General features: G+C 37.0%; 52 protein-coding genes, 4 tRNA genes and 2 pseudogenes (1 of these 58 only partly in view). 28 read left to right on the top strand and 30 right to left on the bottom strand.

Translation table 11 applies throughout. From position 1 onward, the window contains the following. Together glnD and dapD are read left to right on the top strand one after the other, a co-directional pair. Positions 1–868 carry the end of a [protein-PII] uridylyltransferase gene (gene glnD, locus QUD79_RS05185; protein WP_184424675.1) on the top strand. It extends 1,748 nt beyond the left edge of the window, so 868 of the gene's 2,616 nt are visible here — the last part of the coding sequence; its start codon lies off the left edge, out of view; its stop codon occupies positions 866–868. A 27-nt stretch (positions 869–895) separates the two neighbouring features. After that, positions 896–1,726, top strand: coding sequence for a 2,3,4,5-tetrahydropyridine-2,6-dicarboxylate N-succinyltransferase (dapD, locus tag QUD79_RS05180; RefSeq protein WP_184424674.1), 831 nt, complete (start codon positions 896–898; stop codon positions 1,724–1,726). A 72-nt stretch (positions 1,727–1,798) separates the two neighbouring features. Here dapD and truC read toward each other — a convergent pair whose 3' ends face one another. After that, on the bottom strand, positions 1,799–2,548 hold the full coding sequence (truC, locus tag QUD79_RS05175; RefSeq protein ID WP_184424673.1) for a tRNA pseudouridine(65) synthase TruC: 750 nt from the start codon (positions 2,546–2,548) through the stop codon (positions 1,799–1,801). A 547-nt stretch (positions 2,549–3,095) separates the two neighbouring features. Here truC and QUD79_RS05170 point away from each other — a divergent pair. Both QUD79_RS05170 and QUD79_RS05165 read left to right on the top strand, forming a co-directional pair. Then, on the top strand, positions 3,096–4,121 hold the full coding sequence (locus QUD79_RS05170; RefSeq protein WP_184424672.1) for a DUF3549 family protein: 1,026 nt from the start codon (positions 3,096–3,098) through the stop codon (positions 4,119–4,121). Between the two features lies 1 nt (position 4,122). Then, entirely contained in the window at positions 4,123–4,422 is a 300-nt protein-coding gene (locus QUD79_RS05165; RefSeq protein WP_184424671.1) for a DUF3301 domain-containing protein, read from the top strand. 861 nt (positions 4,423–5,283) lie between these two features. Here QUD79_RS05165 and QUD79_RS05160 read toward each other — a convergent pair. The 3 genes and pseudogenes from QUD79_RS05160 to QUD79_RS05150 all read right to left on the bottom strand — a co-directional run. After that, positions 5,284–5,697, bottom strand: coding sequence for an ACT domain-containing protein (locus QUD79_RS05160; RefSeq protein ID WP_184424670.1), 414 nt, complete (start codon positions 5,695–5,697; stop codon positions 5,284–5,286). A 25-nt stretch (positions 5,698–5,722) separates the two neighbouring features. Continuing rightward, on the bottom strand, positions 5,723–6,037 hold the full coding sequence (locus QUD79_RS05155; RefSeq protein WP_184424669.1) for a DMT family transporter: 315 nt from the start codon (positions 6,035–6,037) through the stop codon (positions 5,723–5,725). A gap of 308 nt (positions 6,038–6,345) precedes the next feature. Beyond that, a pseudogene (locus tag QUD79_RS05150) lies at positions 6,346–6,642 on the bottom strand (transposase); the annotation flags it as partial. A gap of 605 nt (positions 6,643–7,247) precedes the next feature. Between QUD79_RS05150 and QUD79_RS05145 the strand changes: the two are divergent. Then, positions 7,248–7,412 (top strand): hypothetical protein, encoded by a 165-nt coding sequence (locus tag QUD79_RS05145; RefSeq protein WP_184424668.1) that lies wholly within the window; start codon positions 7,248–7,250, stop codon positions 7,410–7,412. Positions 7,413–7,626: 214 nt separating this feature from the next. On the opposite strand, the gene QUD79_RS05140 is transcribed toward QUD79_RS05145, so the two are convergent. The 10 genes and pseudogenes from QUD79_RS05140 to QUD79_RS05090 form a co-directional block, all read right to left on the bottom strand. Then, positions 7,627–7,938 (bottom strand): hypothetical protein, encoded by a 312-nt coding sequence (locus QUD79_RS05140; RefSeq protein WP_184424667.1) that lies wholly within the window; start codon positions 7,936–7,938, stop codon positions 7,627–7,629. 219 nt (positions 7,939–8,157) lie between these two features. Further along, positions 8,158–9,697 (bottom strand): annotated as a pseudogene (locus tag QUD79_RS05130) (transposase). Positions 9,698–9,948: 251 nt separating this feature from the next. Further along, positions 9,949–10,656 (bottom strand): polysaccharide deacetylase family protein, encoded by a 708-nt coding sequence (locus tag QUD79_RS05125; RefSeq protein WP_221435215.1) that lies wholly within the window; start codon positions 10,654–10,656, stop codon positions 9,949–9,951. A 1,019-nt stretch (positions 10,657–11,675) separates the two neighbouring features. Continuing rightward, positions 11,676–12,932 (bottom strand): hypothetical protein, encoded by a 1,257-nt coding sequence (locus QUD79_RS05120; RefSeq protein WP_184424910.1) that lies wholly within the window; start codon positions 12,930–12,932, stop codon positions 11,676–11,678. Positions 12,933–12,946: 14 nt separating this feature from the next. After that, entirely contained in the window at positions 12,947–13,477 is a 531-nt protein-coding gene (locus QUD79_RS05115; protein WP_184424912.1) for a hypothetical protein, read from the bottom strand. Positions 13,478–13,493: 16 nt separating this feature from the next. Next, positions 13,494–19,244, bottom strand: a complete 5,751-nt coding sequence (proA, locus tag QUD79_RS05110; protein WP_184424914.1) for an anti-phage protein ProA — start codon at positions 19,242–19,244, stop codon at positions 13,494–13,496. Between the two features lie 69 nt (positions 19,245–19,313). Then, entirely contained in the window at positions 19,314–20,048 is a 735-nt protein-coding gene (locus tag QUD79_RS05105) for an NYN domain-containing protein (RefSeq protein WP_184424916.1), read from the bottom strand. Between the two features lie 178 nt (positions 20,049–20,226). After that, a complete protein-coding gene (locus QUD79_RS05100; RefSeq protein WP_184424918.1) occupies positions 20,227–20,541 on the bottom strand; it encodes a hypothetical protein in 315 nt (104 codons plus the stop codon). Positions 20,542–20,675: 134 nt separating this feature from the next. Continuing rightward, positions 20,676–22,157 carry an N-6 DNA methylase gene (locus QUD79_RS05095; RefSeq protein ID WP_184424920.1) on the bottom strand — a complete coding sequence of 494 codons (1,482 nt, stop codon included), beginning with the start codon at positions 22,155–22,157 and terminating at the stop codon, positions 20,676–20,678. A gap of 1 nt (position 22,158) precedes the next feature. After that, positions 22,159–22,752: a restriction endonuclease subunit S gene (locus QUD79_RS05090; protein WP_184424922.1), complete on the bottom strand. Its 594-nt coding sequence runs from the start codon at positions 22,750–22,752 to the stop codon at positions 22,159–22,161. Positions 22,753–23,220: 468 nt separating this feature from the next. Here QUD79_RS05090 and QUD79_RS05085 point away from each other — a divergent pair, with 468 nt between their 5' ends. The 4 genes from QUD79_RS05085 to QUD79_RS05070 are packed head-to-tail and all read left to right on the top strand — an operon-like array spanning position 23,221 to position 28,388. Then, entirely contained in the window at positions 23,221–23,850 is a 630-nt protein-coding gene (locus QUD79_RS05085; RefSeq protein ID WP_184424924.1) for a hypothetical protein, read from the top strand. Further along, positions 23,850–25,736 carry a TnsB C-terminal domain-containing protein gene (locus QUD79_RS05080; protein WP_184424926.1) on the top strand — a complete coding sequence of 629 codons (1,887 nt, stop codon included), beginning with the start codon at positions 23,850–23,852 and terminating at the stop codon, positions 25,734–25,736. Before QUD79_RS05085 ends, QUD79_RS05080 begins: the two co-directional genes overlap by 1 nt. Positions 25,737–25,746: 10 nt before the next feature. Next, the gene (locus QUD79_RS05075) at positions 25,747–26,700 is read left to right on the top strand and encodes a TniB family NTP-binding protein (RefSeq protein WP_184424928.1); all 954 of its coding nucleotides are present in this window, start codon (positions 25,747–25,749) and stop codon (positions 26,698–26,700) included. A gap of 17 nt (positions 26,701–26,717) precedes the next feature. Beyond that, positions 26,718–28,388 carry a TniQ family protein gene (locus tag QUD79_RS05070; RefSeq protein ID WP_184424930.1) on the top strand — a complete coding sequence of 557 codons (1,671 nt, stop codon included), beginning with the start codon at positions 26,718–26,720 and terminating at the stop codon, positions 28,386–28,388. Positions 28,389–28,401: 13 nt separating this feature from the next. Here the strand turns inward: QUD79_RS05070 and QUD79_RS05065 are convergent, their stop codons facing one another. The 3 genes from QUD79_RS05065 to QUD79_RS05055 form a co-directional block, all read right to left on the bottom strand. Next, on the bottom strand, positions 28,402–28,887 hold the full coding sequence (locus tag QUD79_RS05065) for a hypothetical protein (RefSeq protein WP_184424932.1): 486 nt from the start codon (positions 28,885–28,887) through the stop codon (positions 28,402–28,404). A gap of 333 nt (positions 28,888–29,220) precedes the next feature. Continuing rightward, positions 29,221–29,859: a GNAT family N-acetyltransferase gene (locus QUD79_RS05060; RefSeq protein ID WP_184424934.1), complete on the bottom strand. Its 639-nt coding sequence runs from the start codon at positions 29,857–29,859 to the stop codon at positions 29,221–29,223. Between the two features lie 91 nt (positions 29,860–29,950). Further along, positions 29,951–30,328 carry a DUF3192 domain-containing protein gene (locus tag QUD79_RS05055; protein ID WP_184424936.1) on the bottom strand — a complete coding sequence of 126 codons (378 nt, stop codon included), beginning with the start codon at positions 30,326–30,328 and terminating at the stop codon, positions 29,951–29,953. 185 nt (positions 30,329–30,513) lie between these two features. Here QUD79_RS05055 and QUD79_RS05050 point away from each other — a divergent pair, with 185 nt between their 5' ends. Further along, positions 30,514–30,834, top strand: coding sequence for a hypothetical protein (locus QUD79_RS05050; protein ID WP_184425028.1), 321 nt, complete (start codon positions 30,514–30,516; stop codon positions 30,832–30,834). Between the two features lie 8 nt (positions 30,835–30,842). On the opposite strand, the gene syd is transcribed toward QUD79_RS05050, so the two are convergent. Next, the gene (gene syd / locus QUD79_RS05045) at positions 30,843–31,415 is read right to left on the bottom strand and encodes a SecY-interacting protein (protein WP_221435216.1); all 573 of its coding nucleotides are present in this window, start codon (positions 31,413–31,415) and stop codon (positions 30,843–30,845) included. Positions 31,416–31,473: 58 nt separating this feature from the next. On the opposite strand from syd, the gene queF reads away from it, so the two are divergent. The 6 genes from queF to QUD79_RS05015 all read left to right on the top strand — a co-directional run bounded on the left by queF (position 31,474) and on the right by QUD79_RS05015 (position 38,380). Continuing rightward, on the top strand, positions 31,474–32,319 hold the full coding sequence (gene queF / locus QUD79_RS05040; RefSeq protein ID WP_184424938.1) for an NADPH-dependent 7-cyano-7-deazaguanine reductase QueF: 846 nt from the start codon (positions 31,474–31,476) through the stop codon (positions 32,317–32,319). 359 nt (positions 32,320–32,678) lie between these two features. After that, entirely contained in the window at positions 32,679–34,262 is a 1,584-nt protein-coding gene (locus QUD79_RS05035) for a GGDEF domain-containing protein (protein ID WP_184424940.1), read from the top strand. 28 nt (positions 34,263–34,290) lie between these two features. Beyond that, positions 34,291–35,637 carry a nucleotide 5'-monophosphate nucleosidase PpnN gene (ppnN, locus tag QUD79_RS05030; protein WP_184424942.1) on the top strand — a complete coding sequence of 449 codons (1,347 nt, stop codon included), beginning with the start codon at positions 34,291–34,293 and terminating at the stop codon, positions 35,635–35,637. Continuing rightward, a complete protein-coding gene (gene xni, locus QUD79_RS05025) occupies positions 35,638–36,456 on the top strand; it encodes a flap endonuclease Xni (protein WP_184424944.1) in 819 nt (272 codons plus the stop codon). Positions 36,457–36,609: 153 nt separating this feature from the next. Further along, entirely contained in the window at positions 36,610–37,038 is a 429-nt protein-coding gene (locus QUD79_RS05020) for a DUF3192 domain-containing protein (protein ID WP_184424946.1), read from the top strand. Positions 37,039–37,372: 334 nt separating this feature from the next. Then, entirely contained in the window at positions 37,373–38,380 is a 1,008-nt protein-coding gene (locus QUD79_RS05015) for an isocitrate dehydrogenase (protein ID WP_184424948.1), read from the top strand. Between the two features lie 98 nt (positions 38,381–38,478). On the opposite strand, the gene rlmM is transcribed toward QUD79_RS05015, so the two are convergent. The 4 genes from rlmM to QUD79_RS04995 are packed head-to-tail and all read right to left on the bottom strand — an operon-like array spanning position 38,479 to position 41,454. Further along, positions 38,479–39,561 carry a 23S rRNA (cytidine(2498)-2'-O)-methyltransferase RlmM gene (gene rlmM / locus QUD79_RS05010; protein ID WP_184424951.1) on the bottom strand — a complete coding sequence of 361 codons (1,083 nt, stop codon included), beginning with the start codon at positions 39,559–39,561 and terminating at the stop codon, positions 38,479–38,481. Next, positions 39,558–39,941 carry a DUF423 domain-containing protein gene (locus QUD79_RS05005; RefSeq protein WP_221435218.1) on the bottom strand — a complete coding sequence of 128 codons (384 nt, stop codon included), beginning with the start codon at positions 39,939–39,941 and terminating at the stop codon, positions 39,558–39,560. The genes rlmM and QUD79_RS05005 overlap by 4 nt, the downstream gene beginning before the upstream one ends. Further along, a complete protein-coding gene (locus QUD79_RS05000; RefSeq protein WP_184424954.1) occupies positions 39,928–40,560 on the bottom strand; it encodes an alpha/beta fold hydrolase in 633 nt (210 codons plus the stop codon). The genes QUD79_RS05005 and QUD79_RS05000 overlap by 14 nt, the downstream gene beginning before the upstream one ends. Further along, a complete protein-coding gene (locus QUD79_RS04995) occupies positions 40,561–41,454 on the bottom strand; it encodes a transcriptional regulator GcvA (RefSeq protein WP_184424956.1) in 894 nt (297 codons plus the stop codon). 284 nt (positions 41,455–41,738) lie between these two features. Between QUD79_RS04995 and QUD79_RS04990 the strand changes: the two genes are divergently transcribed. After that, the gene (locus tag QUD79_RS04990; protein ID WP_184424958.1) at positions 41,739–42,014 is read left to right on the top strand and encodes a hypothetical protein; all 276 of its coding nucleotides are present in this window, start codon (positions 41,739–41,741) and stop codon (positions 42,012–42,014) included. 138 nt (positions 42,015–42,152) lie between these two features. Here QUD79_RS04990 and kdsA read toward each other — a convergent pair whose 3' ends face one another. The 7 genes from kdsA to hemA all read right to left on the bottom strand — a co-directional run bounded on the left by kdsA (position 42,153) and on the right by hemA (position 48,990). After that, entirely contained in the window at positions 42,153–42,995 is an 843-nt protein-coding gene (gene kdsA, locus QUD79_RS04985; protein ID WP_184424960.1) for a 3-deoxy-8-phosphooctulonate synthase, read from the bottom strand. Between the two features lie 22 nt (positions 42,996–43,017). Further along, a complete protein-coding gene (locus QUD79_RS04980; RefSeq protein WP_184424962.1) occupies positions 43,018–44,286 on the bottom strand; it encodes a DUF819 family protein in 1,269 nt (422 codons plus the stop codon). A 20-nt stretch (positions 44,287–44,306) separates the two neighbouring features. Continuing rightward, positions 44,307–45,107, bottom strand: coding sequence for a tetratricopeptide repeat protein (locus QUD79_RS04975; protein ID WP_184424964.1), 801 nt, complete (start codon positions 45,105–45,107; stop codon positions 44,307–44,309). Between the two features lie 88 nt (positions 45,108–45,195). Further along, positions 45,196–45,561, bottom strand: coding sequence for a SirB2 family protein (locus QUD79_RS04970; protein WP_184424966.1), 366 nt, complete (start codon positions 45,559–45,561; stop codon positions 45,196–45,198). A gap of 68 nt (positions 45,562–45,629) precedes the next feature. Further along, positions 45,630–46,472, bottom strand: coding sequence for a peptide chain release factor N(5)-glutamine methyltransferase (gene prmC / locus QUD79_RS04965; protein WP_184424968.1), 843 nt, complete (start codon positions 46,470–46,472; stop codon positions 45,630–45,632). Between the two features lie 23 nt (positions 46,473–46,495). Further along, positions 46,496–47,584: a peptide chain release factor 1 gene (prfA, locus tag QUD79_RS04960; protein WP_184424969.1), complete on the bottom strand. Its 1,089-nt coding sequence runs from the start codon at positions 47,582–47,584 to the stop codon at positions 46,496–46,498. A gap of 137 nt (positions 47,585–47,721) precedes the next feature. Continuing rightward, complete coding sequence (gene hemA / locus QUD79_RS04955; RefSeq protein WP_184424971.1) at positions 47,722–48,990, bottom strand: glutamyl-tRNA reductase; 1,269 nt, start codon at positions 48,988–48,990, stop codon at positions 47,722–47,724. A gap of 165 nt (positions 48,991–49,155) precedes the next feature. Between hemA and lolB the strand changes: the two genes are divergently transcribed. The 11 genes from lolB (at position 49,156) to QUD79_RS04900 (ending at position 56,137) form a co-directional block, all read left to right on the top strand. Continuing rightward, positions 49,156–49,842: a lipoprotein insertase outer membrane protein LolB gene (lolB, locus tag QUD79_RS04950; protein ID WP_184424973.1), complete on the top strand. Its 687-nt coding sequence runs from the start codon at positions 49,156–49,158 to the stop codon at positions 49,840–49,842. A 10-nt stretch (positions 49,843–49,852) separates the two neighbouring features. Then, the gene (ispE, locus tag QUD79_RS04945) at positions 49,853–50,728 is read left to right on the top strand and encodes a 4-(cytidine 5'-diphospho)-2-C-methyl-D-erythritol kinase (RefSeq protein WP_184425022.1); all 876 of its coding nucleotides are present in this window, start codon (positions 49,853–49,855) and stop codon (positions 50,726–50,728) included. A gap of 108 nt (positions 50,729–50,836) precedes the next feature. After that, a complete protein-coding gene (locus QUD79_RS04940) occupies positions 50,837–51,784 on the top strand; it encodes a ribose-phosphate pyrophosphokinase (RefSeq protein WP_184424975.1) in 948 nt (315 codons plus the stop codon). A gap of 220 nt (positions 51,785–52,004) precedes the next feature. Continuing rightward, a complete protein-coding gene (locus QUD79_RS04935; RefSeq protein WP_184424977.1) occupies positions 52,005–52,625 on the top strand; it encodes a 50S ribosomal protein L25/general stress protein Ctc in 621 nt (206 codons plus the stop codon). A gap of 19 nt (positions 52,626–52,644) precedes the next feature. Next, entirely contained in the window at positions 52,645–53,232 is a 588-nt protein-coding gene (pth, locus tag QUD79_RS04930) for an aminoacyl-tRNA hydrolase (protein ID WP_184424979.1), read from the top strand. 31 nt (positions 53,233–53,263) lie between these two features. After that, positions 53,264–54,355, top strand: a complete 1,092-nt coding sequence (ychF, locus tag QUD79_RS04925; RefSeq protein ID WP_184424981.1) for a redox-regulated ATPase YchF — start codon at positions 53,264–53,266, stop codon at positions 54,353–54,355. A gap of 799 nt (positions 54,356–55,154) precedes the next feature. Then, complete coding sequence (locus QUD79_RS04920; RefSeq protein ID WP_184424983.1) at positions 55,155–55,505, top strand: DUF3718 domain-containing protein; 351 nt, start codon at positions 55,155–55,157, stop codon at positions 55,503–55,505. 185 nt (positions 55,506–55,690) lie between these two features. Next, positions 55,691–55,767, top strand: a tRNA-Met gene (locus QUD79_RS04915). A 28-nt stretch (positions 55,768–55,795) separates the two neighbouring features. Then, positions 55,796–55,880, top strand: a tRNA-Leu gene (locus QUD79_RS04910). Positions 55,881–55,919: 39 nt separating this feature from the next. Beyond that, positions 55,920–55,994 (top strand) — tRNA-Gln (locus QUD79_RS04905). Positions 55,995–56,062: 68 nt separating this feature from the next. Next, positions 56,063–56,137: transfer RNA gene (locus QUD79_RS04900), tRNA-Gln, on the top strand. 285 nt (positions 56,138–56,422) lie between these two features. On the opposite strand, the gene QUD79_RS04895 is transcribed toward QUD79_RS04900, so the two are convergent. Then, positions 56,423–57,592, bottom strand: a complete 1,170-nt coding sequence (locus QUD79_RS04895) for an FAD-dependent oxidoreductase (RefSeq protein WP_184424985.1) — start codon at positions 57,590–57,592, stop codon at positions 56,423–56,425. Between the last annotated feature and the right edge of the window lie 79 nt (positions 57,593–57,671).

The raw sequence follows: 57,671 nt of genomic DNA, 5'->3' as shown, positions 1-57,671 counted from the left end.
TGCTGATATGAGAGCAACCAATGAAAGTTTATGGAATAGCTGGAAAGCTAACTTATTAGAAGAGTTGTACTTCACAACCAAGCGCGCATTTAGACGAGGATTAGAAAAACCAGTCGACTTACGTGCTCAGATCCGTGAAAACCAAGATCAAGCTAAAGAGCTGCTCGATAATAAACTAGACCTAGACAGTTTATTATCTGTATGGAGTGAATTTAAAGCCGATTACTTTTTACGGTATTCACCACAACAAATTGCATGGCACAGTGAACATATTGTGCACCACAATAAACTAAAGCCTTTAGTCTTAATTAGCCCTAAAGCTTATCGTGGTGGTACTGAAGTATTTGTCTATACAAAAGATAACGCTAAAATTTTTGCAACTATCGTAACCTTATTAGGTTCTAAAGGGCTATCAATTCATGATGCCAAAATAATTACCAGTAAAGGTCGGTATACCGCCAATACCTTTGTTATTTTAGATCAGCAAGGACAAGCGATTAGTGACAGCTATCGCGCATTAGACATTGCGCAATCATTAACCTCTGCGCTATCGGATCCTAATTATAAATTAACCATACCGGCTAACACCCAACGATTAAAACAATTTAAAGTAAAAACACAAGTAAGCTTTATTGAGTCAGCAGCTAAAAATAGAACATTACTAGAAATAGTTGCTTTAGACAGCCCCGGATTACTAGCTAAGTTTGCACAAGTATTTATTGCTTGCGATATAACAATACATTCTGCAAAAATTACTACCTTTGGCGAAAAAGCAGAAGATGTTTTTACTGTTTCAAATAAAGACAACCAAGCATTAACATTAGAACAGCAAGAAACCCTATCGCAAAAGCTTTGCGAAGATGTTTAACTACCTATAAAGATCAGGAATAGAATCATGTCTCAGCTACAAAATATCATTGAACACGCTTTTGAAGAGCGAATGAATATTACACCTTCAACAGTAAGTGATGAAGTTAAGCAAGCTATATTAGACGCACTTTCAGCCCTCAATGATGGCAGTGCTCGCGTTGCTGAAAAAATTGCAGGGGAATGGGTGGTTCACCAATGGTTGAAAAAAGCAGTATTGTTATCTTTTCGTATTTGGGACAACCAAGTTATTGATGGCGCTGAGAGCACCTACTTTGATAAAGTGCCGATGAAATATAGTAATTATAATCAAGCAGATTTTGAGGCTGATGGTGTGCGTGTTGTGCCTGGAGCTTCTGTTAGAACAGGTAGTTACATTGGTAAAAATGTTGTGGTAATGCCTAGTTTCGTTAATATAGGTGCCTATGTTGATGAAGGTTGCATGGTAGACGGTTGGGCAACTGTTGGTTCATGTGCTCAAATAGGTAAAAACGTTCATTTATCTGGTGGTGTGGGTATTGGTGGTGTATTAGAACCCTTGCAAGCCGGCCCTACTATTATTGAAGATAACTGTTTTATTGGTGCGCGATCTGAAATAGTAGAAGGTGTAATTGTTGAAGAAGGTGCGGTAATCTCAATGGGCGTATACATTGGTCAAAGTACCCGTATATTTGACCGTGAAACAGGTGAAGTACATTATGGTCGCGTACCGGCAGGTTCAGTTGTTGTGCCAGGAAATTTACCCTCAAAATTCGGCACTTATAGCTTATACGCTGCAATTATTGTAAAAAAAGTAGACGCTAAAACACGTGCAAAAGTCGGTATTAATGCCTTGTTACGCTCTATTGATGATGAGTAATTACTAGGCTTTTTGTCTAAAAAAACGCGATAACATTCATAAGGAAGTGGGTTAAGTAGTCACCACTTCCACCTACTCTGCTATTGTCCAACCCAGTATGTTAAAAACATCTTGCCATTGTTGGTCAAACTTAGCTTCAATGCTAATAGGTAAATTTGTAACTGGATGAATAAACCCTACTTTTTTTGCGATTAGCATTAGCCTTTTAAAGCCAAAACGCTTAGTGAAGAATGGGTTTTGTTTATTATCACCATAATTTATATCACCAATAATAGGATGCCTAAGGTGTGCTAAATGCCGCCTTAATTGATGGCGACGACCTGTTTCAGGCAATAACTTTATTAACGAATAACGTACACTATCATATTTACCTAAAGGCTCTGCTAGCGTAGCACAAGCAATTGATTGATAGTGCGTTACCGCGCTTTGTGCCGCTTTGTCGGCACTAGAGAATTTATCGCCAATTTTATCCAGTTTCTCTTTCAAAGGGTAATCAACCGTATTACTTCCTAATAAGTGCCCTCTTGTCAGTGCGTAATACGTTTTGTTGATTTTTTTATCAGTGAAAGCCTGGCCCATTGCTCTTGCAACATCTTCATTTAGTGCAAAAAGTAAAACCCCCGAAGTTGGGCGGTCTAAGCGATGTAATGGATAAACATATTGTCCTACTAAATCCCTTACTAATTGAAGTGCGAAGTAAATTTCATCTTTATCTAAAAAGCTCCGATGTACAAATAGCCCTGCAGGTTTATCAACCGCAACTAGATACTCATCTTGATACAGTATCGTTAGTGCTGGTTTCTCACTTATAATTACACTCATTTATTACTACTTCTTGCCTTTAACCTAAATTGAAGTAACGGCTGTAAGAGGAGTTATCATCTTAGGGCGTGTTGATCTTTGCTATACATTTTTGCAGCGATTTATTTGGTGTTTATACAAGGCTGAACTTATGTAATGGGGTTGTTCCCCATAAATAAGTAAAAACGCCGTAGAAAAACCAAAGAGGCGCTGTCCTACGGATACGTTTAAACATGATTTACTTTTCGTTGCTTACACGCAAGTAGGTACTTAGCGTGAGCAGGACGCGGAAGCTGTCTAGCTCATTTATGTACAATACTACACTTTATTCGCTACGCCTCAATTAAATCATGTTTAATTCGTACAAAATTTGTACTCGTAAGATCAACACGCCCTAGTATCTTTCACTGCATTATTTATATAGTAATAAAAATTACTACTGTATAAATTTTATTTATAGAAATTAATAGACTTAAAAGCCACTATTATAAAGTAAAATGGGCCTTTGTGTGGAGTTAATAAATCAATCTCTCTATAATGCTTGCTAAACGGAGTAACTATTCTAGCTATGAACACCATTAACACTATTTCTGACTTACTTGCGCTTTCTAACTCACAATATCGTGTTTATGATCTGGGGCGAAAAATAGATAAAATATCCAAAGAGCAATTTATTAAAATTGAAGCAAATCAAGTACCTTACCCTTTTCCGTCGCAGGGGCATGCCCATTTAGCGCTAGCATTTTGGCAAAAAACCACTAAGCAGCCTTTTTTATGGTTTGTAAAACTACCTCTTGATGAGCGAGGCCTTATCAATCAGGGAGCTAGAGATCATTTTATCGCAATAATTATTGAAGCACTTGGCACCGACTTAACTGTTGACCCAACTGAAAAGCAAGAAGAGTTATTAAAAGCTAACCCTTATAACTTTACGCCAGCTCAATATAAGTTAGCTAGCTTAAATAGCCTATTAAAAGTAGCGCTTAACCAAGCAGCTAGCCAATACTATGAACAATGTTATCAGTACCTCAAAGGTGAGTTAGGCTGGGATAACTGGCACCAAATAGGTGTACAAGGCTTAAGTGATTTTGCCAGTCGTCTAAACGACACTGAGCATCAAACAATACTAATTAACGCTTTAGCTAACCTACCAATAGAAGTTTTAAACCCTTTATGTTGCGCGATTGAAAATATTGAATTACCTATTTCTTTGGTTAAATGTATTACCGACTTATATCGACATACTAATAACCTTGAACACCAGCAAGCCTTATTAAGGTCTTTAGCTTCTTCAAGTGAGCACCCAATGGTGATAGCATTGGTTCAGGAAATCGTTAACCAACCAACGCTATCCGATGAACTTTTTATTGTTATCTCAGGTAGAAATTGGCTAGCATTACAAAAACAAGATCACATGATGAACTTTCTAGAAAATTTAGTAAATTACAATAAACCACCATTATTTGATGCTATCTTTAAAGACCTTGTTACTCTGCCTTCTTTGCGCATGATAATTTTCGCTTGTATGCGAGACGAAAAAAGAAGTAACGCCTTAGCCAAAGCAATAGGAAGCTTATTTAATAGCCCACAATAATATGGAAAACATTTACCTTTTACTGATCGTTTGTTTAATTTTTTGGTACTTTATCTATCTACGTAAAGTAGCTGAAACAGCGCGTTTTCATGCACAAAAGTATTGTGAAAAAGAAGATTTACAATTTATTGCTATTGCGCGAATATCTAACCGGCTTAACTTTACTAAACGCTCAGGGTTATATTGGGTAACTAAATTTGAGTTTGAATTTAGCGGGGATGGTGTATCCCAATACCAAGGGGTTATCACTTTAGATGGTTATAAATTACGCGATATATTTTTACCACCTTATCGTTTTTAAACTGCACTAGGTACTATCTTTAGTTTTAGTTATAAATGATAAATGACATTCAAAAAAGCAAAAAAGCGACTATCCAGTCGCTTTTTCTTAACTTAGGTCATCCATTAACCCGCCTCAATTTCCTTCACGCTTATCCTTAAGCAAAATCCATCAACATTTAAAATAATACTGTTCCTTATAACAGCTCAAAAGAGCTTAGTGTCCATACCGTATTATTAATTACGTGCTTCCTGCACTATCCTTATTTCCTTGTTCATTGAGCATAACAAATACTTTCAACCCCTGAAGGTAATTTGCTTAGTTGTCCTTAACTAATGTCTTCCTGACAACAACAATTCTAGCTTTTCTTGATTCAAATACTACAGATTAAAAGAATTTAAATAACCCACTAACAATACCTATACTAACCAATAAAGCGTAACAAATTGATAAATAAACATTAAAATTAAATAAATTGATTTTTCTGACAATTAAATGAGCAGTCACTTACAGCAATGTAGGTGATCTCTTACAAGTGTAGTGTCTACTTTGGCTCCTTTATAAAAAAGTGAATGTGGTGTGTCACAAATAATGAGACATAAGTCACCCGCTGATAGAATTTAACATTTAAGTTACACCTGAAAGAATTTGTATAACCCGCCAACGATCCAAAAGAGACAGCAAAGATACGAAAGCGGACATTAACATCAATAGCTTTTGGTGCGGCTTGCAGTGTTAAAAAAACGTAGAGCTACCTTTATCCTGCTAGACAACTAAGCCACCATGGCAGTCATAAGGGTTTTAAGTTTGAAAGGCAGTTTTCTGATAAAGTAGATATTTCAGTGGTATTTAATGCCTTTCAACAACCAGTTCGCCTTATGCTTAATCTGCAATGCCTTGTTGAGTAAGTGCATTAAGGTCAGCTAATGCTTGTTCGGCATCTTTAAGTGCAATGAAAACATGATCATGATAGTAAGCCGCAATAACATTAGCGCTAATATTTGATTGCGTCAATTTAGTAGCAACCGCAGCGGTTAAACCAACTGCATCAAGGCTCGAGTGTACATTCAATGTAATACATTTAAAAACACCTGAGTAAGAAATGTTAAATTCATCGGCCTTTTCTTTCGTCAATATAACGGTTAACCCTTCCTTTTCTTGAAAAGTGCTTATAGGGTTTAGCAACAACACTTGTTCAAAATCATATGTCTCCAGAGTAGCAAACACATATTCATTTTCGGTTAAAACAGGCGTCATAGACGCGATTAATTTTGCTAAGTTTTTTTCACCAGACATATATTTCCTAAATTTATTAATTGTATTAGTTAGACATTTTTAAACCAGCCACACCAATAAAGATCAAACAAAAGCAAAACAATTGTTGAATTGAAAGTGGTTGGTCAAAAAAATAATGGTTTATGATCGAAATTGATGACGCACCTATAGCTAACCAAACGAGATATGCTTGGCTAACAGGAATGTCTTTTAATGCTATTGAAAACAAAACCAGACTAAGCGACATTGAAAAAACAGCGAATATTACATAGGGGATATTTGTAAACGATTCTGATTTTTGAATACCAACTAACCAGCCAGCTTCTAAAATTCCTGCGAGAAATAAGATTAACCAATACATATAAACACTCTATTAAATTTAGGGGTCGTCCCCTGAAAAAATAGAGCGGTGAGGTCGTCCTCACATCGATACTGATTTAACTTTTATCACTGTAGCAAAAAAATAGAAAAAGAGAAATAGTTATTAAATCTACTTATGACCGTTAGGTCGAAGGGTTAAAGTTAAAAAATATCATATGAAAGTCAGCCAAAATAACAAAAATAACAAGGACACTCGCCCATAAATAAATTACCTACAACAAAGCCAGCATACAAGCTAATAAACAGCTTAAAATAAACTCAATGATTATGAATATAAACTTAATTTGAAAAACATTGATGCCAGCGCTCAAGTACTTCTTTGGTTGACCAACCTTTAGCGGTGTCTTCATCAATATACAGTACGGTATGCGTGTGGTTACTCATCACAGCGTAAGCGCATACATCAATAGCAAACACTTGAGTTAGGCTAAGAAGTTTTTCTTCTACCCAGCCTTTTCTATGGTCAAAGTTCTGACCTGTATTTTTATCTTCACCACACAAAAAAGCACGGCGTACACAACGAGAAATACAATGATAATAAGGGGTGTCGGTTAAACTAATTAACTGTTTTCTCGCTGTTGTCATAATACCATCTTTGAATTTTGATTAGATATTAACCTTAGTTCAGTGATTTGTATTATTCAAATATAAGCGACTGTCCTTGTTATTACTTTTAATATTACTTTTAATACTACGCTGAACATTCTTGCAACCCGAAAATAAAAAGTATAAACCAACAATTTGCTATTAGCAGTGAAATTACAACAGCCTCCCTCGCGAATTTCGGGATATTTCTGTAGCAATATAAATACGCTATTACGGCGAATTCTGAGAACAACCAAAAAATAGATAGGTAAAAAAAAGTAGCGTGACATTGCAGCTCTGGAATTGTGAATAAAGTATAACCAAACGCAGCTACTCCACTACCACACAAAATAAATAATGCCGCCGTACTTACTGCGACTCTCCAACCTGTTACGGATGTTGATATCAGTTTGCCCTTTAATTTAGTTATTTTATCCATTTATTGATTTCGCATAACGCTTTGAAAATGGGGCAAATACGAACGTTTTGGCCGAAGGCCAACGAGTATTTGTCCAAGTGAGTTTACGAACGACATAATTCATTTGTTATAAGCCCTTTTGCTATACATCACAACTCTCCTAGCTGGTTTGCTACTGGTGAGCGTGTTGACCGCAAATATCATTGACGGAGTAAACAAAAAAAGAGCAGCACCAGCAAACACATTTTTTGCTTCTGGTGCGAACGTCATGATTACACAAGAAATATTTACTAAAGCAACAGACCAAGTAAAACGTTTAAGAAACCCCCCAGACTTTTTGAAAACATGGTAACTACTTTTAAATAGGTATAAACCAATTAGCAGTACAATCGAAATAACGATGCTTTTAGCGTAAAAACCGTGGACAAGAGTGTAAAAAAGAAACCCTGGTGTCATTACGGGGATTAAGCTTGCAAGAGCTAGTTTATGTCGAAGATTTTTTTTATTCACGAATATTCCATGGGCTTATAATCAAATATAAGCGACTGTCCTTGTTATTTTTAGGCTTACTGTGACACCTTAAAGTTCAGAGATTCTATAAGTTTTACAGTATCGTAAACGACTTTATGCTTAGCCAATTGCTCTGCTTGAACTATTACAACAACTGATTTACACGATTGTTTAACAACATTATATTTTTTATTTAAAAGTTGTTCCGAGAATACAGAGTCTCCAATACTAATTATGTTATCTGCTGATATTGAAACCCAAATAGTACCTTCTGTAATTGCTCCATAACAAGTACTAATCTCAGGTAACTTATTCTCACACCCAACGATCATTAATATAAATAAAGCTACAAACCTGAATTTATGCACATACTTTCCTTGTAAGCCTAACGAGCTTGTAGAATAACTCGTTTTTATATTATTTATTAATCAAAATACTCTAACTGGATTGTTTTCTTTTAACAATCAAAAACGTTTACGTTTTTGGCGATTTTATTTTTACATCGTTAACTTAACGAAATAGTGGATTAACGTCTGATAATTCAGTGTTATAAGGATTTGTATGATGTGGAGTTGGGCTTTAAACCCTTAATGCAGGTTGTTTCTTAACTTGTCAATATTATGAACAAGGCAATACATTTGCCATTGGGTGTTTACTTTTTCCTTCCCGCGTAAGGTCAATTTATTCATGCCTTTGTTGACGGTAATATTGCCAAAAACTGGCTCGATAGCACCTAATCGCTTACCGTATTGTCGTCGACCGATTGGGCTGTCTATTTTAACCTTCATTTTGTCAATATAGCTTAGCTGTTTACACGATTCATCATTTTTAAACTGCACTTGCCGTCCTGTTTTTATTGGCGGTTTTCTCATACATTGCTGTTGCAGTGGGCAACTTTTACAATCTTTTAAGTAACCACAGAATCGCGTGTATTGTTGATTGTGACTTTTTACATTTATGCCGCTTCGCCACATGTCATTGCCCGCTGGGCATCGGCAGGTTTGCGTTACTTCATCATAGTGAAAATCATTTGAGGTGAATAATCGTGGCTTGCCTTTACTGCGCTTTAACCGCCGCTTTTCTTGCGCTGTTTCGTATGTTTCACTTTCTTTAAAATAGCGGATTTCTTTTTCTAAATTGATTGTCTGCAATATAAGTATCAAAGCCACTTTGAGCCATAAATTCAAGATTAGCTTCACTATTGAACCCACTGTCTGCTGTAAACTTTATTGTCTGCGCGTTTGTCTGTTTTTGGGTATTGAGCTTCTCAAGTTGTTGTTTTAATTGTGCAACGGCTGGCTGTAAGGTTTGTTGCTTTCCCACTGAGCCCCACGCTTGTGCTTGCAGTATAATTTGGTGTTTATCGTCATTAATCGCGATACCATTGTAGCCTTGAATGGTGCCTTTTGAGGTAGTCATTTTCGCACTGTCTGGGTCAGTGATATTACTTTTAACGGGTTTGCCTTTGCTGCCTGTTTTTTCTTGATGTGTGGCTAAAAACTCAGTGATTTTCTCTGCACTTTTATCCAGTTTTTCTTTTTGTTTTAAGTCTTGTGTTATTAACGCTTCATTTAAGCCATCTTGAGATTGATGACGTTCGATAATACGTTTACTTGCTCGTGCTAGTTTAGCTTTTTTTCGCTCTAGTTCATCGAAGGTTCCACTCCACTCTTTGCTCGCGTTTGATTTTAACTTACAGCCATCAATGGCAAACATGTTGCGACCTATCAAACCTTCTTTGTCACATATCATTAAAACTTGCGTAAAGAGAGGTTCTATTTGGTCTTTCATTCGAGCAACGAACGAAGCTATTGAGGTGTAATGCGGTTGCACATCACCCGATAAACTCATAAAAGTAATGTTAGTTTCACACGCATTAGCAATGCGGCGACTAGTGATAAAACCACGAGAATAACCAAAGAGAATTATTTTTAACATCACAGACGGTGAATAGGCAGCTGCGCCGCCATTGTCGTTTTGATACCACTGTTCGAAGCCCGATAAATCAAGGTGATTATCAATAATATGCGCAAGCGCATATTCAAACGTTCCGGGGACTATTTGTTGTGAGAAATCGATGGGGATGAACTTACTTTGACAGGATAAATCAGGTTTATAATTGGCCATGATATTTTGCTATCGGTGAATAATATCTATTAGATCACAGCGAGGAACTTGCTTCAAGCTTAAAAAACAAACAATTGAGGAAATATAAAAAAGACGTAAATACGTCTTTTTGGAGAAATTCTACAGCCTCAACGCCCGCATAAGGGGCAGCAAAACTTAAGCGGTGATTGGTTAAACTTGGGCGAAGCACCAAACTAATCGCCGCGTAGTTTTGGTGTCCCAGTGAGCCTGCGAACGACTTGATGCGTTTGTTATGTGTTTCCACTCAGAAGCTCAGCAACCGTAACAAACTTAAAGCCTTTAGAACGTAACCCGTTGATAATAAGTGGCAAAGAATCCCTGGCCTTCTTGTTGTTACCTCCCAAAACATGCAGCAGCACTATTGAGCCGGGTTTAGTATTGCCTATGACATACTCTGCAATAGCAGAGCTACTTTCGTTTATACCATCATATGACTCAGGCTCAACATCCCATGTCACACTTACAATACCTTGTTGCTCCAAGTAGTACGGTAACACAATCAGCTTTTTGCCATATGGTGGCCGAAAGTAAATATCACCTTCAAAACCGATGGAACGAATTAGCTCGTTTGTACTATCAATTTCCCTCTTAACCTCACTCAAGCCTTTGAACATCATCCGATTATGAGAATATGTATGATTTCCAATCTGATGTCCTGCTGATACCAGAGCTTGAGCTGAGTCAGTGTTACTTTCAATTCCGCGACCGTTTAGGAAGAAGGTTGCTTTCACATTTAGTGAGCCAAGAGTATTTATTACGCTCTGAGTGTACTTAGGATTCCATGGCCCATCATCAAATGTTAAGGCGACAACTTTATCGGCTGTTTCGACTCTTGAAATGATTTTGCCAAAAAACTGAAAACTTCTGGCACAACTAACACTCCAAAGACTTACTGCTAATACAACAAGTACCAGAAAGAACACTGCAACTTTTTTCAACGCACAACCTCCCAGAAACACATAACACTTATTATGTAGACGTCTCAGTAATATCCATCTACGATTCATTCATTAAACTACCATAAAAACCCAATATTTCAATCGGTTAAATTCATTATCACTATACACTAAATTGAAAGTTAGGATATTACTGAGAATTCATAGTAACACCTGAAAATCAAAGCGTTAAAATTTTTTGTTTATTTTCATGGCGTTACATTAAAAACTGATTTTTTTGACTTGTTACTTAGGATTATCAGTAATATCTATAATGATTAAGGCACAAATTATTACCAATGTCCGCTCCTCACTCATTTTGCCGTTCGACTCTATAATTCGTTTGGTTTGCTTTGGGTGTAGAGCTTTGAATATCTATGTCAGCTATTGGCTATAAGTGATCATTCAAGACATAAAAAATGCGGCTCATTAAGAGCCGCATTTCTTTAACTAGCTTTTTATGCATCCTGCATACTTGGTGTCCCGTTTCGTCCTTAAAAAACTATCCTTAGTGTCTCCTAAACGTATCCTTACGTGCTCCATAAACTAATCCATGTTGAAATTCATCTTGAATTTCTAGCTTCCTTAATATCAGTCTGATAATGTCTTCCTTGAAAAGCATATCCTTTGCCGATTCAGATCAAGTCCATTTTGCTGAATGCTATCCTTGAGCAACACCTACTTTAGGTCCCTAAGTAAGTCTTCCTAACCTTATCGTCCTGACAAGTGCTATCTTACGCTAACAATAAATCTTTCAAATATGTAAAAACAAAACAATTAACCATTAACATTTCAATAACATTGAAATTTATTAATAAAGCTATATTAAACATAATATTAAGCATTTTGTATAATGAATAACCACTAAAAAAACACCTTTATCGCACAACAATGTAAGAGATGTCTCACACCTTTTATAAGAATAAGGCTGAAGGTTTTGGTTGGCATTTGTAGATCACAGTGAAGCGCGAGAAAAACTTCACCTAGCGAGAAAATTTAACCAAAATTTTACAAAAACAAGATTAATAATCTAACCTTTCCATGATTTGCAAAATAGGGAAAGCATTCCCATTTTCGTATGTTAATTTTATATTTACTTCATGTACATAAACATCGCCCTCTATAAACTCAGCTTTTTTAAATGGTAAGTCTATTAATTGACTTGCTAATTTTTCGGGAATTACACCTAAAAAATTTAACACTGGTAGCTGCCATTTATCGGGCGCTCCATACCCAATATCAAACGTATCCTTCATGGGTATAGATATATCATTTTCACTAGCTATCACAATAAAACTCGATTCGTAGTCAACTAAATTGTTTTTTGCTATATAAACATTGCGAAAAACTACCAAATCATTCTCTTCTTTAAGTTTCAACCCGCTTATTATTTCTTCCACGGTTCTACTATCAAAAAGTTCATTAGGAAAACTTAATGGGCAGGAAAGTTTGATCTTTTCTTTCTCGTATCGCAGCCCAACCTCTACAGTAGAGGGTTGGGTGCTTGAGCCAAAATTAATATTGCAAATATGGCAGTAGCCAATATTTTCAAGCGATGGAAGTTTATCATTCGGTATGAAACCAATAAGTCCAGTGTCTGCATAAACATCCTCTCCATTTAATATTAAATTATCACCTATTGAACACCTTGAAATATTATCCTCAATTTCCTTAAATAACGGTGATTGAATACTAACCGAGTCAATTTGAAATTTATGCGTATAATACCAACTATGCTTTGATTTATTTTCAAATGGCAAATCAGTGACTGATGATAAGTGCTTCTCATATTCATCAATCAGTGTTTGTTCATTACCTTTATACTTAGTAAGCCTTTTATTAATTAGCTCAAGTTTAAACTCTTTAAACGTCTTTGTTTTACCACAAAAGAGGTAAGCTTTTTCTGGGTTTTTATGAGGAACTAGAGGCTCAAAAATAAACCATCTCTCACTTTCTAGTATTTGGAACACAATTCTAGATGCTTCTTTTGACTTTAAATCAAATTTATCTGCTTTTTCAGAGTCAGATGTGACTATAACCTTGTAAAAGGATTTTAAAGTACTTTCTGAAAACAACTTTACTTTATCAAAGCCCCCTTTATCGGGTACTGAATAATAAAAAAGACCTTTTATTAATTCGGCATCAGCGTAATTTTTTAATGGTGTATTATTTGGAATGCCAAACTTATTTTTGAAGCTCCAAAGGCTATAAAATAAACTTTGATTAATTTTATACAAGCCATTTTCTATATACTCCTCTGAGTGCTTAGAGTATAGCATTTACTACTTCCTTATTATTTAATCCAAATACTTCCAGTTTTATATTCCATCTTAGATGATTGGCAAAGGTCATGCGTTTGTTTATAGGCTTCAGAAAAGCCTTTCAAAGAAAATTTAGCTGGATTTTTATTGCCCTGCTGAATCAGTGCAAATGTACCTGATTTAAATTGCTTAGATATTTTATCTACTATTTCTTTGTTTCGGTTGCCATTATTACCCCAGTTAATACTATAGCCACCTTCTCTCACATCCTTATTCCAAGCTACTCCCTGAATAAAATCATTGTTATCAACGCGTATCTTGATTTGTAATGGCTTAGATTCATATCCACCTTTTCCATAATGAAATACAACATCAGGTTCGTAATAACTTCCTCTTGGCCCGTTTCCACATGCTAAAGTTAAATATTGCCCATCAACTGTAGAACTTCTATATTGATAAAAAACTTCATCCGTAAATTTATCTGTTTTAGTCTGTTTTATCCAATCAGCATTAGCGCTTATTGAAAATGATATTCCTAACAAAGCAACAAAATATTTTTTCATAATTTCCTTAAACCATTTAAACATTAATAGTATCTATAGATTCAAATCCTCTATAGTTAGATACCCAAGATTCGAATTTTTCAGTTGTCGTCTTGGTTCTGCGACTCAACCTAAACTCATTAAAAATAAAATCAACAGGATCATCAGGGGCTTCTGCAAGCGCTCTTTGGGCTAGCCCTAGTCTTTCAGGTAACGATATAGAATTCCACTCCCTCGGAGTACCAAAAGCATCAACTCCTCTCCATTCAATTATTTCTTTACAGTCATCTGGTGATAGCCATACTGTTTTATCCGTTTCAGAATGATTCACTATCCCAGCCCAAGAGCTGATTACCGATTCGATATGATCTAACTGCTTCTTAGTTGTCCTAGCCATATCATGCATGTAGCCGATATCAGATGCTAATTCGTGCAAAGTAATACCACTTTTTGCAGTTAATATTTCTTTGGCAGCATTTTCTAAAACTGCCTTGTAACTTTCATCAAAATACTTTGACGGATCTAACGAGCCATCTTCCTCATCATCTTCTTCAAAAAGGTCTTCTTCCTCTTCAACAACAATATCAGTGGCTTCTTTATCTTTAGTTAACAATTCAGTCAATTGAACATGCACTTTTTCTATAATTTCGTTTGGATCTATAAAGTAATCGGTTGACCAAATACGCAACAGTTCCCATCCCAAATTCTCAAGAATGATATGTCTTACTCTGTCCCTATCTCGTGCTGCTGGAGAACTATGGTATGTTGCTCCATCACATTCAATACCCGCTAAAAATTGACCGGGTTTATCAGGATGAACTACCCCCATATCAATCCTAAATTTTCCAACACCTACTTGTGTTTGCACTTTCCAGCCTTTCGCTCTAAGTGCATAAGCAACCGCTTCTTCAAAGTAGCTGTCAAACTGATCTACGCCAAAATCTGCATTGGCTGTTTCAGGTAAAGCAACAGGGCCTTTCTCCGCAAATTCTAGGAAATATTTTAAGTGTTGAACCGCTAGAGCACTTGTACGGCTAAGGTCAATCATCGATGAGCCAAAGCTAGAAAACACATGAACCTCTGTTGTGGCTCGTGTAATAGCTACATTTAGCCTGCGCTCTCCTCCCTGTTTATTTAGGGGGCCAAAGTTCATACTCATAGTTTTGGCTTGAGGCTCTGTTGGACCATAACCTAAGCTCAATATGATGACATCGCGCTCATCACCTTGAACAGACTCTAAATTTTTCACAAAAATTGGATCGTATTTTTTACTGCCTTGGAAGAATTTTTCAATAGCAGGATGTTTTCTTCTTCGATCATCAAGAGCATCTTCTATGCATCTTTGCTGCTCGCTATTCAACGTAACGATACCAAACGTTAACGATTGATTTTTCTGCTGTAAGCTAGTAACAATGAAATCTGCAACAGCATTGGCTTCTATTATATTGTTCCGGTTCTTACCCTTTGAATATAAACCATCAACCCTGTGCATAGTTACTGCACTAGCTTTTGTTTCTGCACTTGGAAAGGTAACCAAGGAATTTTCATAATAGTGGCTGTTAGAGAAAGCAATTAGGCTTTCATGTTTACTTCTATAGTGACCAGTTAATCTATGGTGAGGTAATCGCGCTGATAATGCTTGATCTAAAATACTTTCCAAGTCCTCTTCGTCTGATGAATCATCATTTCCACTTTTAGAGAAAAAGTTGGTTGGTGGCATTTGTTTTGGGTCACCAACAATTATCACGTTCTTACCTCTGGCAATAGAGCCAACAGCATCCCATACCGTTATTTGTGAGGCTTCATCAAAGATTACTAAATCAAACGAACTGAAATTAGCAGGAAGGAATTGAGCCACCGATAATGGTGACATCATAAAACATGGTGTTAAATAAAGTAACGACTCTCCCATTTCAGTTACGAGTTGTCGGGTAGGCATATGATTGGATTTTTTATTAAACTGCCTAGATAACACGCCAAATTCAGCAGGAGCTTGGGGCGAATTGGGATCTGGGCTTGCAGATGCTGCGATGCTTGCAATGTACTCAGAGGTCGTATCTGCAACAAGGGTATCTAACTCTCTAAACTGAGAAATCAAATCTTCATGTCTAGACGTTTTGAATGTGCGTAGAACCTCGGAATTATCAATTAAGATAGGACAAAGCCAAATATATAACGCATTTTTAGTTTGCTCTTCAGTATCCGTTGAATCAATTAATCCTTGTTCCAATGCAATAACTAAATCATCTAGCCCTTTCTCATTAGCTTCTTTTTTACTTTCAACCCACTCACACCAAGATTTTAATTTAGGACCTAGCGTACTTAATTGAGATAATGACTCCCTCAAATTATGCAGAGTTACCGCTTCATCAACTTCCCCGCCTGAATTTATAAATTCTCTGATAGAATTCTTATAATTAGGCAATGTTGTAACAAACTTTTCACAAGCCCCATATAAATTAGAAGAAGCAAAAAACTCATGATTTTCTACAATCATTTGCCTTAGTTTAGCAATAAACTCGGCTGGATTTTCTAACCTGCCAGCAACTTTACGTGTTTGTAGGTAAACATTTTTTGAATATTCTAGATGACTTTGAAGTTCACTTTGTGCAGTATCCCAACCTTTCCAAATCTTGTCTTTTTCAAAAGTACCACTAATTTCGGATATATCTTGTGCAATAGACCTTACTTTATCTAATTCTTCCAATTCACCTACAGACACATCACCAGTAACACCATTACCAACTACCAACTTGTTCAATTTTCGAACAGAAAACCACTTTAAGGGCCATATTTTGGACTCTGCGATTTTCAGTTCTTCAATCCAACGCTTAATAGGAAGTTGACTTACATCTTCTATCTTGAAGGATAAATTGCATTTGGAAATTTGATTTTCAAGCTGTTGTTTAGAGCCACATAACTTTTCAAGTAGCTCCAATTTATCTTTTGCCTCTGAAGTAAAAATAAAACTAGTAAGGTTACTAGCTTGCTCAATAAGCAGGTTGGCTAAAGCCCCTAGCTCTTCAAGTGTGGAATTGTTTTCTCCCAACTCATTTAAGCCTAATACTTCTTCAAGTTTTGAATAGTCGAGTTTAATTGCCTCTAAATCTTTACTTAATTTATTACATGTTGATAAGAAGTCACTTTGCCAACTATTAGACCATGAATCTTGCTTTAATAACTCAAGGCTTGCTCTGTCAATATGTTCGACATCAGCAAAGTTAAGACCTACTCTTTTTGCTAATTCTAAAGTTGCTTCAACATCAGATTTACTTAACACAGGTGCAGTATCTAAAGATAAAGACCAGTTCAATTTAAACCTTGTTCTATCTTGGTATTTGCTGGCTCTAGCAATAGCCTGCCTAGGAGAAATTCCTAGTCTTGATTCCTTATGCAGTTCGCTAACATATAAATTTAAGTGCTGTTTTAATTCGAAAAGTTTTTCTGCGTTGTTCTTCCACTCAGAGCTAGTAGCACTTTCTCTTGTTGTCCAAGCTTTCTTTAATTGATCGAGGATGGCTTTTTTGTTCGCTTTATTACTATGTAATTCCAAACACAAGTGGGATAAACCAATTTTCTGTAATCGGCTATAAACAACATTAAGCGCAGCCATTTTTTCAGCTACAAATAATACTTTACGTCCTTTAGCTAAGTTATGGCTAATAATGTTAGCGATGGTTTCTGACTTACCTGTTCCCGGAGGTCCTTCTAGAACAAAATCTTGAGATTTCTCAGAAGCAGCTATTGCAACCATTTGAGAGCTATCTGCATTTAAAGGAATATATGCTTCTGATGGTTTGAACTTGTCATCAATATCACTTTGCTCATAAAAGTGACTTTCCTGCTGATACGATTTTTGTGGTGTTTCAATTAAATGTTCAACAAATGGGTTTGTTTTTAAAACATCAACTCTGTCTTTTAAGTCTTTCCACATTAAATATTTGGCGAAAGAAAAAGTGCTAAGAACAAGCTCTTCTTTTACTTCAAACCCTTGAATATCTTTAACCTTGTCCCTAACAGTAGCCCATATTCTTTCAACATCTACACCACTGTCATCTGTAGGCAAATGCTCTTTGAATAGAGACAAATCAATTTCGAAGTCATTTTGTAAAAATTCAATCAACGTTGAATTAAAAATGGGTTCTTCACCTTCAAGCTGCTTAATTTTGATTTTAGATCTGGCACTGGCTCTAATAAGTTGGGCGGGTAATAAAATTAATGGAGCTTGGTATGTTCTCTCACTATCAGGTGTTTCCTTCCATTTAAGCATACCTATAGCTAAAAACAGTGTATTGGAACCACCTTCTTCCAAATCATTTTTAGATTTGCGAAATAAGGTTAGAAGACTTCTCTCAAGCTTTTTAGGCGAGTCATTAGCAATTAATATTTTACTGCGAAGCTGCTCTAGCGCGAATTCTTTTTGTAAATCATCACCAATTTTAAACTTAAAGATCTCTTTATCTCTATTTCCTTCTGATAACGGTGACTCTTCAGGAGTAGTAAACTTAAACGTCTGACCCGAAGCCAATTCATCTTCAAGGGCACCTAAATCAGGACAGTAAATTTTTACTGATACAGCATTTGCAGATAAATTTAACAATCGATTTCTTTTTGTTAAATCGAGAAGTTTTCTCTGCCACTGCTGGACCCTTCCTTCAGGTGTGTCATCAATTGGTAGTTCTTCTGGACGAACTGGTGGTAATGTTGGTGCAACAGGAAGCTCTAATGGTTGGTTTTCTTCAACATTTGCTACATTATTTTGTTGCTCCGCAATTGTCGGTATAGGCTTTATTTGCCTTTTTCTGGCTTGTTTAAGATCTATTATATATACAAATTCGTCTTCACTGTCTTCTGCAATTAGTTGTTCTGCGTGCTCTGAAGCTTGACCAAACGTAATGGGACTATCGGAAGTCGCCAAGGTTGTTTCAAAAAGTACTATGTCTTTTGAAGCAATACGCTTCCTTATGTCCATTGGATCGTCATTTGTTAGTATTGGGAAACACTCATCAATCAACCATAAACCACAGCAAGCATGACCTTGCGTTAACGCTATAATAGAATTCAGACCTATATGTTCCAAACAAGCTGAAAACAATAACGATAAATCTAAACACGCTGCAATTCCTGTAGATTTAATTTCGTCTGGTAATCGAATTCTTTGCCCCGAATAAGCAAAACTTGACGGTGGTGTTACATAAGAAACATTAGAGGCTGATATAACATTCCAAATTGCGGCAGCCATCAAATATGGTCTTTCACGAGTTTCAGATTGATAACCATCCAAGGATGAGCCATGCCCAGCCTGCTTTAATTGTTCTGAAGCCTTTTTAACGATTTCCGTTACATATGCAGTATTAGGGCAGGAAAAAGCGGCTAACAATTCAGCCATTCTTTCTTCACCGCCCCAAAAATTCTTAGGAAGAATGTCAATCGAGACAGTTTCTGTTTTAACTAACTCTTCACCTAAAAACACTTTAAACGTAAGGTTAATTGAAACCTGTTCAGTTAGTTTATTTAAGTACTCGTAAGATATTTTGGGTAACTGTTTAGGTAAAAGTTGAGTATGTCCTGCTTCGATAGAATCAACATGCCAAGTTAAACTGCTAAATACTTCGTTTTCAGCAGTAAGTTCAACTTTTAAATCCCGATAAATATTATGTTCTTCATTATTTAAAGGATCGGTTTTAATAGCCTTTAATTCTAGCGATGAGATTAAAGGGTACTGATTTTGCTGAAACGCGAGTGAATATACTGGTGCAACGCCTGCATTTATTGTGAACTTTTCCATATATTCTCCCTTCAGTCGTGAAATGTTTAAATAAAATAACTTAAAACTACACCATTGTTATTTTTTTGATTAAATTTGGCTATTATGTTGCTGCTTTGATTTAGCGTTTTTCTTATCTTTGACCCAAAACACTGAACCATTAGTTTTCCTCATTTCAAAGAGGTCTATTGAGGCAAAGAGTTCGCTTAATTTTTTAAACCCATAATTCCGCTGATCAAATGATGCATGGTTTGCGATGTGTGTTCCTACTGGGCCTAACCTTGCCCAACCATCATCATCTTCAACGGCTGAAATTGCTTGTCTTAGTAAGTTCATTAATTTGGTATCACTTTTAATGCTTGGGCTATGAACTTGCTTAGGCTTATCATCACTAACAGCGTCATCAAGAAAAAGAAATTTAGAACAGCTATTCACGAAGGCTGCTGGAGCTTTGCGCTCACCAAAACCAATTACAAACTTTCCATCGGCTAAAACGCGGGTGACAAGAGGCGTAAAATCACAATCAGAAGAAACTAAACAAACCGTATCGATATCTTTAGTATATAAGGTATCCATCACATCAATCACCAGAGCAATATCAGTTGCATTTTTACCTTTAGTTAAATCAAATTGTTGAATAGGCTGAATAGCGTATTCATGAAGGACATCTTCCCATTGTTTTAAACAATGACTTTTCCAGTTACCATATGCTTTACGAATATTAACCACACCATAACGAGCTAGTTCGGAGAGAATGACATCAATTTTACTGGCAGGAGCATTATCAGCATCGATAAAAAGTGCTATTTTTTCCTTATCTTTCAAACGTGATTCCTTATCAACGCACAAAATTACTATCTAGTTTTTATGCCATAGCTGCATAAAAATACAAGAAAAATATTGATATTACTTGTTATTGCTCAAAATTTTTTAATCATATTAACAATATATTAACCATTCACTACAATTTATAGCTTTCCAGATACAGCGTACACAAACTTTTTCAGTGAAGTACTGATAATTCCCTATTCAATAACTTTATTTGCAATGGACTAAATCCACTTCTCAACAACTCAAAATCATCTGAATCAATAATTGCTTTGCGGCCTTTTCCAATCGTTTGATAAATACTGTCTGAGGCCGTTTGAATAAGCTGATTACTCGTAAATACCTTTGTTATCTTGGAAGAACAAACATAATCATTTTTAGCAAAACGAAACGTAGAGTCATCAACTACAATGCCCCACAGAACTTCGCCCAATAGCTCATTTTCTTGCATAACTGCAACAGTAAACCAATCTGAGATAACAGTATTCATCCTGACTCCCCATGACTAATGAGGTTTTAATCATAGGTAAAATCAAATTAAAAACATATCAAAAGCATGGAGCTAATATCGACTAATTTATATCAACTCGTCGCAGAAAAATTAAGCTTTTATATTCCAATAACTTAAACATCGAATAACTGGTTAATTATTTCTTGTTTATCCATCAGCGCATTCATTGTCTGCTTTCTCGAAACTGTTAACTCCGCCAAGTTATATTGCTCAGCCTCTTCCGTTGAAACGTAGTTAAGGCCATTTAATGAATATTTACTAGCCGCGACTTCTTGATTGGATACAGTAAAACCAAGTGGTGTTTGTGCTGGCCTTGAACGGTATTCTTCTGCCAATCTCTCAATATCATCTAGCACGGTTCGTCCAGACTCTTCTTTTTGAAATTCTGTGGCGTTGATAAACAACACATCATTGGTCTTTTTGGCTTTATTTAGCACCAACAGGATCATAGGTAGTGGACAAAAATTCATGATTTTTGCGGGTAGTGTAATAACTGCGTCTACCACGTTATCCTCAATAAGCTGCTGTCGAGCTTTAATATCACCTTTTCTAAAAAGTGGCCCTTTTCCCATAACAACATAGGCTTTACCGCTCTTGTTGAGCATTTCCAGCATATGGCTAATGTACAAATGTTCTTTGTATGTAACATTTTCCTGCTCTTCTTGTTCCGCTATTTTTCCCGTCTTCCTGTCGGTAACGATTTTAGGCTGAAGCAAACACATCGACATATCGTATCGCTCAGTGGCAATTTGATTGTTTGATAAACAATAGGTGTGCGAAGTATTAATATTTGTCGCTTGTGCTAAAGCAAATTTGCGATAAGTATGGCGCGGTGTTTCAGTGACAGTTTCTATTTGAATTTCTTTATCTGGGTATTCCAATGCTAGATAAAGACTTTGCTCAGTAGTCACTTCATATGGGGCGTAGATACTATCAACACTGCCGATATCGCCAGCTTCCATGATTAAATCGATAAAGTCAGAGGGGATTTCCTGATAGTTAAAACCTTCTTCAAACTGAAGTGGATCACTAACAGCCTGTAAACGCATTAATACCCTGCTATAGACCTCTACCGCATCGTATGTCGTCAATAAATCCACGTTATTAAGTGATTCAATACTAAATACTTCACTGATGATATAAAGGTTATCTTCAACTAGTGATTGTTTGATTTCAGGTAGTAGTTTTATAAGTAGCGGGTCATCAACTTTTCTAGTGATATCGGCAAATTTCAGAACCAACTTTCTATCAAAATGATTTTGCTCAGCTTCTGATAACGAAGAGAAAACACCTTGCGGTAAGGCTTTTCGTGACAGCTTAAACTCGTTATTAAGTAATTCATCAACGCTTTTTTTAATGGCACTGGTAGGTGATACTTGCTCTGAAATTATCTCAAGCTGTTGAATGAATGCTGTTATATCTGTCTCGTGATAGAGCTTGTCTAACTGAAACTTCACATCGCCCGTTGATAAATCGGCTAACCGACAGAATAAAAAGAACAAAAAGTAGTCACGTTTTTCAGTATCACCAACAAACGATTTAATATCAGTAAACTTATAGTTCTGAACGATATCTATGATGATTTTCTCTAACATATTAGTAGTCCGTATTAATCAGTTTGTTGGCAAGCGCTTTTAGCTGTTGCTCTCTATTGTCAATTAAATCGAGCAAGAGTTTCTTTTCCGCACGCGTTTCGCGTATCAAATTCACTATCTTTTGTTGCTCTTCTGGTGGTAGTACAGGCAAAGGCAGCCTTTCTAGCGTTTCTCTACTGAGTGTACTTTGATAGCTACCGGGGCATTTACGCGCAAACCAATTCTGACATCTTGATGAATTAACCGCGTACTCTATAAATTCGGGTAATATAATTTTGGGATCGGGTGAGCGTAAAATGAGAAAATGTTGAGAAACAACGGTTTTAGACGGGACTTTCTCTAAATGAAACGCATACTTTTTCGCTCCCTTTACGGTAATAAGTACATCTCCCGCCTTTAAGTACTCGATATGACCTTTAGTTGAGATATTGGTACGCAATAAATTCTTTAAATCGAGGTAGTCACCTCGCTCGTTTTTTACAATATCGCGCAACTGAATGACGAAATTTTCGCCATTTTTGTCCTCCTTGATCTTTCCTCGAAAAAATTTTCCGTTCTGGGCAATTATTTTTAATGTTTTTACTGTGTTGTACATATCAGAAATAGTATGGAATAGCAGTTAGCCTTTCTTTAAGTATAACGCAACGCGGTTATCGTTGCACCAATTTTAGCACTTGCAGTCACTATTTTTTGGCGCTAAGCTTCATCCCGTCAACACACCGAACTGACTGAGGAGGCTAGTTATTTGACACCGAATATTCATTGCATCAATGAAACAGAAGTACGTAGTTGTTTTATGCCCGAAAACAACAAAGTGGTTATCCAAAGCCACATTAGGAAAGGTGAGTCTATTCACTTATCCAACTCCAATCCCTTGCTGGATGAATCATCCTCAAAAATATCGTCTTTTATCGACAATACCGAGCGACCGACTGAGTTTCGCTTCTAGCTAACTTGTGGACTATTGCTCTTTACACATCCCAAAATTTTAAAAATTTAATGTTTAGCGCGATTACCGCCAGTAGGACTTTTGCGCCCAAATTTTAATGAAAGGAACAGAACGATGAGAAAAAAATACAGAAATAATTTTAGCAAAGGGAGCCAAATCTCCCTGTTTAAATCTTACCTCAATGGTGGCGAGTATATCTGGGGACAGTCGCAACTAGAGCGTAATGCTCAGCGGTTTTATGAATACGATCCTGAGGTCATTTCTTTTAAATCACAACCTAAACAATACGCCTATATCGACGCATCTGGTAAGGAGCGAAGTTACACCCCAGATTTAAGCCTTGAAACACTGAAAGGAGAAAGAATTAAAGAAACTAAACCCGTTGTTTTTACCAAATCTGATAAAGCGATTGAACAATTCAATCACCTGCGTATGTGTTTTCATGAGGCCCAAATTTTGAATTTATCCTATATCACCGATGAAACCGTTTATGCTGGTGAGACCACCGAAAACCTCAAACGCATCCACCATTATCGTCGATTAGACATTTCTAAAATTAGTGTCCCAAGTCTTACCGATGCCATTGGCAAGACCCCAACTTTTGGCTCACTGAAAACCTACATTGAATCAATTGATTTTCAGGCAAAACACGCGTTAGCCCTACTAGGACATCAAGTGTTTCGTTTTGACTATCAAAAGCCATTAACAACCGAAACACAATTAACATTCGTGGAGGAAGCATAGTGAATAGTGGGTTGTTATTAGAAGTTGGCCTTGATTTAAAAGTATCAGGCTGCCACGGCACAATTTTATATGTCGATAATGAACGTGTACTTATCGGCTATAAAAGCAAGCCAGATGATCTGTACAAACCCTACGAGCTGCTTCAAGCAATCAATGAAAAACTTATCACCGTCATTGATAAGCCCTATGAAATGCGCTGTGTAGTTCACCTAAAAGACGACGAGCAACACGAGTGTGACAGACGCACGGCTTATTGCGAGAAATTTTTTGAGTTTAAAACACTAAATCCTACTGATGGACTGACTCAAGAGCTAGTAGATGAAGTCTATGAAGAGATTAAAGAGGACCACCCAGTAAAAACATCAGTTAAGACAGTTTACAAGTGGTACAAGCGATGGCTTGAAGACGGTAAAGACATGGCATTGCAAGTCGTGAAATCAGAGTACAGCCAAACAGAGTGGCGTTTCCCTGATAGCGTGCTTGAATTCATGGACAAAATGATCAGTCGCTATTACATGCAGCTAGGCGAACCGACAATGGCCTACGCACATGACATGTTCACTAAAGCTTTTAAGCGCAAAGGTAAAATGTTCAAAGGATATGACATACCTAGCCTATCAACATTTGAACGTCGCATTAATTCTTGGCCTAAATACGAGAGAGATTTAGCCAGATACGGTAAAAAATTCGCAGATCGCGAAAACCGTGAAGCATCTAAGACTTACAACGTCCAAAATGTACTTGATTTAATCGAGTGTGATGGCCTTGAAGTGAACATGGGCTTGCTAAAGGAAGATGGCACCTATGCAGGGAAAATAGGCATTATTGCTGCGATGGATGTTAAAACTCGCACATGTCTAGGGTATACAGTAGTCGTTGGCGAAAAACCGAAAGAATCTGCTGCGGCTGTTATTCACTGCCTATCACACTCCATGCGCATCAAAGCTGATCCCGCCAAGTACCCTGCTGGTGGTATTGGATTAACTTACGTTTTCGACAATGGACCGGGCTTTAGAGCCGCAATGACGAAAAAGTTCATGAATGCCATTGGCTCAGACGTAACTTACTGCCGCTCTGGTATGCCAGAAGAGAAGCCTCATGTCGAGCGTATGTTCGATACATGGCGTAGTAAGTTCTTCAAAGGTAAAAAAGGCTACCTTCACAAGCGTGATAAGAAAAAGGTTTCAGACACCACGATTCGAAAAGCCGCTGCAATAACGGTAGCTGAGTTCATGGTGATGTTCGAAGACTATATCGAAACGGAATACAACAACACACCAAACCGCATGATGAACAACTGGACACCCAATGAAATATGGGCAGAACATGCTCGCATTGATGAAGTGATCACGTTGGCTGACTTTGGTGACCGCACCAAGCTAAGAGGTAATGCTAAAACATTACGCTGCAACAGAAATCATGGCATTCCGCATCGCGGTCAGCGCTTTAACTGTGATGCCTTGATGAAAGAAGTGAACTTCATACTCGGTGGCTCAGAGGATATTTCTTATCCGGTTGATGTACTTATAGATGACTTTGACGCTTCAGCTATTACTGCTGTTTTCGGTCAACGCATGATTGAAGTGCCGAATGTCAAAAACGTTCCTCGCGACACAAGTTTCAGTTACTTGAAGTCATTTGAACGAACCATTGATAAATCAAAATTACCAAAACACCTAACCCCTAGACAAGCAGGCAATATCGTTAAAAAGCGCAGAGCTAATGGCACCTTAATCGAGCAAGACACACTGATTATTGACGAAGAAATTACAAATAACACTACTAAAGATATGGAGAAAGACATTGCAGACAACACTACCAACATCACAGACGAAGAGCGTAAATCAACAACTGGTTTTGGCACTAGACGAAAAAAATCAAAATAAGGAGGTAAACATGACAAAGCTTTTGATGAAGCAAAGTCCACGCATTAATGATGCGACTAATGATTTTTTGGACACTCACTTTGATACGCCTGACATGGAAATCATTCAGGACGCTATCGCCCAATCACATGCTACACACCATACCGAATGCGTACAAGGTATGCATTTAATCGGTCAAGCAGGTACTGGTAAGTCATACATCGTTGAAGACTATGCCAGCAACTACCCTCGATACTTTGAGGAAGGTCAAGAAGTTGTACCCGTTCTCTACGTCAGCCTGATTCAGAAATCGACAAGTTACTCATTGATCGCTAGGTCATTACGCAAATTGACGGGGCTGCGAAGAATTAGTGGACGAGAAGAAGATTTACAAGCCAGACTTTCCAATCGATTAATTGCTGCCAAGACAGAGTTAGTCATTATTGATGAGTCTCAACACCTTACACGAGAATCTTCAGCTATATCAGCACAGCATGCTGCCGATGCAATTAAATCACTGATGGATGAAACAGGCATCCCTTTCCTTTGTGTTGGGATTGATAGCTCACTCGATTTACTCATGGGTAAATCAAAGTTTAAGAAAGAAAAGCAGTTAAAACGTAGAAACCGACGTATGTATCAGGTTCAGCCTTACCAATTAGGCTCTGAGCATTGGAAAGACCTAATGACACAATATCAGGAAGTACTTAGTTGCACAGAAGACCTAACCAGTGACAGCATGCTTAAGCGTATGCATATCGCCACCTCAGGATTATTTGGCGATTTGACGCCACTGTTTAAGGAAGCAATTGAAATTGCGGGTGATAGTCGATTAATTGATTTGAAGGTATTAGAAAAAGCTTATATCGAATTTCAGCCTCAAAGTGAGCTTTTATTTAACCCTTTCAAAGCATCAATGACGACTATTGAAGCAGAAATCACACACCGTTTAGATGCTGCAAGAGAAGCAGCTTCGGTTGAATAAGCAAAGAGGTGAACGATATGCACTTAATGACACAAACCGCTCCTATTGCTGGTGAATCGATCCGCAGCTATTTGGTACGTTTAGCATTAAATAACGATTACTCTACCGTACAGCAAATGCTAGGCGAGTTTCGTGATTATAAGCATCTGGTGGTGAATAGTTGTGATCAAAGTCTACTAAGTTTTGCTCAGTACACAGCAACCCTAGATAGCATAAGCGATTTGCAACCATTTGATGATAACTATAGCCCCAGTGAAACCCATCTATGCTACCGAACACTGATGGACAAAGCACCAAAAATCTGCCCTATATGCATGACCTCTCAACGACACACTTGTGCTGATTGGCAGCTTTATACGATAACACATTGCCCAATGCATAATGTGAAATTAATTTCTACATGTGTTTGCGGTGAAGCGTTTAGCTGGGATGAGGATTTATTGCATTATGGTTGTAGCAAATGTGATCGCAATTGGAAAATGATTGCTGACGCTCAAACACAAGAAACAACACCTGTGCATGTAGAGCACTTTTATAACCTTTCAAGACATGAGCGAATAGATTTTGTTGAAGATTTATTCACGGCCACGATAAGAGCGTTAAGACCATATGACTCTGTTCACCACGGAATCAAGCAATTACCTAACTATGTGCCTGATTGGGGAAATATCAGCAAGCTAGCCTATGCCTTGTTAACGAATCGACAAGTTATCGAACAATGGCTTTCTTCAATGAGTGATGTAAGGCAGCATTACGCTGTACTGGGTAAAAGTGCTATCTATTACCCCTTCAATACGATGCAAAGCAAGTTGAACAACACTTGGCTAGTTTCAGGCTATAACCCTAATGTCGGCACAACTGCCACTTCAAGTGAGCCTTTACCAAGTCATAACAAAACTACTTGTACCGCGAGAAATAAAGCAGCGTTGTTAAATAGATATCATGCACTAGATGAACTACTGATTAACCACTTAGATCAAACTGGTTTTGCTAACATGCTGAAGTGTGATTTGTCGTTAGCACGTGGTTTATTTAAATTACCGTCAATATCAACCGTCACGAGTGTGGGGCGAGGCCGTTTTAGCTTTATTGATATATCAGACTTTATTAATCAAACACGCCAGCAAAATACAGCTAAGCAGCATGAGACTATAAAGCTTACTGACTTATCACATTTATTGGATAGATATACGCTCGACTGTAATGAAGCATTAGTCGAAATTTACAAGCACAAATTACCCATTTACATTGACCTAACAGAAGATACGCTAATCGACACTATTTGCATCAATGAAAATGTATTAGCAGAATTTCTTGATACCATATTTTTAAAATCATTAAGCGCAGTAACATTGCCTCGTACCAAGCGTATTCTTGGTATTTCAAGAGACCGTGTGGTTCAATTAGGTAAGCTTGATTACATTGATGAACTCATCACGAAGCCGACAATTCGTTGTTACACAGGAGAATCTATTGCCTCGTTTTTAGAAAGTTATATTTGTATAGACCACTGGGCAGAAAGCAAAAATGCTTGTTCTAGCAAAATCATCAAACACTTAAAACAACAGAAATTTGAGCCTGAATTATCACCGTTTATCTACGAAAAATCAGATGAACTTAATACTGTATTAGAGTGTTGCTTTTCTGAGAATACGCAAGCACAACAACAACTAGATATGTTTGGATAAACAAGCTTATTCACTATAGCTTGTCTAGCATTTCTAGTTCCTTATTTATCTTACGAACCTCCCTCTTGTTAGAAACCCTTTCTCCAACAAAATAACTCATTAGTTCCTTATTCGACGCTATCTTTGCTTGCTCCAACTCTTTCTTTAGATCTTCGTTATTTCGCTTTAAGAAATCAAGTTGCTCTCTTAATATGTACTTTCTATTAGTATGGGCAAGCTGAACCCTAATCATAAAAGCAGAGCTTATTATACCTCCCCCTAAGGCAGCTAATGATAAAGATGACACTTGCTGTAACACAGCGACATTATGCTGCTTTGATAACACTGGATACTTCCCAATGATAAGTGCTGCTAAATCGTTAAAAGTAGCAGCCACAATACATATGCTGAATCCCAAAAGTAATAAATAATGAGGACGACTATAAAATTTATGGTTTGGAAGGAAATAAAAAAAGATAACAATACTAAAAACAAAAATTAACCCAATATATAAAATCACTATTTACTCCTATTAAAATCAAACAATGTTTATATTTGCTAATTTATTAGCTTGTAAAATATCTGTAAAATTATAAAGTTAATTTAAAGTTTTTTTGTTTTAGGCGTTATTAGATTATATGGATTTCTCGCAATTCATGATGTTTATAACAAGATTCTCGCGTTCTCTGAAGCAAAATTGAAAATCAAAAAATGTTAACTTCTTTGCAGGCGTTATTCTATTTGAGATCGATTTCTCACGAAAACCCAAGATCTACACATTAAAAAAGGACTGATACATAGCAGTCCTTATTGACATAAATTAGGTTGTATAGCTGAACAGTGGTATATGGCTTTACTCTCTGTAATTAACCATAAGTGAGCCAGAAACATTGCCTACAGTAACATTTGTTATAAGCTGATAACCAACGTCAGTAAAAAATGTTTGATATCTTTCTGTAGTCGCAAAAACGGCGACTCCTTCGCTGTCTGGGTGCTCTTCCAATATGGTGGTCACCGCAGCCATTAAATAACGGCCAAAGCCGTGTTGTTGATGCAAAGGATGAATCGCAATAAAGGCTAGCATATGAAAGGTTTCCATCGGCACTGACGATAAAATAATATCTTCTTTTTCAATCATTTGCTTGGTACTAAAGTAACCTGCGCCAAGTAGCATTTTTAAACGCCAATGCCAAAACCTGCCAGAAGAAACACCTTCGTCTGATTTATTTAAGCAAGCAACACCAACCATGGTTTCACCTAAATAAAGTCCTACTATAGGTTGTTTAGCATGCCAAAAAGCACCTAACTCTTCTCGAATAGATGTACGCAAACGTTGCTCATAATCGATACTATCACCGTCAAATATTTCTAAAAAAACGGGATCGTCGTGGTAGGCTTGATATAATAATGAGGCGGCTACTTTCAAGTCTTCAGCAACAAGATAGGCTGCCCTGATCTCAACACCACTTTCCTTTTTTAAATCTGCGCTCATAAAAAACCTTATATTATTATTTGTATCTACCATAGCAGGTAAATTAAAATAAGATCAAATATTGAGCGCAGGTTTACTGCAAAACAGTTGATTAATTTTTTATGTTTCTACTATAGTCAGCGCCATTTCCGGTATCAATTAACGCCCCATCAACAAAGTGCAAATAAGTGCATTCATCTTTAGTTGTTAACCCGTCTTTGTGCACACGGTGTGTACGGTAATACAACACATTAACCGTTTGACCTGCTTGCTCGAAAGATTCTGTAAAATCTGCTAACCCTAAGCGATTTTGCACATCAACAATACTAGACTTTAAAGTAAGTTTAGAAATTATTTTTCGATTTTCGCTTTCTCTATCACTAAAGTCTGATGAAAAGTTACTGCCATCTCCTTCACCGTTTACCGCGATTACACAGCCTGTTAATGAAAGTGATGCAAGTAGAGTTAGCGCAATTAATGATTTGCTCATTGAAAGTTCCTTAAAATAGCTTGTTAAATAAATGGGTTATTTAACTAATTAATAGCAAGCTATAGGCCAACTACCTTAATCAACTGAAATATAAGGAATAAGAAAAGATTAAACTAAATTGTATAAAGACTTTAGTTAACTATTTAGCTAAAATATGGTCAATTAAACACAGCTATTTAATTATTATGACAACTTCTGAAGAAATTTTAATCATCGCTAACCAGCTCGCTAATGCAGGTAAAAAGCCCACTCTTGCCTTAGTGAAAACTAAGTTAAGCCAACCAGCTCCTTTAGCTTTGCTCATTAATACGCTTAAAAATTGGCAACATCAGCCAGAAAATATAAACCTGAACAGAGATACTGAAATAAAAGCATCTTCAACACTTGTAGCAACTAACAATATCACGCAATTAATTGCTGACGCGATTGATCCTCTCCAACAAGAAATTGTTCAATTAAAACAGAGGATAACCAAGTTAGAATCAAAAATAGATAAGATAAAATAAAGTTGAGCTTATTTAGGATGGTCTCCCTGATATACAAATGGCGTTAATTGTTGAATAAATTCGTTCAACGAGTCTGCTAATTTTTTGTGCGGCTCACAACCAATACCTTCAACCCAAACAGAACCGTCGGCATTGTCGATAGATAAGATAAAGTTTTCATCATCTGTGATTGCGAAAAACACAGTAATTTTTTGCTTTAACTTTCGCTTCATTAAAATATGTCCAATAATATTTTCTTGCAATCGTGCAAAATCTTCTTCGCTCCATGCGAACAGCAAAGACAACTCTCCATGTTCGCAATTTGCTGCAATACTATCGCTAAAAATTGTTGTAAAGTATTGACAAATATCTGTGTGTAACTCTACATCTAAAGCTTTTTCGACGTTTTCAAATGATAATGTTGACTCAACTTTGTGAGGTAACCAAGTATTAAACTGCTCGTCAAACTGACTTACAATACATGACGATGGCCACTGCTCATCTATTTCAACTAGCGGTAAATGATTAAGCTGATTTTTATAAGCTTCAACATAGTTTTGACTAAACAACCAAAGTGACGAGGATAAACCGCTGTTTAACAATATCTTCTCCTAACTAAATACAGTAAAATAGAACACAAATACCCAATAATTTAACATCATGAGTCAATACAGTAACAATTCATTATTAGACCAACTTACTTTAGGTAAATCAACTAGCTATAGTCAGTATTACGATCCTAGTTTACTACAAGGTGTACCGCGTAGTCTAAACCGAGATCAACTTTCGATAACAGCAAGTACTTTACCTTTTAAAGGTGAAGATGTTTGGTATGGCTATGAGTTATCTTGGTTAAATAGTAAAGGCAAGCCCATTGTTGCGTTGGCAGAGTTTAGGTTTCCTTGCACCACTGCTCATATTGTAGAGTCAAAATCGTTTAAATTATATTTAAATAGCTTTAATCAAAGCCGCTTTAACTCTGGTAAAGATGTAGAAAAAGCACTTCTCACTGATCTACAAAAAATTGTTGAAGGTGAAGTAGAGGTTACATTATTTAACGTTGAACAATGCCCTGCCTTATCATTTATCAAAAGTGATTATGAATGTATTGATGACTTAGATATTGAAATAGATAGTTATCAGCTAGACCCTAGCTTACTTCAACTATCTGTTTCACCAAAACCTGTCAGTGAAAAATTAGTCAGCCATCTCCTTAAATCTAACTGCCTAATCACTAATCAGCCAGATTGGGGGACAATTTATATTGATTATAAAGGCGCTAAAATTTGTCATCAGTCGTTGTTAAAGTACCTAGTTTCATTTCGTCAGCACAATGAGTTTCATGAGCAATGTGTTGAGAGAATATTTATCGACTTGATGAAATACTGCAAACCAGACTCACTTACCGTATTTGCACGATATACACGCCGTGGAGGCTTAGACATTAATCCTTATCGTTCAACCACAAGTAAACCTGCGCCAAATTTAAGAACGTTAAGGCAATAAAATACAGCCTAATTGGTATTGATTGTAATTTTTAAACTCAAAACATCCTATTAAGCGCTTTTTTTGCTCAGTTGTACTGACTTTTTCTTGATCTTACGTATACTATTATTATGTGCTTTTTGAACTGTTACGTTTGTGAATGTAATACCAGTTTCATTAATTAGGTGATCAATTTTATACACAGGAAAAACCGTCAAATACAAGGCATTTATTTTTATCATTCGTTGTTCTAATGGTTAAAAACATAACGCTGTAGTTGTTTGTTTAGCTAGTAAAAATAATCATATAGTTAGTAAGATTGTATAAGTATGGGAATTGCATATCTCTACGTTGTAATAACATAAAGGAATTTAGTTTCTATGAGCCAATCTACCACTGCTGATAAAGAAATTATTGTATTAAAAAAGAAGCTAGATTCTGCAATACAAGCTCGTCTAGAGTTACAAAAAGATCTAGAGGTGCAATCATCCACCTTTGTTCAATTCATTAGTAAGCTTTCACATACGGCAAAAGGCACTGATGCTCAGCTAGATAATAAGCTAGCTAAATTAAGAAAATTACTCGCTAAGTCGTCATCTTGGCAAGACGTTCAAGACATGCTTAGCGAAATCACCCAGTTATTACTAAAGCATTCTGCAACAAAAGATCGCAATATTACCCATTTGCATGAACAGTTTCATCAAGCGGGGCAACTATTACAAAAAATACGAAATCTACCCGATTCTTTAAGACGCGAACTTCGCACATTAATCAGTGAAACAAAAGATACAAAAGACTCTGTTATTCAATATATTTCACCTTTGAGTCAATTAATCAAATTATATCAAACCGCTTTAATTTCTAAAGAAAAAATAAAACATGATGTATCAAGTAAAAACCAATCTAATACCTCCCCCGAAACCACATCAGTAGACAGTAGTATTATTGAGCGGTTTACTGCGTTTTTAACAAATTTAAATGTATCAAGCTCTTACCAGCCGAAAATAAATAAAATTAAAACCGAGTTAACGAGTAATATTTCGCATAAAGAGTTGCTCGATGACTTTCTTGAAGTGTTTGAAATAATCAATAAAGACCTTATCGCTGAGCGTGATACCGCGAAAGTATTTTTATCTACACTCAGCAAAACGCTTTCCTCGGTGCAAACAGCAGTTCAAACAACAATAAGTATTAATGAAGCCTCTAAAAGTAAACATAGCGAACTCAATAAAAAGCTGAAGAAAAATATCACAGACATGGCAGAAGGATTAAATAATGCTAATTCACTTGCTGATGTTAAGGTTGATATAAATGAAAAGCTAAAACATATAGCTTCGGCACTTGAAGAAAAAACAGTGTTTGAATTCGAACAATTAAAGGCAATGAGTTTGCGTTTAGGTGAAATGCAACAAAAGGTCAACTTATTAGAATCTCAAGGCCGTGCTTTTAAGAAAAAAATACAAGAACAGCAAGCCATCAGCTACCAAGACGCCTTAACAAAGTTAGGAAATCGAGCCGCTTTTGACGATTACTTTTCAAAACAAATGGTTCGCTTTCATCATGCACCCTTTGACTTAGCTATTGTTGTACTTGATTTAGATAATTTCAAACGTATAAATGATACTTACGGTCATACTGCAGGAGATAAAACACTTCAGGTAATTGCAGCAACCCTAGCTAAGTCGATCGATAAAGATCAATTCGTAGCTCGCTATGGCGGTGAAGAGTTTGTGATGATATTTACTAATATTGATAAGAAACAGTTAATTGAAAAACTTAATACAATACGGTTAAAAGTAGCTAAGCTCCCCTTTAAATTTAAAAATAATAATGTCAGTATTACTCTCTCGTTAGGTGTTACTCATGTTATTGGAAGTGATAATATTCACACCGCATTCGAACGTGCAGACACTGCACTGTATAAAGCGAAAGAAACTGGTAAAAACCAAGTTATTTACGCTTAACCCTTCTTCGTTGTAACAGGAGTTGCCTATGCAAACTCAACTAAATCCAGTTGGCAATATGAATTTATTGTCACCATTAGAAGTCGCACAATTACAAGAGTCGGCTACTTGTCAGTTATATCATCTTTATCGTAACTGTTCGCTTGCCGTATTAAATTCAGGTAGCCATACCGATGATGCCGAAATTATATACCAACAATTTAAAGACTTTAATATCAAGGTATTACGCCGCGAACGTGGGGTAAAAATAGAACTAGAAAACCCGCCTTTACACGCGTTTGTTGATGGAAAGATTATCAGAGGAATACTCGAACATCTCTCAGCTGTATTGCGTGATATCTTATTTACAAACAATCGTTATTGCGAAGACGACTCTTCTGCAAAGATCACCCATAACACCTTTGATATTATACGTAATGCTAATATCATTATTCCAGATAGTGATCCCAATCTAGTCACTTGTTGGGGCGGACATTCTATTTCAACTATAGAATATAAGTATACCAAGGAAGTTGGTTATCAACTGGGGTTGCGTAGCTTTAACATTTGTACTGGCTGTGGACCAGGTGCCATGAAAGGACCTATGAAAGGCGCTACCATTGGTCACGCAAAACAGCGTATTAATAATGGAAGATATATTGGCATAACCGAGCCGAGTATTATTGCTGCCGAGCCGCCAAACCCCATTGTAAATGAGCTTGTTATTATGCCGGATATTGAAAAACGGTTAGAAGCATTTGTTAGAGTATCACACGGCATCATTATATTTCCTGGCGGAGCAGGCACAGCAGAAGAGTTATTGTACATTTTAGGTATTATGCTTCACCCTAAAAATCAATCGCAAAAATTACCGATCATTTTAACTGGTCCAGCAGAAAGCGCCGAGTATTTCAAACAAATTGATACTTTCATTGGCGAAACCTTAGGCAAAACGGCTCAAGACCTTTACCAAATAATTATTGACGATGCACAGCTTGTTGCACAAACCATGTCGAAAGGTTTAGAAGAAGTGTTAACTTATCGGAAAGAAATTAGCGATGCCTACCACTTTAACTGGTCATTAGTAATAGAGCCTGAATTTCAACATCCTTTTAAACCAACTCATGAAAATATAGCAAATACTGAGATCAGTTATAATTTAGACACTGCAACACTTGCTGCTAATTTAAGACGTATTTTCTCAGGAATTGTGGCAGGAAACGTAAAAGCAGAAGGTATAAAAGCCATACGAGAGCATGGTGTATATAAAATTACGGGTGATATTAAAATAATGAAATTAATGGACAATTTACTTAATTCATTTGTTGAGCAACAACGCATGAAATTACCAGGTAGCATTTATGTACCTTGTTATCAAGTACTTAAAGAGAAGTAAATGTCAGTACATTTAGTATTAATTGATGCACTAAATTTGATCCGTAGAATATACGCGGTACAAGAGCGCCCTTTTTTGCTTAACAGCGAACTTGCTGATAACACTAAAAAACAAGTGTTGTTTAATACTATTCAAGCCTGTGAAAATGCCCTTTTGAAAATAATTGAAAGCCAAAGCCCAACACATGCTTTGGCTTTATTTGATAGTGAAAAGCCTTGTTGGCGTTACCAGATATACCCAGACTATAAAAAAGGCCGTAAAAAAATGCCTGAACATTTAGCTGAAAAGTTAAGTGACATTCAAGATGCGTTTATGCGTAACCATGTAGACTCTTTAGCTTCAGACGAAGATGAAGCAGACGATCTTATCACAACATTAGCAATTAAAGTGGCGTTAAGGGGACAGAAAGTGACCATTGTTTCAACAGACAAGTGCTTTCTATCGCTGTTAAGTCAAAATATTCAGGTATACGATTATTTTAATCGTAGGTATCTTGACCGCCAACACGTTAAAGAAAAGTTTAATGTTAAGCCTGAGCAGCTAATGGATTTATGGACTCTTACAGGCGACAGTACCAATAAAATACCGGGAGTGCCTAGTATTGGACAAATAACTGCAGCGAATCTATTAAACCAGTACGGTTCTTTAAACGCACTCTTAAATGCCAACGATCTTAAAGCCAGTTTACGAGAAAAGTTAGCCCAGCATCAAGAGCAAATACAATTAAGTAAGTCATTATTAACTCTTAGGCTTGATATTCCACTTGGCTTTAATTTAAAAGATATCCGCTTACCTTCTAACGACACCACAACCAGTTAAACTGCCTGTATCGTAAGTAGACTTATCTTTAATAACCCCCTATTTGTCGTATTTAGCTACAGCCACCTTAATCAATATGCTATAAGTTTATTAATAGTGGGCATAATCTGGTGGCTGGTGTAGTCTTTCGCAGGTTTCATTTTCAGGAACACAATGAACAAAAAAATAGTTATTCGTATCATGATGGCGTTAGCTTTTTATGGGATTCTTGTCTTTCTCGTTGTTAATTTTTACGACGATAATCCTGCCAATATGAAGTGGGAAGACCGTGAAGAGTTTAACCGACAATTTATTAGTGAGTTAAAAGTAAATAACTTTCATTTTGAACAAGCACTTCAAATACTAGGTAAACCAGATATAACAGAAGCAAAGTTAGTTGATGAGCGTTACTTTCAAGTATTATTTTATCGCACTCAACATATGAAGTCTGACGGTTTTACTACGCAAGACGAATGCTCTTATCTTTTGTTTATTAACAATGAATTGAAAGAATTCGATATTGCTAGCCAATACAATGGGCTCGAACAACTGATAATTAAATATCAACAAAACTTGCCAGTAACCAATACAAATATCGACTAATGTCGAATTGCATTTTTTTTACTAATATATACACTTTATTCTAGCAAATTATAGGCTTAATTAAGGTATACTACACACCTAGTAAATAGTACAAATATTTAAAAAGACCAATTTGCTTGAGTTTTATTTTTGTAGGCGTAATACAATTAACTAGGCTAGTATTTTAAGTATAAAATCACTCGCATTTAATACTGAAAAAGCTCTAGCTAATGGATATTTTAGCCACTACAAACAAAAATCAAACAATAAAGAATACCATTAAGGTAAATAAATCATCCAAGTTCAATAACAGTTTGCGTTGAACTTAACTCTACAATATTTAAAGGTGTAACTAATGGCTAAACAAACAATTACTGTGATCCCAGGCGACGGTATTGGCCCAGATATTATCGAAGCAGCAATTAAAGTGCTAGATAAAGCAGGATGTGATTTTGTATATGAGTATGCAGATGCAGGGCTAGTTGCATTAGAAAAGCACGGTGAACTTGTACCTGAAGAAACACTCGCACTGATCAAAAAAAATAAAATCACACTTAAGGGCCCGCTTACAACGCCTGTTGGTGAGGGGTTTACATCAATCAATGTAACATTACGTAAACAGTTTCAGTTATATGCAAACGTACGCCCAGTACTTTCATTTAAGGGCACCAAAGCACGCTATGAAAATATCGACATTATTACCATACGCGAAAATACTGAGGGCATGTATTCTGGTCTAGGCCAAACATTATCTGAAGATGGCACAAAAGCTGAAGCGATGAGTTTGGTAACAAGAGAAGGTGCAGAGCGCATCGTGACTTTTGCATACGAAACAGCACGAAAAGAAGGACGCAAAAAGGTTACAGCGGTACATAAAGCGAACATTTTAAAATCAACTTCTGGTTTGTTCTTAAAAGTAGCACGAGAAGTAGCACAGCGTTATCCTGATATTGAGTCAACTGAAATGATTGTTGATAATTGCTGTATGCAATTAGTAATGAACCCTGAGCAATTTGACATGATTGTTACCACAAACTTATTTGGTGATATTTTATCTGATTTATGTGCAGGTTTAGTTGGTGGCTTAGGAATGGCTCCTGGTGCGAACATTGGTGAAGATTGCGCTATATTTGAAGCAGTTCATGGTAGTGCACCAGACATTGCTGGCCAAAACTTAGCTAACCCTACGTCTGTAATTTTAGCGGCAATTCAAATGCTAGAATATTTAGAAATGGGTGATAAAGCAGAAAAAATCCGTCAAGTACTTACAGATGTCATTGAGGCAGGTGATAGAACGACTCGTGACTTGGGTGGCACACACGGAACAACTGACTTTACCGATGCGCTATTAGAGCGTTTATAAGCTTTATTTACTCGCTAAACGCCTAAAACAAAGGAGTTAAGAGTTAAGGGTTAAGATTTTAGGTTCTAGGAAGTTTACTTCCTAGAACCTTTTTTCCTTTAAAAGGTTGGTACAGGAGATAATAATCTTGCGTGGACAGTGACTTCTTCACGATCATAGTATAAGTGCTTTGCATATAAATCGTATTTAACACTATGCTCAGAAAATGCATCTTTAAGTAGTTGTAAATCTTTAACAACTTCGGCATATCGGCCTTTCATTGGTAATTTCAAATTAAAAATGGCTTCTTTACAGTAGCCTTGTAACAGCCATTGTGCCATTAGTTTAGCAACACGTTCAGGCTTTTCTATCATATCGCAGACTAACCAATAAACATTTTGTTTTTGTGGAATATACTTAAAGCCGTCCATCATACGATGCTTTACTTGGCCCGTATCCATTAACGATTCAGCCATTGGCCCATTATCGACTGATGTTACCATCATCCCACGGCGTACTAACTGATAGGTCCACCCGCCTGGCGCAGCGCCAAGATCAACTGCATTTAAGCCAGAAGTTAAACGAGTCTCCCATTCGTTTTTTGGAATGAAATACAAAAATGCTTCATCAAGTTTCAGCGTTGAGCGACTTGGTGCTTGGTTAGGGAATTTAAGTCGTGGGATCCCCATTACATGAGCTGATGTATTTGAACCTAAAGAAAACCCTAAGATCATTTCAGAGCCACTAAAGAACAAGGCATGCAAAATTGCACCTTCGTTATCGTGTTTTTCTGTAAGGATCTTCTCTTTTCTTAAAGCCTGACGCAAAGGTACTGCTAATTTACGACAAAACTTCGAAAGCGCTTTGCCTTCGTTAGTATCAGCTGTTTCCATGCGTAAATCGGCGTATTGCCAATCATTGCCCATTGATTCAACAATAGCTTCAACACGATTAAAGTCTGGTAGTGCTATTTTTTCCGTTAGAGTCACAAACCACTGACGCGTAAAAATCAATCGTTTCAGAGGAATGCGTTGCATTAACACTTCTCCTTCTTCAGGATTATTCAAATGAAAATATACAACACCTTGGTTTTTAGTTAGTTCAAGGTAGCCATATACTTCATTCCATGAAGCTTTTTCCTGAATTTCTGCCCCACATTCTTTTTCGAACCCAGGGCGACAATATAAAACAACAGCTGTCATAGCTTATTCTTACCTACAAAAATTAATAGCAACCATCCAAGCGCCAACAGTATGCCACCTAACGGTGCCAAGTTACCTATTGTGCTTAAAGAAAAGAAACTTTTTAAATACAAACTACCACAAAATAGTAAAATACCGGTGGCGAAAGATAACGCAGAAAACAACAGTAACTTAGTGTTGTCTACTTTGTACCACACAATAACAGCCAATAAGGCTAGGGTATGCAGCATTTGATATTGATGAGCGATTTCTACCCGATGTAACTGTTCTGCTACAAGAGATTGAGCCGCATGCGATAACCAAGCGCCGAATAATACTGAAAAACACCCGCTGATAGCAACAAAAATCACTAAAATGCGACTAGTTTTAGCTATATTCATATATAAACCGATTAATTTGCTTAATTGCAGAGTTTAAATGCTGTTGATGGGTATAGCCAGACTTTACCCTAGGTTTTAAATCATGATCCCCATCTGGTAAAAAGTATAGGCGACATAAATTCGATAGTTGATAGTTTTCTATTTCATCTTTGCTACCAAGAGAGTCTCTATCTCCTTGAACAATTAATACCGGTTTGTCAATTACTTGTAATGGCTCCAATCTTAGTTTATCGGGCTGTTTTTGCGGATGAAAAGGATAGCCAAGACATATCACTCCTCTGATACTGTCGTCGCTATTTTTTGCAATAGTTGCAGCTACACGCCCCCCCATAGACTTTCCCATAAGAAAAAGTGGCAAACTTTTATCAACATCTGCAATAACCTGTGCAAGACACTCTACTAGCTTTGGCATTCTATCAGGAGGTCTGCGTTTACCATCTTCTAAGCGTTTATCCATATAAGGAAAATTAAAGCGTAGTACATTGAATCCATCGCTCACAAGTTGCTCTGCTACATTTGCTAGAAAGTCACTACTTTTATCAGCGCCTGCACCATGCGCAAAAATGATAGTAGCCTTGGCGTTTACTGCACTTTGAAAGTGGCTTGTTGGTAATTTCATTTATTCTTCTTCCGCAGCAACTGTATCTAATACCCACTGTCTAAACGAGGCGATCTTGCCTACTTCAAGTTGATGCTCTCGGCATACTATGTAAAAAGCATTTTTACTGACAAGGCGATGATCAAATAAATTAACAAGCCTACCAGCATCAAGATCTGGCTTTGCCAGCACGCTTTGCGCTAAAGCAACACCCTGTCCATGTACTGCAGCCTGCACAACCATTGCTGAATGGCTAAAAATAGGACCATGATTTACATTCATACCTTTAACGTTAGCTTCTTTAAACCAGCGTTTCCAGTCACGTCTTGATGTATCATGAAGTAATGTATGGTTTGCCAAGTCATGAATTGTATTTAATGGTTTTTTGTCCGTTATAATCATTGGTGAACACACTGGAATTAAGTATTCTGTGTGCAATTTTTCTGCATGCACATTTGGCCAGCGCCCTCTTCCATGATAAATGGCAATATCAACATCTTGCGTAAGTGAGTTTTCATCTTGATCAACCGCTTTTATCCGCACGTCAATTTCAGGATGCTGTAAATTAAAGCTTGTTAAACGAGGCACCAACCATTGGATAGCAAAACTTGGCTGTAAACTGACGGTGATCGCGCCTTTAGATCCCCTTGCTAATAGTTTTTCTGTTGCTTCGTAGAGTGATGTAAAAATATCTTTAATGTCTAAAAAGTAAGATTGTCCTTCTTCAGTAAGTAAAAGCGCCCTATTTTTTCGCATAAATAATTTTAACCCTAAATGCTCTTCCAACAATTTAATTTGGTGACTAACAGCCGCTTGAGTTACAAATAATTCTTCAGCAGCTTTAGTAAAGCTCAATTGTCGAGCAGAAGCCTCAAATACCCGTAAAGCATTAAGTGGTGGGAGCCTAACAGCCAAAATCATTCCTTAAAAAAAGTGGTTAATGGTCAAAATAAATTCAAGTAAAAACAAAAGCAAACGAAACCAAAGTCGCATTAGTTTTTCTAATGCAAAACATTATAAAATGTCATTTTAAATAAAGCCAGTAATATCCTATTATAGCAACTGTAGATGAAGGACATCATCTTTCTAATGTTTAAGTGTAGCAAGTTGTTAACACTACTCCCATCCAAAGTTAACAACGCGAGAGTAACGTCCAATAGCATCTATATTGATAATAACGTTAAATACAGGTGATAAAAATGACACAATTAAACACTCTCTTAGGGATCCTCGTTGGCACGCTTATATTTGCGAATATGGCTAGTGCAAAGACCATTGAAATTGAAAAAGCTCAGCCAATTGATCACAAAGCAATACATGCTGCTGTAGAATTGCAATTAAAAAATACCATAGAAATATCAGCAAAATTATTCAGAGCTAAAGAGCTTCCTATCAATAGCTTATTAGCAATTAATAATCAGGAAGAAGATATAAAAACACTTAATATTGCCAAGACAGATTACCTAGCTGATTAAAAGTGCTAACCACAAAATTAAGTTATTGATTTCTCTAGAATTAACATTAAAAAGGGTACCCTATAAAATAGGGCACCCTTTTTGATTACGCTTGATATATATTGCTATGGTAAATTATAGCAAATAATTACAAGTCGATTAATCTGTATTTAGCTCAGGAAAACTCTTTACTAGCTCATCAATTGCTTTCATTTGTGCCAAGTAAGGCTCAAGTTTATCAAGTGGTAACGCACAAGGACCATCACACAGTGCCTTACTCGGGTCTGGGTGAGCTTCTATAAATAAACCCGCAATACCTAACGCCATGCCACTGCGTGCTAACTGAGCGGCTTGCGCTCTTCTGCCGTCAGCTGAATCAGTTCGTCCACCGGGTTTTTGTAATGCATGTGTCGCATCAAAAATTACAGGGGCATAATCTTTCATTTCATCCATCGCGAGCATATCTACTACAAGGTTATTATATCCGTAACAACTACCTCGTTCACACAGTAACACCTTGTCATTTCCTGCTTCACTGAACTTTTTAATGATATGGCGCATTTCATGCGCCGCCAGAAACTGTGGTTTTTTAACATTGATAATGGCATTGGTTTTGGCCATAGCAACAACCAAATCGGTTTGGCGAGCAAGAAATGCAGGTAGCTGTATAACATCAACTACCTCAGCCACAGGTTGCGCTTGATAGGGTTCATGTACGTCTGTAATAATAGGCACATTAAAGGTTGATTTTATTTCTTCAAAAATCTTTAAACCTTCTTCTAACCCTGGCCCTCGATACGAGTGCACAGATGAACGATTAGCCTTATCAAACGATGCCTTAAACACATAAGGAATATTAAGTTTTTGTGTAACCTCAACATAATGTTCAGCGATAGACATTGCTAAGTCACGCGATTCAAGTACATTCATACCGCCAAATAATGTGAATGGTGCATCGTTTGCAACCGTGATATCACCTAACGCAATTTTAGAGATTTTCATAGTATTCCTATAGTGCTTTATTTTAGCCAATTACTTGTAAAATTTGTCCACAAAACCAAGCCATATATGTACCAAGCGTATACCCTAATACAGCAAGCAATACACCAACAGGTGCTAATGAAGGATGAAACGCACTCGCAACTATTGGCGCAGATGCCGCGCCACCAACGTTAGCTTGGCTACCAACGGCCATATAAAACAATGGCGCTTTAATCATTTTGGCAACAAATAACATTAAACTTGCATGAACAATCATCCAGATTGCACCAATAATGAAATAAACAGGTGCATCTACAATCATTCGTACGTCCATTTTCATACCAATGGTTGCAATTAATATATATAAAAATGCTGAGCCAACTTTTGATGCGCCCACACCTTCTAAGTTTCTAGCCTTGGTAAATGAGAGTACTAAACCGACAGTACTTGCAAACACTATCATCCAAAAAAACTTACTATGAAAACTAAATCTGTCGGTGTTAGGGTAATTTTCAATAAAAAACGGCGTTATTGTATCGGCAAATAAATGTGCAAAACCTGTAACCCCTAGACCAACAGCAACAATTACCATTAGATCAGGCAATGTAGCAATTCGTCCATGCTTAGCATGAAATTGCTCAACCTGCTCTCTAAGTGCTGTTATAGCAGAAGTATCTGCCCCCGATTTTGCATCGATTTTCTTGGCGTTACTGGCCATAATAAGCAAAACGGCCATCCATAAGTTTGCAACAATTACATCAACAGTAACCATTGCTGAGAATATCTCATCACCAGCACCGTAAATCTCTTTCATTGCGGCTTGGTTGGCTCCTCCGCCAATCCAACTACCTGCAACCGTTGTCATGCCACGCCATACGGCTTCAGGTCCATCAACACCAATAAGTTCGGGTATAAAAGTAGATACAATTAATAATGCAATTGGTCCACCAATGACTATCCCTACAGTACCAGTTAAAAATAAAATAACCGCTTTACTGCCCAGTCGCCCTATTGCTTTTAAGTCGACACTTAAAATAAGTAATACTAAACAGGCCGGAAGTAAATAACGTGAAGCAACATAATATAAATTAGACTTTTCACCATCAACAATACCAAATGTATTAAGTAACGAAGGTAAAAAATAACAAACGAGTACAGCTGGCACTATGCTGTAAAACTTTTTCCAAAAAGAGCTTCCACTCTGAGCAGTATAAAATACTGCTCCTAACATAATCGCAAGTATACCCAAGATAGTCGCATCGTTAGTTAACATTGGACTATGCGCTAGCGCGGCTGATGTTGCATCAGTCATAAATTCTCCATTTTCTTATTTTAGTGTAATACCGTATCTTTTACTGAGATTTTATCAAGTTGTAATTTTAATAGTTGTGCTGCTGGATCTTTAGGGCATTGCTCAACAAAATATTGGTAGTCGTCATAAGCAACTTTAAAGCAGTCAAGCTGATGCAATAAAAAACCTCTATCTCTTCGCTCAAAAGGATCATCTGGTCGCATTGATAGCAGTAAGTCAACGCATTTTAGTGCTTGGTCAAACCGCTGTTCATGAATCAAACTGCTTTTTAAACCCGTTAGGTATTCAACCACAATTGATTCTTGCTCCATTGGCTCTAAAAACACACGACTAGGATCCCCACCTAATTCATCTAAACCTTGTTCTAATTCTTGCCAATTCAGTGATTCACCATTAACAGGATCAAACACAATTGAATAAACGTCATCGCATAATATCCGGACCATAACTTTTTCAGGCAAGTAAACAATCTCAACTTCTAACTCACATGCATTAGCAACATATTGAATAATTGCAGCTTTAACTACCGGCGCAACTATCTTATAGTCAATGCTTTTTGAAGTTTGATAAGATAAAACAGGCCAGATTGGGCGTTCATTATCAATCAGTAATTGTGAAATAAAAATTTCATTAATAAAAACTTCTGCTCTATCCATCGAATTTTCACATTCGTCTACAGCAAGCCTACAGCTTTTAACTATTGGCTCTAACGTTTTTTCAATATCTGAAGATTGACCGAAAATTGAATTTTCGAGCAATAAGAATTGATTAAGTAATGCACGTCTAGGTGCACTAATTTCAGACAGTAACAAATCATTCATAGGGTAAAATTAATAACAACTTATCTGCAGTAATCGACAATAGGATACCCCCTATATAAGGGGGAGTTTAGAAATTTAAAGGTGTGGGTTAAAAAAGTACGTTTTCTTTTGTCATAGCGATACGTACTACTAGTAAAATCCAGCCCATAGCACCTAAATAACCAATAATTTGCATGGTGCGATTGCGTGCTAATTTAAGGGTAAAATAACCGGTAAATATATAAGCAATTACAGCAAGGATTTTTTCACCTAACCAAAGTTGCTCTATAGGGTTAATTGCTAGCTTTACGGCCATTGCAACACCCAACGCAAACAGTAAAGTATCAATAACATGCGGGGTTATTTTAACCCACTTTCTTGATAACTGTTTAGACTCCATCAAGGTCCAAATAAACCTTAGCGTAAATAAAAATATGCTAATTACGGCTAACGTCATATGTAAATGCTTAAACATGTATTTTTCTCGCTTTCATTATTGTTATAAAGTAGTGTTAATAAACACTTTAAGTATGTTGAAATAAATTATCGCTGTGCAAATGTTACGCGTTCATGGCCATTATAATCTTTAATAGATTTTATGCCTCGATAGCCTAATACCTTTAACAAGTTTCTAAGACTATCTCCTTGCTCGTACCCATGCTCAAAATATAGCATACCATTTGGGTTTAAATAGTTAATTGCATGCTCAGCAATTATCATAAAGTCACCCATACCCTCTTTATCAGCAACTAATGCTGATAAAGGCTCGTATTGTACATCACCTTCAACCAAATGAGGATCCACCTTATCAATATAAGGTGGATTGCTCACAATAATATCAAATTGTTTTGTTGATTCGACTTTAGAAAACCAATCACTTTGATAAATATTAACAGTGATAAAGCCAAGGCTTGCTGCATTTTCTTTAGCTAACGAAACAGCATCTGTATTAAAGTCTATTGCATCAATTATCCACGAAGTTCTTTCTGAGGCTAATGCCAAAGCAATTGCCCCAGTACCTGTGCCTAAATCACAACAAGTATGAGTACCATCACCATGGTTTTGTAAAACGGTTTCAACAAGTACTTCGGTGTCGGGGCGAGGAATTAATGTACTTGGCGAGACTTTAAAGGGTAATGACCAAAACTCTTTCTCGCCAATAATGTAGGCAATAGGCTCATGCAGCACACGTCTTTGCAAGAGTAATAAAAAGTCTTCTTTGTTCGTACTACCCACTTGTTCTTCAGGCCAAGTAAGTAAATAACTTATAGGCTTGTTTAGCACAAAGCTAAGCAGTATTTGAGCATCGAGCTTAGCACTGTCAGAGTTCTGAGTAAGCATTTGCTTACCCAGACTAATAAGTGTTGAAATAGTAACTGTAGACATTATCGCTCTATGAGTTTGCGTAACTAGTGATGCTCAGCTAATGCAGCAAGTAGATCTGCTTGGTTTTCTTGCATAATAGGATCGATCACTAATTGCAAATTACCTTCCATAACCTCGCCTAATCGATACAAAGTTAAATTAATACGATGGTCTGTCATACGACTTTGTGGGTAATTATAAGTACGAATACGCTCAGAACGATCACCACTGGCAACTAGGTTTCGTCTAGACGACTCTTCTTCGCTACGACGTTTTTCATCTTCGGCAGCTTGCAGTCTCGCTTGTAAAACTGACATCGCTTGGGCTCTGTTTTTATGCTGCGATCGTTGATCCTGACATTCTACAACAACCCCTGTAGGAATATGTGTGATACGAATAGCTGAATCAGTTTTGTTAACATGTTGTCCCCCAGCGCCAGATGCTCTAAAGGTGTCAATTTTTAAGTCGGCTTTATTAATTTCAATAGCTTCAGACTCGGGAATTTCTGGCATAACTACCACTGTACATGCTGACGTGTGTACTCGCCCTTGAGATTCAGTTTCGGGCACACGTTGAACACGGTGTCCACCTGATTCAAATTTCATTTGCCCATAAACACTAGCACCAGTAATTTTAAAAATAACTTCTTTAAAGCCACCCTGCTCACTTTCATTCATATTCATTACTTCTATACGCCATCCTTGCTTTTCACAATAGCGGGTATACATACGATATAAATCACCAGCAAATATAGCGGCTTCATCACCACCTGCTCCTGCTCTAATTTCAACAAAGCAGTTATTATCATCATTTTTATCTCTTGGTAATAATAAAATTTGCAAGCCGTGGGTGAGTTCTTCTACGGCTTGTTTAGCTGATTTATATTCTTCTTGCGCCATTTCACGCATATCAGGATCGTCATCTTTAAGCATTTCTTCTGCAGTTGCAAAGTCAGCTTCAGCCTCCTGAAAGGCATTAAATGCTTGAGTTACCTCTTCTAATTGAGAAAACTCTTTTGAGAGTGCTTGAAATTTTTCTTGATTGGAAATAATGTCAGGATCTGACAATAAAGCTTGAACCTCTTCAAAACGTTCAACTAAACCTTCAAGCTTTTGATAAACAGAATTATTCATTAAATTAACTTACTTAAAATGGGTAGAAATATGTCGGTATTGACCATCTAAAGATGATCAATTACACACAATAAATTGTCGGCAAGTGTAAAGATTAATAACGCTAGTTGCAATTAATCTTGTAGTAGGCAAAGAACCTATTTAGATTGGTCAAGATCGAATATTTCTCTTAAGTAAACAATTTTATCTAGTTCTCCACCTTGTGCAGCAGTTTGAATAGCACTTGTCGGGGCATGCATAAACTTATTTGTTAATTTGGTTGCTAATTCAGCAACAACTGCTTCGGGAGATTTATCAGCACTGAGCTGAAGTAAAGCTTTTTCAAGTAGCAAGTCGCGCTCTGCCATACATTGATTGCGATAACTAATCACAGTATCTTGTGTATTAAGCCCTCGCAGCCAAGCCATAAAACCATCGGTTTGCTTAGAAACTATTGATTCTGCCTGTACTGCCGCCTTACGACGTTTATCTAAGTTTTTTGCAATAATACTTTGTAAATCATCAACCGTATATAAAAACACATCATCTAAATCTGAAACTTGTGCTTCTATATCTCTTGGTACCGCAAGGTCAACCATAAAGATAGGGCGGTGTTTGCGCTTACGTAACGCTTGCTCAACCATGCCTTTACCAATAATAGGCAAAGTACTCCCTGTTGAGCTAATTACAATATCAGCATCGGCCATACGTTCTGGAATTTGTGCCAGTGTTATTACATCGGCACCTATCTGTTTTGCCATGCCTTCGGCACGCGATAATGTTCGGTTAGCAACCGTTATCTTTTCTACTTTATTTTCATACAGATGTTTAGCAACTAACTCAATGGTCTCGCCAGCACCTACCAATAGTACTTTGGCTTTTTCTATATTTGCAAAAATATGCTTCGCTAAATTTACTGAGGCAAAGGCAACAGACACTGCACTTGTACCAATTTCAGTTTCAGTTCGCACTTGTTTAGCAACGCCAAAAGTACGCTGAAACAAACGGTCCATCACTAATGCCATAGAGCCTGCTGCTTTTGCTTGGCTATAAGCCTGCTTCATTTGACCTAATATTTGTGGCTCACCTAACACTAGTGAATCTAAACCACACGCCACGCGCATCATATGATTTACTGCTTTATGATCGTTATGCCAGTATAGGCTAGGACCAATCGTTGAGGCTGGAACATTATGATGTTGTTCTAACCAACGGATAATTCTTTCTTTAGTAAGGGCAACATCGCCATCTTGTACTAAATATAATTCTGTTCGGTTACACGTAGATAGGATAGCTGCTTCTTTACATTGCACATGTTGCAACATTTCCTGCAATGCCATACTTAACTGATCAGGATTAAAAGAAATCTTTTCCCTAACAGCAACAGGCGCAGTTTTATGATTAATACCTACAGCAACAATGGACATATAAAGTTTTTAGCCTAATTAATGATTATTTCTCATGAACGCAATGACAGAGGCATCAAGTTACCGATATAATCTAACAGTCAACGTATTGTGTGAAAGATGAACAACAGCAACACAAATTTCTTATTTACTTAAACAATAGCGCAATTTTACGAAATATTTATCATGATTGAAAGCAGATACTACATAGCAGAAGCTTTAACTTGCGCCACTGGCTATTTAAAAAACAACATTAACTTACGGGTAAAAAGTACAATATTACTGCTTTTATTGCTGTTAGTAGTCAGTTGCAGTACTAAGCCCACATTCGATCATCAATCTCTGCCAACGAATTATAGCCCTGAAAATAGATTACTTTTTTTGACCGCAATCAAGAATTGGCAAATAAGTGGTAAAATAGCCTTTATCGAGGGGAAAGAAAAAAAGAGTGCCACCCTTTTTTGGCAAAACAACCCTAAAAGTCAAAGTGAACAACTTAATTTAACCACCTACCTAGGCATTAATGTACTCGACGTAAGCTTTAACGGCGACATTTATACTATTCGTGTTGAAGATAAAATCTATCGTCACTCAGACATCGACTATATTCTTCAATCGCTCTCCGGATATTATTTACCTTCCCAAGCATTAAAACAGTGGATTAAAGCATTACCCTTTAATTCAGACGACGATATTGTTTATCATAAAGACACCCAACTGCCTGTATCTATAAATAGTTACTATGACAATAAAGTCTGGAAAATCCTTTATAGTGAGTATACCAGAGTAAATGGTATTCCCTTACCCAAACGACTCACTATTAAACAAAATAATTTAACTATTAAACTAATAATTAATCAGTGGGTGCTGTAATTTGAACAATATATCTCAACCCTTTTATACCTTCCCTTCGCCAGCTAAACTAAATTTATTTCTGCATATAGTAGGTCGTCGCGAAGATGGCTACCACGAACTTGAAACGTTATTTCAATTTTTAGATTATGGCGATCTGATAGAAATTTCCACAACGACAAGTAGCAATGAGATTAACTTATTAACACCGATAGCCGGTGTTAGCAATCACGACAATTTAATGGTTAAAGCAGCCATATTATTACAAAACTATACAAACTGCTCTGCAGGTGCTTACCTTAAAATAAAAAAAATCTTACCGATGGGGGGTGGTTTAGGCGGAGGGTCTTCGAATGCGGCAACAGTTTTACTCGCCCTTAATGTATTATGGAAACTTAACCTTTCAATTCAAACACTTTCAAAGTTGGGGCTTTCACTTGGCGCTGACGTGCCCATTTTCATTAATGGTTATGCGGCTTTAGCGCGAGGTGTTGGTGAGCAGTTATCAGCGGTTTATCCTAAAGAATATTGGTATTTAGTCACAAAACCTGATGTACATATTTCAACCGCAACTATTTTTAACGATAAAAATCTTCCTCGAAACTCGCCAAGGCTAACCAGCAATGACGTAGAGATAGAAAGCTGCCGAAACGATTGCGAAACTCTAGTAATAAATCGTTATCCTGAGGTTGCCAAGCTACTTACTTGGTTGGTAGAATACGCGCCGTCTCGTATGACTGGTACTGGCGCTTGTATTTTTTCACGTTTTACTACCAGAAAAGAGGCTTTGCTCATTCAATCAAAATTACCGCAAGGTATTGAATCGTTTGTAGCTCAAGGTATTAATCAATCTAATTTGCATAGTACATTGGCAGAAATAGCATTAACAATACCACCTAATAATTAGGAAATATCAAGTTTGCCAACTATTATTGGTATTACTCAACCCAATGCTCAGTTATCTTCATAACTTTGTGTTGTAATTAAAATGTCATAAGTTTCTGAGGAACTGATTGTGCCTGACATGAAAATTTTTGCGGGTAACGCCACCCCTGAACTGGCTAAACAAATAGCAAATCGTCTATATATCACCTTAGGCGAAGCCAAAGTGGGTAGTTTTAGTGATGGTGAGATAAGTGTTGAAATAACCGAAAATGTTCGAGGAGCTGACGTTTTTATTATTCAATCTACTTGCGCACCTACAAACGATAACCTAATGGAACTTATTGTTATGATAGATGCACTTCGTCGTGCATCTGCAGGACGAATTACCGCGGTAATGCCTTATTTTGGTTATGCTCGTCAAGACAGACGCGTTCGCAGTGCTCGTGTTCCTATAACAGCAAAAGTAGTTGCTGACTTCCTATCTAGCGTTGGCGTAGACCGTGTTCTTACGGTTGATTTGCACGCCGAGCAAATTCAAGGCTTTTTTGATGTACCAGTAGATAATGTTTTTGGAACACCTATTTTACTTGAAGACATGCTAGAGAAAAAAATTAAAAATCCAGTCGTTGTATCTCCAGACATTGGTGGTGTTGTCCGTGCAAGAGCCGTGGCTAAGTTATTAGATGATGCTGATTTAGCTATTATTGATAAGCGTCGCCCTAAAGCTAATGTAGCGCAAGTTATGCATATTATTGGTGATGTAGCTGGCCGAGACTGTTTTATTGTAGATGATATGATAGATACTGGCGGTACGTTATGTAAAGCGGCTGAAGCATTAAAAGAGCATGGAGCTAAACGCGTTTTTGCTTATGCAACTCATCCTGTCTTATCGGGAAATGCCGCACAAAACTTAAGAGACTCTGTTATTGACGAATTTGTAGTAACTGATTCTATTCCATTATCAGACGAAATTAAAAAGCTTAAAAAAGTACGCCAACTCACGTTAAGTGGCATGCTTTCAGAAGCTATTCGTCGCGTTTGTAACGAAGAATCAATTTCAGCAATGTTTGATAATTAGTTATTAACAAATACATTTAAATAAGCAGCTTATAGCTTCCAGGTTATAGCTGCTTTTTTTTGTATTTACCTGCTCTTTTATTGGCATTTCTAATAATGAAATGGTAATATTGCGCGCCTTTTTGGTCTGGCTGATATTTTCATTCAGACGCAAAGGGCATTATTGTTGTTTTTGGTCGCAAAAAACAACGCAACTTTTATTTAAAATTAGGTATAAAAAAATGACTGATATTTTTACTTTGGACGCTGAATTACGCGCAGATTTAGGGAAAGGTGCGAGCCGCCGCCTACGTCACGCTAATAAAGTTCCAGCAATTCTTTACGGTGAAGGCAAAGAGCCTGTTTCTTTAACATTAGCGCACAACAAAGTTTTCCGTGCACAACAAGAAGAAGCATTTTATTCGTCTGTACTTACATTAAACGTAGATGGCAAGCCAGTTGAATGTTTAATTAAAGACATGCAACGTCACCCATTTAAACAAGTGATCATGCATTTAGATTTCATGCGTATTAACGCATCTCATGCACTTCGCACAAACGTACCTGTTCACGTTATCAACGAAGAAGATTTCTTAAAAGCCGGCGCTACGGTTTCTCGTCATATCACTGAAATCGCAATTTCATGTTTACCTAAAAACTTACCAGAGTTTATTACAGTAGACATCAAAGATTTAGAAATCGGCCAAACGCTTCATTTATCAGACGTTGTACTTCCAAAAGGTGTAACTTCTGACGATTTAGCCAAAGGCGAAGATCATGACTTAGCTGTTGTTACAGTGAATGCAGCAAAAGTTCAATCTGACGATTCAGATACTGAAGAAGAAGAAACTACTGAAGAGTAACTTAAGGTTATTTCCTTAGATGACTATTCAATTAGTTGTGGGCCTGGGTAATCCAGGCCCCGAATATACAAAAACCCGTCATAATGCAGGTGTTTGGTTCATTGAAGAGCTCGCTTCCCGTTATAATATTTTATTAAGGCCTGAAAAAAAGTATTTCGGTCTATATGGTAAAGGAATTATTGGCGGTCAAGTTGTTCACCTATTAATTCCCACCACATTCATGAACCGCAGTGGACAAGCTGTAGCGCCTTTAGCCAATTTTTTCCGTATCCCTATCGAAAATATTTTAGTTGCTCACGACGAACTAGATATGGAGCCCGGCGTTAGCAAAATTAAGCTAGGTGGCAGTCATGGTGGACATAATGGTCTACGTGATATAATTGCCTGCATGGCGAATAATAAAGAATTCTATCGTTTGCGCATAGGGATTGGACACCCAGGTCATCGTGATCGTGTTACTGGTCATGTTTTAGGGAAAGCTCCCGCAAATGAACAAAGTTTAATTGAACAAAGTATAGATGAAGCTAGTCGCTGTTTTGAACTCTGGCAAACAAACGACCTTAAAAAAGCACAGAATCGTTTACACTCATTTAAAGCTCAAGCGTAGGCACTGAGCGTAACAATTATAGGTAATTATCATGGGTTTCAAATGTGGTATCGTTGGTTTACCCAACGTTGGTAAATCTACACTCTTTAATGCACTAACTAAAGCCGGTATTGAAGCCGCAAACTTCCCTTTCTGTACAATTGAGCCTAATACAGGCGTTGTACCAGTGCCTGATCCGCGTTTAGATAAATTAGCCGCAATTGTTAAGCCAGAGCGCGTATTAGCAACAACAATGGAGTTTGTTGACATCGCTGGCCTCGTTGCTGGCGCATCAAAAGGTGAAGGACTCGGAAATAAGTTTTTAGCTAATATCCGTGAAACTGATGCTATTGGCCATGTGGTTCGCTGTTTTGAAAATGATAATATTATACATGTTGCAAATAAAATAAATCCTGCAGACGATATTGATGTAATCAATACCGAATTAGCACTGGCAGATATGGACACTGCGGAAAGAGCAATCATTCGACAGGCTAAGCGCGCGAAAGGCGGCGATAAAGATGCTAAATTTGAATTGCCTGTATTAGAAAAAATATTAAAACATGTCGAAGACGGTAATATGGTCCGTTCTTTAGAGCTATCAAAAGAAGAGAAACACGCTGTAGCCTATTTAAACTTCTTAACGATTAAACCAACTATGTATATCGCCAACGTGAATGATGATGGCTTTGAAAACAACCCTTACCTTGATGTTGTTCATAAAATAGCGGAAGCTGAAGGTGCTGTAGTTGTTGCTGTTTGCGCAGAGATTGAAGGCGAACTCTCTGAAATGGATGAAGATGACCGTATAGAATTTATGGCTGAAATGGGCTTAGAAGAACCTGGCCTTAACCGAGTGATTAATTCTGGTTATGGCTTACTGCACCTTCAAACATACTTTACTGCTGGGGTAAAAGAAGTTCGCGCTTGGACAGTTAAACAAAATGCTACAGCACCACAAGCGGCTGGAGTAATACATACCGACTTTGAAAAAGGCTTTATAAGAGCTGAAGTCATTAGCTATGATAACTTTATCGAGTTTAACGGCGAAGCTGGCGCTAAAGAAGCAGGAAAGTGGCGCTTAGAAGGTAAAGACTATATTGTTAAAGACGGCGATGTAGTCCACTTTAGATTTAATGTGTAGTCGTTAACCCCTTTCCTATACACAAATATTCTCACTTTATTAAAGAGGCTTATAAATTTATTTATAAGCCTCTTTATATTCTCTTGTATTTTTCAAAAAGTAGACCAGACTTAAGAATACCAATCTCACTAACTATGTGATCATTTCTACTGGCTAAAGCAAACAACTACTGCGTTATTGATTTAATAATTATCGCTACAAACGATAAAGCTTATATGAATAATGAGTTATTAAAATAAATGCTTTGTATTGGTCTGTTTTTTCTGCGTAAAAGTAGATCACCTAATTAATGAAATTAGTATAAAGAACCTGAATTCGGAATAAGCAAAGTTAATGAGCAAGCTATTTTTCGCCTGCCGGCGGTGAGGGCTTAACCCGTTGAAAATTAATTAATACGAGTTGAGGGTGAGTATTATTTTTATTAGTTAACCTGAGTTCTGGATAACGGATGTACGACCAATACATATAAAGTTTTATTTTTCAATTACTTATTGTAAAACAATCGTATTGCTTATGTAGTTATATATCAATGTTATAAGTTTTGAGTGAATCAAGGCAAGTTTGCGTACCTAATAGCGAGCTATTAGTAGCAAATTAACGGTTTTTTAGTTCCAGACAAAAACCAAGTACCTACGTCCATGCAGGCAACGCAGATACGCGCAAAAATCGTGACATTGACGTGCTTAGCTTATACAGAACTCAGGTTAGTTAGTAATACCCTACTGTATACAAAAGCACTCACTTTCTTATACGGATTGATATTATTTAACTAGCTACCTATTTGATCTGAGGATTACTTATGAAAAGAGTTCTTTTAATTAGCGTATTAGCGAGCCAATTTATGCTTCTCCCCCCTGTTTCTAGTGCAAATGACAACATATCATTGCGCATTTGCGAGTATGTAGCTGCAAATGATAAAAGCAGGCTACGATCATACTTAAAGCAAAATAAACTCAAGCTAAGAGACGTTTACGATAAAATTAATTGCAATGGGGAAAACTTACTCGTGTTTTCTGCGGCCAATGCCGCTTTAGAAACAGGTGAATTTATTATTGGTAAAACATCAGTTAAAGAAGTAACCGCTAATATTGCTGCAATAGCAAAATATTCAAAACATTTAGAGGAAGCAGCAAAAGAAAGAATAAAATAAATATTAACACATTTATTTTTGTTAAAAACCACCACTACATGTATGCTATTTCGTGTAGAATACATGCAAAGTGGTGAGAGTTTAAGCAAACAGTAAAAAAGTCACCTTTATTTGAAAAAAAACGGTTGACGTAAGCTAAGCAGATTTGCATAATACGCGCCACTTGCTGAGAGGCGAGTTGAAAAGGCTACATAGCTCAGCTGGTTAGAGCACATCACTCATAATGATGGGGTCCCAGGTTCAAATCCCGGTGTAGCCACCATTACTATTAGTTAGTAGTTTGAAATAATGCGGGGTTGGCGGAATTGGTAGACGCGCTGGATTTAGGTTCCAGTATCGCAAGATGTGAGAGTTCAAGTCTCTCACCCCGTACCATTTCAACACAACGAAAGTTGTGAAAGTTAGTTACATTGCAGGGGTATAGCCAAGCGGTAAGGCAGCGGGTTTTGATCCCGTCATTCAGAGGTTCAAATCCTCTTACCCCTGCCACTTTCTTTATCAATAATATCTATGAAAGTAAAAATGTAACCTGACATCAGAGTAACTTCAAATTCTGTAGGGGTATAGCCAAGCGGTAAGGCAGCGGGTTTTGATCCCGTCATTCAGAGGTTCAAATCCTCTTACCCCTGCCACTCTATTTAAAACCTTCCCATTTTAAGTTCAGCTATAAAGCTATAAAGCTATAAATTCATTCAATATCATTACTTATACCAGTTTCATTAATTAAGTGATCTATTTTTACGCAGTGAAAACAGTCAAATACAATGCATTTATTTTCATAACGAGTTATTCAGGGCAATTATGCTCCAGCATTGCCCACATAAGCTACATCCTTGTAGCGATAATGATAAAATAAACAACGCAGTAGTTGATTGTTTTAACCAGTAGAAATGATCACACAATTAGTGAGATTGGTATTATATACCGCACGCATAAGCTAGCGCTTTATTTTTAATTAATGATGATTTATTAATTAGTGATAAACCTGTGTTACGAATAGACTTAACTATGCTAGAAGAGTGACTGAATACGCCGTAAAAAGCATCCATTGTCGTCATCATTAACAAATTATCGTTGCGGCGCAACTTTTCATATTGCGATAAAACGGATTCACTATACCAACACTGTCCGGTTCCAATTGCAGTTGCGATGACATTTTTCAATGCTAATACATCTTTAAAACCTAAGTTAACACCTTGACCAGCCAAAGGGTTGATTGAGTGTGCAGCATCACCAATCAATATTATTTTTCCTTGCAGGTATTGATTAGCATGTTTACGAGTTAATGCAAAAGCACCTTTAGCAAATACTTGCTTTATTCCTCCGAGCTTTTCAGGGAAAAACTGGTTAACATCATTGCATAACTGGGCATTAGTTAACGACGATAAACGATTAATCTCACTTTTGCTGTGATACCAAACTAAAGAAGCATGATTACCTTGTAAAGGAAGCATAGCAACAGGACCCGTTGGTCTAAACTGCTGCCACGTTATTTCTTGCTGGCCTAACTGAGTTTCTACATTGATTAACATCGCAGCTTGCTGGTAATCCCATCCTGTTGTGCCTATACCTGCTTGCTGACGAATCTGTGAATTTGCACCATCTGCTGCAATTAGAATTTTTGCATTGAGCTTTTTAGTTTCAAGGGTAACTTCAACCTCATTGTTGGTTTGGTCAATGTTTATAACAGACTCAGGACAAAATAGTTCAATATTGCTTTGGTTGGCTATTTGTTGCCATAAAGCAAGCTGAATAATTCTATTTTCAACAATATGACCTAGGTGCTGCTGATTTATATCATTACTATTAAACTCAGTGTAAGCATGCTCATTTTCCCAGACACCAAGGCGTCGATAAGGACTAGACCTCATAGCTTTAATCGAATTCCAGGCGTTAATACTTTCAAGTAAATATTCTGAGGCGAGTGAAATAGCAGAGACTCTAAGATCAAACGGCTGCTCAGCTTGAAACACCTTGGGCTTTACCTTATCAACCAAAGCTATCCTTAGCCCTAACTGTGCTAACGTTAAGGCACAAGAAGCACCAACCATGCCGCCACCAACAATTATACAGTCATACTTTTTCATTTATTTATTCTCTAATAATACTTGATACTTATTCTAACGAACCCCACTAGGTTTATCGAGATTAACGCCAATAAAATTA

The sequence above is a fragment of the Thalassotalea piscium genome (assembly GCF_030295935.1).
Lineage (GTDB): Bacteria > Pseudomonadota > Gammaproteobacteria > Enterobacterales > Alteromonadaceae > Thalassotalea_B > Thalassotalea_B piscium.
Note: the sequence above shows the minus strand (reverse complement) of the source record. Positions and strands in the feature narration are given on the sequence as shown.

Coding starts and splice junctions, on each gene's coding strand:
- dapD (WP_184424674.1), top strand. CDS start 896: ATGTCTCAGCTACAAAATATCATTGAACACGCTTTTGAAGAGCGAATG.
- truC (WP_184424673.1), bottom strand. CDS start 2,548: ATGAGTGTAATTATAAGTGAGAAACCAGCACTAACGATACTGTATCAA.
- QUD79_RS05170 (WP_184424672.1), top strand. CDS start 3,096: ATGAACACCATTAACACTATTTCTGACTTACTTGCGCTTTCTAACTCA.
- QUD79_RS05165 (WP_184424671.1), top strand. CDS start 4,123: ATGGAAAACATTTACCTTTTACTGATCGTTTGTTTAATTTTTTGGTAC.
- QUD79_RS05160 (WP_184424670.1), bottom strand. CDS start 5,697: ATGTCTGGTGAAAAAAACTTAGCAAAATTAATCGCGTCTATGACGCCT.
- QUD79_RS05155 (WP_184424669.1), bottom strand. CDS start 6,037: ATGTATTGGTTAATCTTATTTCTCGCAGGAATTTTAGAAGCTGGCTGG.
- QUD79_RS05120 (WP_184424910.1), bottom strand. CDS start 12,932: ATGCTATACTCTAAGCACTCAGAGGAGTATATAGAAAATGGCTTGTAT.
- QUD79_RS05115 (WP_184424912.1), bottom strand. CDS start 13,477: ATGAAAAAATATTTTGTTGCTTTGTTAGGAATATCATTTTCAATAAGC.
- proA (WP_184424914.1), bottom strand. CDS start 19,244: ATGGAAAAGTTCACAATAAATGCAGGCGTTGCACCAGTATATTCACTC.
- QUD79_RS05100 (WP_184424918.1), bottom strand. CDS start 20,541: ATGAATACTGTTATCTCAGATTGGTTTACTGTTGCAGTTATGCAAGAA.
- QUD79_RS05095 (WP_184424920.1), bottom strand. CDS start 22,157: ATGTTAGAGAAAATCATCATAGATATCGTTCAGAACTATAAGTTTACT.
- QUD79_RS05090 (WP_184424922.1), bottom strand. CDS start 22,752: ATGTACAACACAGTAAAAACATTAAAAATAATTGCCCAGAACGGAAAA.
- QUD79_RS05085 (WP_184424924.1), top strand. CDS start 23,221: ATGAGAAAAAAATACAGAAATAATTTTAGCAAAGGGAGCCAAATCTCC.
- QUD79_RS05075 (WP_184424928.1), top strand. CDS start 25,747: ATGACAAAGCTTTTGATGAAGCAAAGTCCACGCATTAATGATGCGACT.
- QUD79_RS05070 (WP_184424930.1), top strand. CDS start 26,718: ATGCACTTAATGACACAAACCGCTCCTATTGCTGGTGAATCGATCCGC.
- QUD79_RS05060 (WP_184424934.1), bottom strand. CDS start 29,859: ATGAGCGCAGATTTAAAAAAGGAAAGTGGTGTTGAGATCAGGGCAGCC.
- QUD79_RS05055 (WP_184424936.1), bottom strand. CDS start 30,328: ATGAGCAAATCATTAATTGCGCTAACTCTACTTGCATCACTTTCATTA.
- QUD79_RS05050 (WP_184425028.1), top strand. CDS start 30,514: ATGACAACTTCTGAAGAAATTTTAATCATCGCTAACCAGCTCGCTAAT.
- queF (WP_184424938.1), top strand. CDS start 31,474: ATGAGTCAATACAGTAACAATTCATTATTAGACCAACTTACTTTAGGT.
- QUD79_RS05035 (WP_184424940.1), top strand. CDS start 32,679: ATGAGCCAATCTACCACTGCTGATAAAGAAATTATTGTATTAAAAAAG.
- ppnN (WP_184424942.1), top strand. CDS start 34,291: ATGCAAACTCAACTAAATCCAGTTGGCAATATGAATTTATTGTCACCA.
- xni (WP_184424944.1), top strand. CDS start 35,638: ATGTCAGTACATTTAGTATTAATTGATGCACTAAATTTGATCCGTAGA.
- QUD79_RS05020 (WP_184424946.1), top strand. CDS start 36,610: ATGAACAAAAAAATAGTTATTCGTATCATGATGGCGTTAGCTTTTTAT.
- QUD79_RS05015 (WP_184424948.1), top strand. CDS start 37,373: ATGGCTAAACAAACAATTACTGTGATCCCAGGCGACGGTATTGGCCCA.
- rlmM (WP_184424951.1), bottom strand. CDS start 39,561: ATGACAGCTGTTGTTTTATATTGTCGCCCTGGGTTCGAAAAAGAATGT.
- QUD79_RS05005 (WP_221435218.1), bottom strand. CDS start 39,941: ATGAATATAGCTAAAACTAGTCGCATTTTAGTGATTTTTGTTGCTATC.
- QUD79_RS05000 (WP_184424954.1), bottom strand. CDS start 40,560: ATGAAATTACCAACAAGCCACTTTCAAAGTGCAGTAAACGCCAAGGCT.
- QUD79_RS04990 (WP_184424958.1), top strand. CDS start 41,739: ATGACACAATTAAACACTCTCTTAGGGATCCTCGTTGGCACGCTTATA.
- kdsA (WP_184424960.1), bottom strand. CDS start 42,995: ATGAAAATCTCTAAAATTGCGTTAGGTGATATCACGGTTGCAAACGAT.
- QUD79_RS04980 (WP_184424962.1), bottom strand. CDS start 44,286: ATGACTGATGCAACATCAGCCGCGCTAGCGCATAGTCCAATGTTAACT.
- QUD79_RS04975 (WP_184424964.1), bottom strand. CDS start 45,107: ATGAATGATTTGTTACTGTCTGAAATTAGTGCACCTAGACGTGCATTA.
- QUD79_RS04970 (WP_184424966.1), bottom strand. CDS start 45,561: ATGTTTAAGCATTTACATATGACGTTAGCCGTAATTAGCATATTTTTA.
- prmC (WP_184424968.1), bottom strand. CDS start 46,472: ATGTCTACAGTTACTATTTCAACACTTATTAGTCTGGGTAAGCAAATG.
- prfA (WP_184424969.1), bottom strand. CDS start 47,584: ATGAATAATTCTGTTTATCAAAAGCTTGAAGGTTTAGTTGAACGTTTT.
- hemA (WP_184424971.1), bottom strand. CDS start 48,990: ATGTCCATTGTTGCTGTAGGTATTAATCATAAAACTGCGCCTGTTGCT.
- lolB (WP_184424973.1), top strand. CDS start 49,156: ATGATTGAAAGCAGATACTACATAGCAGAAGCTTTAACTTGCGCCACT.
- QUD79_RS04935 (WP_184424977.1), top strand. CDS start 52,005: ATGACTGATATTTTTACTTTGGACGCTGAATTACGCGCAGATTTAGGG.
- pth (WP_184424979.1), top strand. CDS start 52,645: ATGACTATTCAATTAGTTGTGGGCCTGGGTAATCCAGGCCCCGAATAT.
- ychF (WP_184424981.1), top strand. CDS start 53,264: ATGGGTTTCAAATGTGGTATCGTTGGTTTACCCAACGTTGGTAAATCT.
- QUD79_RS04920 (WP_184424983.1), top strand. CDS start 55,155: ATGAAAAGAGTTCTTTTAATTAGCGTATTAGCGAGCCAATTTATGCTT.
- QUD79_RS04895 (WP_184424985.1), bottom strand. CDS start 57,592: ATGAAAAAGTATGACTGTATAATTGTTGGTGGCGGCATGGTTGGTGCT.